This window comes from Bdellovibrio sp. NC01 (genome assembly GCF_006874625.1).
In the GTDB taxonomy this organism is placed as follows: Bacteria; Bdellovibrionota; Bdellovibrionia; order Bdellovibrionales; family Bdellovibrionaceae; genus Bdellovibrio.
The window spans coordinates 2,823,473-2,880,890 of the sequence record NZ_CP030034.1 but is presented as its reverse complement, the minus strand read 5'-3'; the positions used below and the strand labels follow the sequence as shown (position 1 = coordinate 2,880,890).

58 protein-coding genes (2 of these 58 cut by a window edge) are annotated in these 57,418 nt (G+C 45.2%); 33 read left to right on the top strand and 25 right to left on the bottom strand.

The genetic code is table 11. The features are described from left to right. The 4 genes from spoVG to DOE51_RS13720 all read right to left on the bottom strand — a co-directional run. Nucleotides 1-15, bottom strand: partial view of a septation regulator SpoVG gene (spoVG, locus tag DOE51_RS13735; protein WP_011165187.1) — the 5' portion only. It extends 312 nt beyond the left edge of the window; the window shows 15 of its 327 coding nt (coding positions 1-15); the start codon lies at nt 13-15; the stop codon falls past the left edge of the window. A gap of 379 nt (nt 16-394) precedes the next feature. After that, nucleotides 395-1,816: a trypsin-like peptidase domain-containing protein gene (locus tag DOE51_RS13730; protein WP_142697120.1), complete on the bottom strand. Its 1,422-nt coding sequence runs from the start codon at nt 1,814-1,816 to the stop codon at nt 395-397. A 30-nt stretch (nt 1,817-1,846) separates the two neighbouring features. Continuing rightward, nucleotides 1,847-2,095: a DUF1844 domain-containing protein gene (locus DOE51_RS13725; RefSeq protein WP_142697119.1), complete on the bottom strand. Its 249-nt coding sequence runs from the start codon at nt 2,093-2,095 to the stop codon at nt 1,847-1,849. A 12-nt stretch (nt 2,096-2,107) separates the two neighbouring features. Next, nucleotides 2,108-2,920 (bottom strand): M48 family metalloprotease, encoded by an 813-nt coding sequence (locus DOE51_RS13720; RefSeq protein WP_142697118.1) that lies wholly within the window; start codon nt 2,918-2,920, stop codon nt 2,108-2,110. Nucleotides 2,921-3,149: 229 nt separating this feature from the next. Between DOE51_RS13720 and DOE51_RS13715 the strand changes: the two genes are divergently transcribed. The 8 genes from DOE51_RS13715 to DOE51_RS13680 are packed head-to-tail and all read left to right on the top strand — an operon-like array spanning nt 3,150 to nt 11,374. After that, nucleotides 3,150-4,124: an AAA family ATPase gene (locus DOE51_RS13715; RefSeq protein WP_371726712.1), complete on the top strand. Its 975-nt coding sequence runs from the start codon at nt 3,150-3,152 to the stop codon at nt 4,122-4,124. Then, a complete protein-coding gene (locus DOE51_RS13710) occupies nt 4,124-4,993 on the top strand; it encodes a DUF58 domain-containing protein (protein WP_142697116.1) in 870 nt (289 codons plus the stop codon). The genes DOE51_RS13715 and DOE51_RS13710 overlap by 1 nt, the downstream gene beginning before the upstream one ends. Then, on the top strand, nt 4,993-5,901 hold the full coding sequence (locus DOE51_RS13705) for a hypothetical protein (RefSeq protein ID WP_142697115.1): 909 nt from the start codon (nt 4,993-4,995) through the stop codon (nt 5,899-5,901). The genes DOE51_RS13710 and DOE51_RS13705 overlap by 1 nt, the downstream gene beginning before the upstream one ends. Beyond that, nucleotides 5,898-6,908 (top strand): VWA domain-containing protein, encoded by a 1,011-nt coding sequence (locus DOE51_RS13700; protein ID WP_142697114.1) that lies wholly within the window; start codon nt 5,898-5,900, stop codon nt 6,906-6,908. The genes DOE51_RS13705 and DOE51_RS13700 overlap by 4 nt, the downstream gene beginning before the upstream one ends. After that, nucleotides 6,908-7,972 carry a VWA domain-containing protein gene (locus DOE51_RS13695; RefSeq protein WP_142697113.1) on the top strand — a complete coding sequence of 355 codons (1,065 nt, stop codon included), beginning with the start codon at nt 6,908-6,910 and terminating at the stop codon, nt 7,970-7,972. The genes DOE51_RS13700 and DOE51_RS13695 overlap by 1 nt, the downstream gene beginning before the upstream one ends. Further along, complete coding sequence (locus DOE51_RS13690; protein ID WP_246845096.1) at nt 7,965-8,753, top strand: tetratricopeptide repeat protein; 789 nt, start codon at nt 7,965-7,967, stop codon at nt 8,751-8,753. The genes DOE51_RS13695 and DOE51_RS13690 overlap by 8 nt, the downstream gene beginning before the upstream one ends. Beyond that, nucleotides 8,737-10,749: a BatD family protein gene (locus tag DOE51_RS13685; protein ID WP_142697112.1), complete on the top strand. Its 2,013-nt coding sequence runs from the start codon at nt 8,737-8,739 to the stop codon at nt 10,747-10,749. Before DOE51_RS13690 ends, DOE51_RS13685 begins: the two co-directional genes overlap by 17 nt. A gap of 1 nt (nt 10,750) precedes the next feature. Continuing rightward, nucleotides 10,751-11,374, top strand: a complete 624-nt coding sequence (locus DOE51_RS13680; protein ID WP_142697111.1) for a glutathione S-transferase family protein — start codon at nt 10,751-10,753, stop codon at nt 11,372-11,374. A gap of 3 nt (nt 11,375-11,377) precedes the next feature. Here DOE51_RS13680 and DOE51_RS13675 read toward each other — a convergent pair whose 3' ends face one another. Genes DOE51_RS13675 through DOE51_RS13665 form a run of 3 tightly spaced genes read right to left on the bottom strand, consistent with a single transcriptional unit; the run spans nt 11,378 to nt 12,968 of the window. After that, a complete protein-coding gene (locus DOE51_RS13675; protein WP_142697110.1) occupies nt 11,378-11,983 on the bottom strand; it encodes an HAD family hydrolase in 606 nt (201 codons plus the stop codon). A gap of 20 nt (nt 11,984-12,003) precedes the next feature. Continuing rightward, a complete protein-coding gene (locus tag DOE51_RS13670) occupies nt 12,004-12,540 on the bottom strand; it encodes a hypothetical protein (protein WP_142697109.1) in 537 nt (178 codons plus the stop codon). Nucleotides 12,541-12,584: 44 nt separating this feature from the next. Beyond that, nucleotides 12,585-12,968 (bottom strand): hypothetical protein, encoded by a 384-nt coding sequence (locus DOE51_RS13665; RefSeq protein ID WP_142697108.1) that lies wholly within the window; start codon nt 12,966-12,968, stop codon nt 12,585-12,587. Nucleotides 12,969-13,247: 279 nt separating this feature from the next. Here DOE51_RS13665 and DOE51_RS13660 point away from each other — a divergent pair, with 279 nt between their 5' ends. The 3 genes from DOE51_RS13660 (at nt 13,248) to DOE51_RS13650 (ending at nt 17,964) form a co-directional block, all read left to right on the top strand. Beyond that, nucleotides 13,248-13,571: a hypothetical protein gene (locus DOE51_RS13660; protein WP_142697107.1), complete on the top strand. Its 324-nt coding sequence runs from the start codon at nt 13,248-13,250 to the stop codon at nt 13,569-13,571. Nucleotides 13,572-13,722: 151 nt separating this feature from the next. Further along, entirely contained in the window at nt 13,723-17,499 is a 3,777-nt protein-coding gene (locus DOE51_RS13655) for a tail fiber domain-containing protein (RefSeq protein WP_142697106.1), read from the top strand. A 60-nt stretch (nt 17,500-17,559) separates the two neighbouring features. Further along, the gene (locus DOE51_RS13650) at nt 17,560-17,964 is read left to right on the top strand and encodes a helix-turn-helix domain-containing protein (protein WP_142697105.1); all 405 of its coding nucleotides are present in this window, start codon (nt 17,560-17,562) and stop codon (nt 17,962-17,964) included. On the opposite strand, the gene DOE51_RS13645 is transcribed toward DOE51_RS13650, so the two are convergent. Beyond that, nucleotides 17,961-18,407 (bottom strand): GFA family protein, encoded by a 447-nt coding sequence (locus DOE51_RS13645; protein WP_142697104.1) that lies wholly within the window; start codon nt 18,405-18,407, stop codon nt 17,961-17,963. The genes DOE51_RS13650 and DOE51_RS13645 overlap by 4 nt on opposite strands. Before the next feature lie 46 nt (nt 18,408-18,453). Beyond that, nucleotides 18,454-18,903, bottom strand: coding sequence for a nuclear transport factor 2 family protein (locus DOE51_RS13640; protein ID WP_142697103.1), 450 nt, complete (start codon nt 18,901-18,903; stop codon nt 18,454-18,456). A 263-nt stretch (nt 18,904-19,166) separates the two neighbouring features. On the opposite strand from DOE51_RS13640, the gene DOE51_RS19205 reads away from it, so the two are divergent. Further along, nucleotides 19,167-19,340: a hypothetical protein gene (locus tag DOE51_RS19205; RefSeq protein ID WP_168196451.1), complete on the top strand. Its 174-nt coding sequence runs from the start codon at nt 19,167-19,169 to the stop codon at nt 19,338-19,340. 14 nt (nt 19,341-19,354) lie between these two features. On the opposite strand, the gene cobB is transcribed toward DOE51_RS19205, so the two are convergent. Further along, nucleotides 19,355-20,065: a Sir2 family NAD+-dependent deacetylase gene (cobB, locus tag DOE51_RS13635; protein WP_142697102.1), complete on the bottom strand. Its 711-nt coding sequence runs from the start codon at nt 20,063-20,065 to the stop codon at nt 19,355-19,357. A gap of 113 nt (nt 20,066-20,178) precedes the next feature. On the opposite strand from cobB, the gene DOE51_RS13630 reads away from it, so the two are divergent. The 9 genes from DOE51_RS13630 (at nt 20,179) to DOE51_RS13590 (ending at nt 29,360) form a co-directional block, all read left to right on the top strand. Next, on the top strand, nt 20,179-22,440 hold the full coding sequence (locus DOE51_RS13630; protein ID WP_142697101.1) for an aconitate hydratase: 2,262 nt from the start codon (nt 20,179-20,181) through the stop codon (nt 22,438-22,440). 261 nt (nt 22,441-22,701) lie between these two features. Beyond that, nucleotides 22,702-23,214 carry a hypothetical protein gene (locus DOE51_RS13625; RefSeq protein WP_142697100.1) on the top strand — a complete coding sequence of 171 codons (513 nt, stop codon included), beginning with the start codon at nt 22,702-22,704 and terminating at the stop codon, nt 23,212-23,214. Between the two features lie 274 nt (nt 23,215-23,488). Then, nucleotides 23,489-24,487 (top strand): hypothetical protein, encoded by a 999-nt coding sequence (locus DOE51_RS13620; protein WP_142697099.1) that lies wholly within the window; start codon nt 23,489-23,491, stop codon nt 24,485-24,487. A gap of 34 nt (nt 24,488-24,521) precedes the next feature. After that, nucleotides 24,522-24,782: a hypothetical protein gene (locus DOE51_RS13615; protein ID WP_142697098.1), complete on the top strand. Its 261-nt coding sequence runs from the start codon at nt 24,522-24,524 to the stop codon at nt 24,780-24,782. Nucleotides 24,783-25,000: 218 nt separating this feature from the next. After that, nucleotides 25,001-25,396, top strand: a complete 396-nt coding sequence (locus DOE51_RS13610) for a DUF2089 domain-containing protein (RefSeq protein ID WP_142697097.1) — start codon at nt 25,001-25,003, stop codon at nt 25,394-25,396. Between the two features lie 2 nt (nt 25,397-25,398). Next, nucleotides 25,399-26,499, top strand: coding sequence for a pentapeptide repeat-containing protein (locus DOE51_RS13605; RefSeq protein ID WP_142697096.1), 1,101 nt, complete (start codon nt 25,399-25,401; stop codon nt 26,497-26,499). 12 nt (nt 26,500-26,511) lie between these two features. After that, complete coding sequence (locus tag DOE51_RS13600; RefSeq protein ID WP_142697095.1) at nt 26,512-26,802, top strand: hypothetical protein; 291 nt, start codon at nt 26,512-26,514, stop codon at nt 26,800-26,802. Nucleotides 26,803-26,957: 155 nt separating this feature from the next. Further along, nucleotides 26,958-28,154, top strand: coding sequence for a protein-glutamine glutaminase family protein (locus DOE51_RS13595; protein ID WP_142697094.1), 1,197 nt, complete (start codon nt 26,958-26,960; stop codon nt 28,152-28,154). Nucleotides 28,155-28,208: 54 nt separating this feature from the next. Then, nucleotides 28,209-29,360 carry a hypothetical protein gene (locus DOE51_RS13590; RefSeq protein WP_142697093.1) on the top strand — a complete coding sequence of 384 codons (1,152 nt, stop codon included), beginning with the start codon at nt 28,209-28,211 and terminating at the stop codon, nt 29,358-29,360. Here the strand turns inward: DOE51_RS13590 and DOE51_RS13585 are convergent. Genes DOE51_RS13585 through DOE51_RS13570 form a run of 4 tightly spaced genes read right to left on the bottom strand, consistent with a single transcriptional unit; the run spans nt 29,357 to nt 33,099 of the window. Continuing rightward, a complete protein-coding gene (locus DOE51_RS13585; RefSeq protein ID WP_142697092.1) occupies nt 29,357-30,139 on the bottom strand; it encodes an ABC transporter substrate-binding protein in 783 nt (260 codons plus the stop codon). The two genes, DOE51_RS13590 and DOE51_RS13585, sit on opposite strands and share 4 nt — an antisense overlap. 44 nt (nt 30,140-30,183) lie before the next feature. Beyond that, nucleotides 30,184-30,687 carry a hypothetical protein gene (locus DOE51_RS13580; RefSeq protein WP_142697091.1) on the bottom strand — a complete coding sequence of 168 codons (504 nt, stop codon included), beginning with the start codon at nt 30,685-30,687 and terminating at the stop codon, nt 30,184-30,186. A 10-nt stretch (nt 30,688-30,697) separates the two neighbouring features. Beyond that, complete coding sequence (locus tag DOE51_RS13575) at nt 30,698-32,401, bottom strand: aspartate:alanine exchanger family transporter (protein WP_142697090.1); 1,704 nt, start codon at nt 32,399-32,401, stop codon at nt 30,698-30,700. A gap of 8 nt (nt 32,402-32,409) precedes the next feature. Next, complete coding sequence (locus DOE51_RS13570) at nt 32,410-33,099, bottom strand: MarC family protein (protein WP_142697089.1); 690 nt, start codon at nt 33,097-33,099, stop codon at nt 32,410-32,412. Nucleotides 33,100-33,248: 149 nt separating this feature from the next. On the opposite strand from DOE51_RS13570, the gene DOE51_RS13565 reads away from it, so the two are divergent. Continuing rightward, a complete protein-coding gene (locus DOE51_RS13565) occupies nt 33,249-33,821 on the top strand; it encodes an HD family phosphohydrolase (protein ID WP_142697088.1) in 573 nt (190 codons plus the stop codon). A gap of 66 nt (nt 33,822-33,887) precedes the next feature. Here the strand turns inward: DOE51_RS13565 and DOE51_RS13560 are convergent, their stop codons facing one another. Then, nucleotides 33,888-34,541: an OmpA family protein gene (locus DOE51_RS13560; RefSeq protein ID WP_142697087.1), complete on the bottom strand. Its 654-nt coding sequence runs from the start codon at nt 34,539-34,541 to the stop codon at nt 33,888-33,890. A 166-nt stretch (nt 34,542-34,707) separates the two neighbouring features. Here DOE51_RS13560 and DOE51_RS13555 point away from each other — a divergent pair, with 166 nt between their 5' ends. Next, nucleotides 34,708-35,421 carry an SIMPL domain-containing protein gene (locus tag DOE51_RS13555; RefSeq protein WP_142697086.1) on the top strand — a complete coding sequence of 238 codons (714 nt, stop codon included), beginning with the start codon at nt 34,708-34,710 and terminating at the stop codon, nt 35,419-35,421. Nucleotides 35,422-35,485: 64 nt separating this feature from the next. Here the strand turns inward: DOE51_RS13555 and DOE51_RS13550 are convergent, their stop codons facing one another. Genes DOE51_RS13550 through DOE51_RS13530 form a run of 5 tightly spaced genes read right to left on the bottom strand, consistent with a single transcriptional unit; the run spans nt 35,486 to nt 39,418 of the window. Further along, a complete protein-coding gene (locus DOE51_RS13550) occupies nt 35,486-36,064 on the bottom strand; it encodes a GyrI-like domain-containing protein (protein ID WP_246845095.1) in 579 nt (192 codons plus the stop codon). A 1-nt stretch (nt 36,065) separates the two neighbouring features. Continuing rightward, nucleotides 36,066-36,614, bottom strand: coding sequence for a thioredoxin family protein (locus tag DOE51_RS13545; protein WP_142697085.1), 549 nt, complete (start codon nt 36,612-36,614; stop codon nt 36,066-36,068). A 13-nt stretch (nt 36,615-36,627) separates the two neighbouring features. Further along, a complete protein-coding gene (locus DOE51_RS13540) occupies nt 36,628-37,377 on the bottom strand; it encodes a biotin synthetase (RefSeq protein ID WP_142697084.1) in 750 nt (249 codons plus the stop codon). Continuing rightward, nucleotides 37,377-38,201, bottom strand: a complete 825-nt coding sequence (gene nadC, locus DOE51_RS13535) for a carboxylating nicotinate-nucleotide diphosphorylase (protein ID WP_142697083.1) — start codon at nt 38,199-38,201, stop codon at nt 37,377-37,379. Before nadC ends, DOE51_RS13540 begins: the two co-directional genes overlap by 1 nt. A gap of 56 nt (nt 38,202-38,257) precedes the next feature. Beyond that, on the bottom strand, nt 38,258-39,418 hold the full coding sequence (locus tag DOE51_RS13530; protein WP_142697082.1) for a PleD family two-component system response regulator: 1,161 nt from the start codon (nt 39,416-39,418) through the stop codon (nt 38,258-38,260). A 49-nt stretch (nt 39,419-39,467) separates the two neighbouring features. Here DOE51_RS13530 and lptG point away from each other — a divergent pair, with 49 nt between their 5' ends. The 4 genes from lptG to rpe are packed head-to-tail and all read left to right on the top strand — an operon-like array spanning nt 39,468 to nt 42,776. Then, complete coding sequence (lptG, locus tag DOE51_RS13525; protein ID WP_142697081.1) at nt 39,468-40,547, top strand: LPS export ABC transporter permease LptG; 1,080 nt, start codon at nt 39,468-39,470, stop codon at nt 40,545-40,547. A gap of 30 nt (nt 40,548-40,577) precedes the next feature. After that, nucleotides 40,578-41,180 (top strand): peptide deformylase, encoded by a 603-nt coding sequence (gene def, locus DOE51_RS13520; RefSeq protein WP_142697080.1) that lies wholly within the window; start codon nt 40,578-40,580, stop codon nt 41,178-41,180. Beyond that, nucleotides 41,177-42,124 (top strand): methionyl-tRNA formyltransferase, encoded by a 948-nt coding sequence (gene fmt, locus DOE51_RS13515; protein ID WP_142697079.1) that lies wholly within the window; start codon nt 41,177-41,179, stop codon nt 42,122-42,124. Before def ends, fmt begins: the two co-directional genes overlap by 4 nt. Before the next feature lies 1 nt (nt 42,125). Next, a complete protein-coding gene (rpe, locus tag DOE51_RS13510; RefSeq protein ID WP_142698302.1) occupies nt 42,126-42,776 on the top strand; it encodes a ribulose-phosphate 3-epimerase in 651 nt (216 codons plus the stop codon). Here rpe and DOE51_RS13505 read toward each other — a convergent pair. Further along, a complete protein-coding gene (locus DOE51_RS13505; protein ID WP_142697078.1) occupies nt 42,722-43,237 on the bottom strand; it encodes an NUDIX hydrolase in 516 nt (171 codons plus the stop codon). The two genes, rpe and DOE51_RS13505, sit on opposite strands and share 55 nt — an antisense overlap. A 118-nt stretch (nt 43,238-43,355) precedes the next feature. On the opposite strand from DOE51_RS13505, the gene DOE51_RS13500 reads away from it, so the two are divergent. Together DOE51_RS13500 and hutH are read left to right on the top strand one after the other, a co-directional pair. Beyond that, the gene (locus tag DOE51_RS13500) at nt 43,356-43,901 is read left to right on the top strand and encodes an outer membrane beta-barrel protein (protein WP_142697077.1); all 546 of its coding nucleotides are present in this window, start codon (nt 43,356-43,358) and stop codon (nt 43,899-43,901) included. A gap of 187 nt (nt 43,902-44,088) precedes the next feature. After that, the gene (hutH, locus tag DOE51_RS13495) at nt 44,089-45,624 is read left to right on the top strand and encodes a histidine ammonia-lyase (RefSeq protein ID WP_142697076.1); all 1,536 of its coding nucleotides are present in this window, start codon (nt 44,089-44,091) and stop codon (nt 45,622-45,624) included. Here the strand turns inward: hutH and DOE51_RS13490 are convergent, their stop codons facing one another. After that, nucleotides 45,625-50,442: a hypothetical protein gene (locus tag DOE51_RS13490; protein WP_142697075.1), complete on the bottom strand. Its 4,818-nt coding sequence runs from the start codon at nt 50,440-50,442 to the stop codon at nt 45,625-45,627. A 285-nt stretch (nt 50,443-50,727) separates the two neighbouring features. On the opposite strand from DOE51_RS13490, the gene hutU reads away from it, so the two are divergent. The 4 genes from hutU (at nt 50,728) to DOE51_RS13470 (ending at nt 55,228) form a co-directional block, all read left to right on the top strand. Beyond that, on the top strand, nt 50,728-52,374 hold the full coding sequence (gene hutU, locus DOE51_RS13485) for a urocanate hydratase (RefSeq protein ID WP_142697074.1): 1,647 nt from the start codon (nt 50,728-50,730) through the stop codon (nt 52,372-52,374). A 253-nt stretch (nt 52,375-52,627) separates the two neighbouring features. Next, entirely contained in the window at nt 52,628-53,596 is a 969-nt protein-coding gene (locus DOE51_RS13480) for an ABC transporter substrate-binding protein (RefSeq protein WP_371726703.1), read from the top strand. A 7-nt stretch (nt 53,597-53,603) separates the two neighbouring features. After that, nucleotides 53,604-54,422 (top strand): ABC transporter permease, encoded by an 819-nt coding sequence (locus DOE51_RS13475; protein WP_142698301.1) that lies wholly within the window; start codon nt 53,604-53,606, stop codon nt 54,420-54,422. Next, complete coding sequence (locus DOE51_RS13470) at nt 54,422-55,228, top strand: ABC transporter ATP-binding protein (protein WP_142697072.1); 807 nt, start codon at nt 54,422-54,424, stop codon at nt 55,226-55,228. The genes DOE51_RS13475 and DOE51_RS13470 overlap by 1 nt, the downstream gene beginning before the upstream one ends. 86 nt (nt 55,229-55,314) lie before the next feature. Here DOE51_RS13470 and DOE51_RS13465 read toward each other — a convergent pair whose 3' ends face one another. The 3 genes from DOE51_RS13465 to DOE51_RS13455 all read right to left on the bottom strand — a co-directional run. Continuing rightward, entirely contained in the window at nt 55,315-55,746 is a 432-nt protein-coding gene (locus tag DOE51_RS13465) for a hypothetical protein (RefSeq protein WP_142697071.1), read from the bottom strand. 127 nt (nt 55,747-55,873) lie between these two features. Then, a complete protein-coding gene (locus DOE51_RS13460; protein ID WP_142697070.1) occupies nt 55,874-56,569 on the bottom strand; it encodes a hypothetical protein in 696 nt (231 codons plus the stop codon). A gap of 13 nt (nt 56,570-56,582) precedes the next feature. After that, on the bottom strand, nt 56,583-57,418 hold the 3' portion of the coding sequence (locus tag DOE51_RS13455; RefSeq protein WP_142697069.1) for a hypothetical protein. 478 nt of this gene lie beyond the right edge of the window; 836 of the gene's 1,314 nt are visible here — the last part of the coding sequence; its start codon lies off the right edge, out of view — the gene reads right to left on this strand; its stop codon occupies nt 56,583-56,585.

The following is a 57,418-nucleotide window of genomic DNA, read 5'->3' as shown; positions in this document are numbered from 1 at the left end:
TTCGGTGACTTTCATAGAGTCCCTTTCTAGTTGCCATACTTGTTGCAAATCTTGGCGCATACTTGGAGCCAAACTATGGTCCGTAATTCTTCTCGGAGTTGGAAAAAAAAACTAAAGACCTAGGTCCGGGATTTTTCATGATGTAATAGGAACGAAGAAATTCTGTCTCATAGCGGGACAAAGTCTACTTACAATTCCAAATTTTTCGTCGATGCTTTGTGCAGAACTTTGGCCCAAGTGACCTCGCAGCCACAGCGAATTTAAGCAGGAAATAGCCCTAAATGCAGTGCTGTTTCTAACGGTCCGCGCGAGGACAATCTGTAAGACCACATAAATTAAAAAGCCAAGCGGGGAGCTTGGCTTTTTAAGTCTTAAATGAAAATTTTAGATGCGCTTACGGAGTCTCAATATTGATGATTTGAATGCGCGCATTGCGAGCGATACGCAAAGTGTTCGCGCCCTTTTTCAAACCCTTCAAAACATCTTTCGAAGATTCAACATTGGTTTTGTTCACATCCAAGATCACGTCACCAGCCTGTAAGCCTGAACGAACCGCCGCAGAGCCACGCTCGAGATCAATCACTACGGGTTGTTTCATGTCTTCAGGCAAACCCATTTCCGCACGAATTTGATCGTTTGGATCAGACACTGTAAATCCTAAATTGAACGGAGCTTTTTGCCCTTCATATTTTTTCGTCACAGTTTTCTTAGCGACTTTATCTTCCGGACGTTCAGTGACCAGCATGCTAACTGTCATGGGTTTACGATTGCGCAGGATTTTTACTGGCACCGATTTACCAATCGTCGCATCACCAACCGCATCTTGCAGTTCCAAAGAATTTGTCACCGCACGACCGTTAAATTCCGTGATGATGTCGTACATTTTGATTCCCGCTTTTGCAGCAGGGCCTTTTGGATCTAGTTGCACAATCACCGCGCCACGAGTGTCGCCAAGTCCCAAGTATTCAGCCGCGTCACCATCAAGGTCGCCTAGTGCCGTACCGATGTAACCGCGAGCGATACGACCTTTGGTTTCTAAGATCGGAATGATCGCTTTCACTTCGTCGATAGGGATCGCAAAGCCGATACCTTGGGCGCGTGCATCGATCGCAGAATTCACACCGATCACTTGGCCCTTCGTATTTACCAGCGGACCACCCGAGTTACCAGGGTTGATGCTGGCATCGGTTTGTAGCAGAGGAATTTTATTGATCTCTGTGATGTCGCGGGCTTTAGAAGAAATAATCCCTTTCGTCATCGAGTGACCGTGACCGAATGGATTACCGAACGCTGCAACCCATTCGCCAACTTCAAGATCTTTGGAAGAACCAAGAACCGCGTAAGGAAGTTTTTTGCCTTTCGGATTGATTTTGATAAGCGCGATATCTGTGCGTGCATCGCTGCCGACAAGAGTCGCATCGTAAATCTCTTTTGAGCCTTCAGAAAGTTGCACCGTGATTTGGTCAGCACCTGCGATCACGTGATTGTTTGTCACAATCAAACCGTCTTCACGAATAATAAAACCTGTTCCTAAACCCATCATCTGCGGCTTCATTGATTGCGGAGCCTGCGGTTGCATGCGAATGCCATACAACTGCTCAAGCATATCCATCATTGGATCGCGCATACGGGGATTGTTTTTTGGAATAGCAGCCGTCGAGATATTAACAACTGCGGGATTGATCACTCGCGCGAGTTCAACAAACAAATTTGCCGGCAGTGGTGCCGTGAGATTTAATTTGGGTGCGTCTTTTGGCAGGTTCTGTGCTTGCGCTGTCAAGGCCACCGTTAGAATCAGAAATAACAACTTCTTCATAACAACTTCCTCTTTCCTCTTAGTCCCTTTTTAAATGGACACGAATTTGATTTGCAGATCGCTAATCAAATTTTCTAAAAACTGCGATTCATCTTTCGTTAAATTTCCTTTGGTCTTTTGTTGAAGCACCAAAAGAAGATCAATATTAAAGCGAGCCATCTCTTTATCTTTTTCTACTTTTCCAGATTGTGGATCAGGAGAAAGACCCATCGCCATCACGGCTGATGAAGCGATAGACATGATAAGGACGGACATAGAGGCTTCCATTTTTTGCTGCATTTTATACCTCGACTAAATTGGATAATAACCCATGAGTTTCTGAATACGAATCTCGATAGGTGGATGAGATTTTAAAAATAAATTTCTTTGCTTGATGCCTTCAGGGTTCACCATGAACAGATGCGAAGTACAAGCGGGGATCACAAGCGGTTTTGTTTGGGCAAGACCTTCAAGTCTCCACAAGGCTTCGCCTAATTTATGACGATCACCCACAAGCTGCGAGGCCATCAAATCATTTTCAAAGAATGATTTTTCGCCCACAACCGTTTTGATAATAAGCCAACCTAATGGTGAAAAAAGAGGCATAAAAAATTGCAAACGATACGGCAGGAAGGAATCCAAGAATTGACCAAGACCCACAACCGAGTTCGCAAGCGTACTGCTGACACCGAACGCAAACGTATCAAGACGACGAATGTGACAAAGTTGATGGGCAACAGCGGCTTCAAGTTCTTCGGGTTCCAATGTTTGCAACAAACCCTGCGTAAAGCCCAAAGCACCACGGCGCCAAGAGTGACCCACTGCAAATGCATTCGCAGCAGGGGATGGAATCAAGTAAACGGCAGGAACTGGCACGCCCAGTTCTGCAGACAAGCGTTCGACCAAATTTAAAACGCCCCAAGCGTCTTGGCCCTTCAAACGTTTTGCATTGAGTTTCGCAAGGACGCGGCTTTCTCCGTAAAAGAACACCATGAAGTTTAAAAGAAGCGCGAAGAAGAAGCCGATCATCAGGCCCAGACGTTCACCGAATTGGTAACCCAACACCAAAAACGCCAAAGAACTCGATAGAATAAAAACCCAGACTTTTGTACTAGTGTTCTGCATACAAAATTAGTCCCACTTTCCTTGCGCCTTGGCAAGCCCAGGAGGGCTCGAGTGCAGCGCTTCAGACGTAAAGATGAGTTCAAATTCGGGTCTGGCAATGTGTGACATAACATCTTTTTGCGAGGTTTAAGTCCTAGTCGAAAATAGTCTTGCTTGCCGCCTGAAACGGATCATTGTGAAATGATAGAGTTAACCTTCGTGGAGGATCATCGTGAGTGAAGTTGATATCATGGCACTGAACGCTGCCATTAAGCAGGAAAGCCAATTCATCGAAAAAATGATGGCTGAAATCAACAAAGTTATCGTAGGCCAAAAAGAAATGGTGGAAGGCATCATGATGGGGTTGTTGACGGGCGGTCACATCCTGCTTGAAGGTGTTCCGGGTTTAGCGAAAACTCTGACGATCTCGACAGTGTGTAAGTCTATCTCTTTGGATTTCCAACGTATTCAATTTACTCCCGATCTTTTACCGACGGATTTGATTGGTACGATGATCTTTAATCCAAAATCAGGCGAGTTCGCGCCACGTAAAGGTCCCATCTTCACAAACATCGTTTTGGCCGACGAGATCAATCGTGCTCCAGCAAAAGTGCAATCAGCTTTGCTAGAGGCGATGGCAGAAAAACAAGTCACAATCGGTGAAGAGTCTTACAAACTTGCGAATCCATTCTTGGTTCTTGCGACACAAAATCCGCTTGAACAAGAAGGTACGTATCCACTTCCTGAAGCACAGATGGACCGTTTCATGTTTAAGATCAATGTGGTTTACCCACACAAAGGCGAAGAGCTTGAAATCTTAAATCGCATGGGCACGGATCAAAAACCTGTCGTGAATCCTGTGATTTCAAAAGAAGATTTGTTGCGTGCAGCAGCTCGTGCAGATCAGATTTATGTTGATAACAAAATCAAAAACTACATCGTTGAACTGGTGATGGCGACTCGTAAGCCTGCGGAATACGGTCTAAGCCGTATCGCAAACTTGATCAACGTGGGCGGTTCTCCGCGCGCCACGATCTGCTTATTTAGAGCAGCGAAAGCGCATGCGTTCTTGCAAGGTCGCGGTTACGTGACAGCAGAAGACGTGAAAGCCATTGCCTACCACGTGATGAGACATCGTTTGATTCTGACTTACGAAGCGGAAGCTGAAAACATCAAGTCAGACGACGTGATCAAAGAGATCTTGAGCCAAATTGAGGTGCCGTAGTGAGTTTACCTCCTGAGGTCTTAAAGAAAGTTAAACTCTTAGAGATCAACACAAGAAAGCTTGTGAACAATCTCTTTGCCGGTGAATACCATACGGCCTTTAAAGGTCAGGGTATGACTTTCGCTGATTTCAGGGAGTACGTAGCGGGCGACGACATTCGTTCGATTTCTTGGCCGCTGACTGCGCGCACAGGAAAACCTTATATCAAAACATACGAAGAAGAGCGTGAACTGACTTTGATTCTTGCAGTTGACGTCAGTGGCTCTGCCGATTTCGGAACGGGTCCTTATTTTAAAGGCGAGGTGATGACTCAGCTTGCCGCTTTACTGGCTTTTTCAGCCGTGAAAAATAATGACCAAATTGGTTTGTTATTGTTCAGCGATCAAGTTGAACATTTCGTGCCACCGAAAAAAGGTCGCGGTCATGTGCGCCGTTTGCTTCGTGATTTATTTTATTATCAGCCAAAAAGTCATAAGACGAAAATTTCTGCGGGTTTAAGTTTCATGCAGGGTGCATTGAAAAAACGCGCAACGATTTTCGTGTTCAGTGATTTTATGGATCAAGGCTTTGAACAAAGTTTGCGTTTGTTGGGACGTAAGCATGACGTGGTTGCATGTGTCGTGAATGACGCTGCGGAAATTTCATTACCACGCATGGGTGTGATCGAAGTTCAGGATGCCGAAACCGGCGAAGTTCTGACGGTCGATACATCATCACCTTCATTCCGTCAGGAATACGAAGATGCGGTCCAACAGCGTAAAGAACAACGCGATAAACTTTTGCGCTTGTCGCAGGTAGAACGCGTTGATGTGAAATCCAGCGAGGATTACGTAGATCCTTTGGTGGCGTTCTTTAAGAAGAGAAAATAATGGCAGTAGTTCAGTGTAAGTTTGAAATTCCTAAAGTAGAAGGGCTCAAGGACAACGAGATGACCGTTGGTCGCGAGGCCCTTGTGACTTGTGAAGGGGAGTTTCCAAAAAATCTTCAAGTCGACAAATTGCATTTCGTCGAAACTGCTGAGCAGAAATATTTAATTAAGCTTTTAAAAGCACGCATGGATTCGCCCTCAAAAGCGGTGTTTGTTGTTACTGGTTACAAAGCCGGCAACATTGAGTGGCCTGACTTGCAAATGACGGATGGAACTGAGACGTTCAGTTTAGGTCGCATTGAATATTTCGTGCAGACTTCTATTCCAAAACCAGAAGGTGTCGATGCCGCTGGTGCCCAACAAGCCCAAGCGAAGATTGAACCGTATGGTCCGATCGGTCCTGCGGAACTTTCAGTGCCGCATATCTATTGGGTGATTCTGATTGCCGTTTTGGGGGCGATTATCGCAGGTATCGTCTTTAAGGTGATACGAGTGATTCAACGCCGTAATATGATTGAAGGCTTGAAAGAACATGACTCGGCCTTGTCGCCGATCAGTCAATTCCATCAAAGCATGCGTAAAGTGCAGCGTTCAAATCCAGCGTTCTTCAGCGGTGAAACAACGGCTGATGATATTTCTAAAGCGATGGAAGAAATGCGCCACATGTTGCGTCTGTATATCACACGCAAATACCAAATTCCTGCTTTGGAATGGAGCGCGCGCCTTATTGCCAAAGACATCAAAAAACGTCATCGCAAAGTCTATGCTGAATGTGGCAAAGACATGCAGGATTTGATCAAAGAATATCAGCACGCCTTTGAAAACAAACAAAATGTCACCGCAAGTGACGTCGTGAATCTTTCAAAACGCACAAGAAACTTAGTTGAAACAATGGAGAGCATGTCATGACTTTCCATTCTTCCGCGGCATTCTGGCTGATTCTTCCTTTAGTTTTGCTTCTTGTGTGGACGATGTGGCGTAAGAAAAAGAAAACGCCGACGTTGCAGTTTGGTTCTATCGAAGTCTTAAAGTCAGTGACGCCAAGTGTACGCACGCGTTTGATGCATCTGCCACTATTAATGAAAGCCCTTGCGATTGTTTTTGCGATTATCGCCTTAGCACGACCGCAGGAAATGAATACGAAAATTAAAAAGAACGTTGAAGGTATCGACATCGTTATCTGTCTGGATATTTCCGACAGTATGTTGATCGAAGATATGAAACCTTTAAATCGTTTGGAAGCAGCAAAAGAAACGATCAAACGTTTCATTGAAGGTCGTAGTTCTGACCGTATTGGTTTAGTGATCTTCGCCGGCGAATCATTTACGCTGGTTCCGCCAACTTTAGATTACCAATTGATCTTGCAACGAGTTGCCGAAATCACAACCGCACAACAAGCACGTATCAAAGATGGTACGGCATTAGGTGTCGCACTTGCGAATGCGGCGGGCCGCTTGAAAGACTCGCAAGCAAAAAGCCGTGTTGTCATCTTCATGACGGATGGGGAAAACAATAGCGGTACTATCGATCCTGAAACGGGTCTGGAAATCGCTAAAGGTTACGGCATTAAGATTTATTCAATCGGTATCGGTAAAGATGGTCCAACAAAAATTCCTATCTACACACGCGATATCTTTGGTCAGAAAGTAAAAACTTATCAGCCATTTGATAGCACGGTGAATGAAGATCTTTTGGCGCGTATGGCGAAAGATACGGGTGGTAAATACTATCGTGCTTCAAAAGAAGACTCGTTGGTTGGAATCTTTAAAGACATCGACTCGTTAGAAAAAACGAAGATCGATATCAATAAGTTTACAAATTACACTGAAAAATTCCCACCATATTTAGTGATGGCAATCATCCTTTATTTGGCTGCCTTGATCTTGGGTCGTTCTTGGTTAAGGAGGGTTCCATAATGTTTAGATTTGAAAACCTTTCTGCCTTTAACTATCTGTGGGTGATTCCAGTTATTATCGTTCTGGGTTACATCTTTGATTTGCGCAGTCGTAAACGTATGGAAGCGGCAATTGGCACACGCCTTTATCCGTTTCTTTCTTCGTCGGTTTCTTCTAAGAAACGGACTTTGAAAACATTCTTGCAAGTTCTTGCCGTGTTCTTCTTTGTCGTAGCTTTAGCGCGCCCACAAATGGGCCAAAGTAAAACCGAAGTGAAGAGCGAAGGCGTTGAGCTGATTTTCGCCGTAGACGTTTCTGACAGTATGATGGCGGAAGATGTTAAACCATCGCGCTTGGCACAAGCAAAAGCCGAACTCAGTCGTTTGGTCGACATGATGCCTGGAAATAAAATCGGTGTGTTGGCATTTGCTGGTTCAGCGGCATTGTTATCGCCAATTACGAACGATCCGGGTTCCATCAAAATGTACTTGGACTCTTTAGACACAAACTCTGTTTCATCGCAAGGGACAAGCTTTAAAGAAGCTTTAGCTGCTGCGAAAGATGCATTTGATCGTGGTGGTGTGACAACGGATGAAACTGTGAAGGTGACACGTGTGATCTTGATTGCTTCAGACGGTGAAGACAACGAACCAGGAGCCCTGGAAGAAGCGAAGAAATTAACTGATGAAGGTATTCGTATTTTCACGGTCGCTTACGGCACTGAAAAAGGTGGCGCGATTCCAGAGCGTGATGGCATGGGCTTCCTAAAAGGTTATAAAAAAGATCGTGGTGGCGAAACAGTTATCACGACAGTTAAAGGTGATGCCCTTCGTGCGTTGGCCGAAGCCGGTAAAGGCAGTTTCTATTTCGCGACCTTCGGTGGCGATCAAACGAAACACCTAGTTGAAGATATTAATAAATTAGAAAAAACGCAGTTCGATACAACCATGGCAACACAATACGATGAGCGCTTCCAAGCTTTCTTGTTATTGGGAGTCCTCATCGCCTTGATCGAATTAGTTCTTGGTGAGCGTCGCAATTCCTTCAAATTCTGGAAGGGACGTTTTGAGGTGCCCAATGCCTAAACTATCTTCCAAAGCGGGAGCTCTGTTGTGCGGCGTTGTTGCGATGGTGCTTTCGGGATGTGGAAATAATGATTTGCATTTGAAGACTTTGCAGTTGAATCGTGAGGGGAATAAGGCTCTTAAGGCTAATACTTTTCAGATTGCTGGGGATAAGTATATTTCGGCGTTGGGGTACAATCCGTTTTTGCCAGAGCTTCATTTGAATCTGGGTTTGTCGTTTGAGATGTTGAATCAAGCGGAAAAAGCAGAGCAATCTTATAAAGAAGCGGAACGCTTGGCTGAAAAAAGTGGTGATCTGCGCACGCTATTTATGGCGCGGTTCAATCAAGCGCAGCTTCTTGGTAAAGCAAAAAAAATCGATGAAGCTTTAGAGCTTTATCAAAAATGTTTGGATATCGTGCCGACGTCGAAAGAAGTGAAGATCAATATTGAATTATTGACGCAATCACAACAGGGCAAAGGCGGATCTGATCAACAGCAGAACAAAGATCAGAACCAAAAAGGCAATCAGAACCAACAGCAACAAAACAAAGACGGTAAAGATCAAAAGGATCAAAAAGATCAGAATAAAGACGGCGACGATAAAGATAAAAAGGACGAACAGCAGAAAAAAGAATATCAAAATTCTGCGAAGTACAAACCTCGCCAATTTAATGGCAAAGAGTTGTCCGAAGGCGACGTCAAAAAGATCTTAGGAGAGATTAAACAGCAGGAATCAAAAATCCGTGCTGAGTTTAATCGTAAAGAAGTGAAGGAGCAGCCACGTGACAAAGATTGGTAGTTTTCTATTCTTTCTGAGTTTCACGTTTGCTGTTGTAGCAGGTGCTGCAACGAGCGTGCAATCAAGTGTAGATAGAACTGAAATGGCCGTTGGTGATAGTTTCACTTTGACGGTTTCTGTCGTTTCAAATGATGACGTCGATGTGCAAGATCCACGCGTGCCAAGTCTTGGCGATTTCGATTTATTAAATAATTGGAGTTCCACAGCCGTTGCACAAAAACTTGTGCAAGGTGATAAGGGTATGCAATTTGAAACTCAAAGACGTAAAGAGTTTCATTACATGTTAAGTCCTAAACGTGATGGCACCTTGAGTGTGTCGTCGTATGAAGTGATCGTGAACGGCAAGGTTTATCGCACTCAACCCATCGTAATTAAAGTAGGCGGGCAATCTGCTGGCAGTCAGGGGAATGGTGTGCCGAAAGGTCCTCGTCCACCGACAGCACCAAGAATGCCACATGGTTTTGACGATCAATTCGAAGACATGGATCGCGCGGAAGAAGAAATCTTCAATCAACTTTTGCAACAGCGCCAACGTTTGATGCAACAAATGCAGCAACAAGGTGGCGGTAATTTCCCTCCGGATAATAATTTCGGCGGGGGAGCTGCCGCAGGAATGGCGAACCCAGCATTCCGCAGTCTTCCGACAAATCCAAATGAAGCTTTCTTTATCAGTGTTGAAATTGATAAGACAGAAGTTTACGAAGGCGAACAAGTGACTGTGAACTGGTATGTCTACACTCGCGGCCAGATGGAAACTTTGGATCGTTTGAAATTCCCAGATCTGAAAGGCTTCTGGAAAGAAATCATCGAAGAAGTTCCCGCGATTCAGTTTACAGAAGAAATCGTGAATGGTGTGCCATGGAAGAAAGCTTTGCTGGCATCACACGCATTGTTCCCAATTAAAGAAGGCACGGCGGTTATTGATGAATATAAAATCAAATCGCGTGTTCGTTTGCCGGGTTCTGGTTGGAGCTATCAAGGTAAACCTTACGAATACACAAAAAGTTCTGCACGCGTTCCTATCAAAGTAAAACCGTTGCCAGTGGACGGTCGTCCTTCTGATTTCTCGGGTGCGGTGGGGCAGTTTGAATTGCACGATACTGTTGATAACACAACGGTACCTGTGAATCAGCCTTTCAGTTTGAAAGTACGTTTTGAAGGTGCCGGCAATGCGAAATTGATCGACTTGCCAGCTTTGAACTTACCGTCGCAGCTTGAACAGTATGATTCAAAATCAGAAGCTAAGTTCTTTAAGAACGGTCGCAGCTTTAAAGAATTCGAAGTGTTGTTGATCCCGCGCCAAGAAGGTGATCTGACAATTCCGGCATTAAGTGTCAGCATGTTCGATCCGGCGACTTCAAAATATTATACGAAGAAAACACAACCGATTACGTTGAAGGTTGTAAATAATCCGAACGCACCCGTCGGTTCTTCACAACGAATCACTGATAAAGGCGCACCAGCGAAAGCGGCCGTTGTTGAAAACAAACTTCCTGACGTTATCATGGCGTGGGAACCTTCAGCCAAAGCCAGCGTCATGTATCAACCATGGGTGTGGGTAGTTATATTTGCAGGCATCATTGGTTCATTGTTGGTGAAAGCTCAACGTGAATTCGGTTGGGGCCGCAGACAACGCACTTTAAAAGAACTTGTGAATAAACGTTATAAAGGCGTCGATGCAGCACTTGCTAAAAATGAAGTGCGTAAAGTCGGTGCCGAAATGACAAACATCTTCTACCTGGTGATGGGTAACGTTTCAGGTGAAGGTGGGGCGTCACTTAAGATCGACGATTTGTTGGAAATGATTCCACCAAGTTTACGTCGTGAACACGGAACTGAAATCACTAAGACATTTGAAATCTTCCAAACGATGAGCTTTGCACCGGAAGAGATGTTGGGTTCTTTAAAAGACCCAGCGACGATGAAATCCAATGTAGAGCGCGCGAAAAAAGTAATCGCGCAAATGATCAGCGCAGTTGATCAGAAGGCAGAATAAAATGAATCCAGTCGATATTTATTGCATGGCCAATCAAGATCGTAGCGACCGCGTTCGTTGGTTGCTTGAAGAAATGGGTGTTCCTTATAAGGATCACTATTTGAAAAAGAAATTGGGCGATATGAACACTCTTGAATATCGTTCCTTGAACCCGATGGGCCGAGTACCAACAATTAACGACAATGGCACGGTAATTTTTGAATCGGGTGCGATCTGCTTGTATCTTGCGGATCGTTTTCCAGAAGCGAAAATGGCGCCGGAAATTAATTCTCCAGAACGCGCAGATTATTTGCAGTGGATGGTGTGGTCGGTTGGCAGTCTTGAGTGTGTTATTGCCAGAATGTTCACACACGTGTCGACACCAGAAGAAACTGCGGTGACTCACAAATTCGTAAAAGAGCAGTGCGAGGTTTTGAAACTTGCGTTGATTCCAGTTTTGGCTCGCCAAGAATATATTTTGAAAAGTGGTTTTTCGGCTGCTGATATTATGTTGGCAGCAGTTCTTCCGGGTGCATGGGATTATATCGTTGAACCAAATCCAGTGATTAAAGCTTACATGGAACGTTTGATGAATCGTCCTGCCGCAATTAAAGCCAAAGTGTTTGAAATGCCAGTGATGGCCTAGTTCTTATAGCGTCAGATATCGTTCGATAAGACGAATGGTGTCTGACGTAGAATTCACCGACAGTTCTGCCTTGTATCCCGCGCGAATCGCCGCATCGACATTATCCGGATTGTCATCGATAAATAAAATCTCAGAAGGTTCAAGCTGTGCAATGGCTGCGGCCTTTAAATAGCATTCCTGTTCAGGTTTGCGATGGCCGAGTTCATGACTTGTGAACACATGATCGAACATTTTTAAGAATGAAAAATTCTTCTGCATGTATTCAACATGGGTCAGATTTGTATTTGATAGAGCCATCAAAGGAATACGACCTTTAAACTTTGCAAATATGTCTTCCACACCGGGTAGGGGACGAATGAGCATTTTATTCCATGCCGTGATCAAAGCTTTGGTTTCAGGTTTTTGAATCAAATCGCCAAGACCAACAAAGAATTCTAATTCGGAAATTTCACCGCGTTCATAACGATGATGATTTTCCCAATTTCCAACTAAAGAAATAATTTCGTCTTGGGCCTCGGCTTCAGTGTAACCCATCTCGATCAAGACGGGTTTCCAACTGACTTCGACGATGACGCCACCTAAATCTAAAAAGACCGCTTTGATACTCATGATGCTTGAGTTTTGACTCGTTAGCGAAGCTTATGAAGCGGCAAAGAATCGACTTGGTCGTAACGCGTTTCAGGAGTCTTGCCGTCAGCCGTTCCGCTCATTGTTCCAAGATAAAGATCGTTGCCTTGTACTTTGATGATGGAGTAAATCATGTCGCCTTGTTTCGGCGCATTGAATTCGTCGCACAGTTTTCCTGTGACAACTCGTTTCTCTTTCTTTTTCCAGTCGGAAATTCCGCAGTATGAAACCATGTTCAAGGCTTCGCTGACTTCATCAGACAAAGACATGTATGAAACTTCAACGGTTGTCATATCAATGTTTTGTTCTTCGGATTTAACTTTGTAATCAACTTGGTAAATTAGGTAGGCTTGCCCGCATTTATCGTCTTCGTAAGCGATGTGTTGCAAAGTCCATTTATTACCTGTGACATTTAATTCTGTCGTCAGATAATCGTCATCAATGGCGTAACAAGGACGTTGATAATCTCCGCTTAATGCAGGTGTTGCTGCAACAGCAGGGGCGAAGAATAAATTTGCCAGAAGAAGTGTCGTCATCATGTCTGCGAGCTTAACACGACACCCGCTTCTGGCAAGGAAAAGAATTAGTGAGCCACTTCAGCCGCAGTAATTTGGCAAGTCGCGTAGCTTGTTGCTAACCACGCAGCACTTGGCGTGTATTTCGAGTACAAGATACCTTGAACTTTTTGGTCGCCAGCTTTCAGCGCTTCTGGGAATTCAATGCGGTATTGCGAAGTGCTGTTTGCTTGTTGAAACAGAACTGATGATTCGCTTAAAGAAACAAGTTTTGCTTCTGATTTGAAAACGTTGTTCACAACGATCTCCACTTGTCCTGATGGAGAAAGTTTCAAGCTTGCGAATCCACCAGCGTTGACTGCTGTGCAATCAAGTTTAGCGATGCTAAGAGCCGACGCTGCGAATGTTGTTTGGGAAAGAAGTAGGGCTGTTGCGAATGCATACAATTTCATTTGTTGTCTCCTGTGTTTGAATGAATTTGTAAGCAGACGATAAATTTACCAAGCGTTTGTGGGCAAATTAAATGGCTGACATGAATCCTTATAAGTGACGTGATATCAATAATTTAATTAATAAAAATAGAGTATAAACACTACTTGAGTATGAAGCCGCGCCGCGCACTTTAACTTTTGTTTCTCAATGCTTTTTCTGTTGAGAAGTTTCTGGCGCAAATGATTGTGCGTTTTATTTTCACGCCTTAGCTTCGTGCGCTCAAAGAGAAAGAGGAATCTATGAAAGCACTTATTTTCTGCGCGACACTGTTCGCTGCATCTTCATCATTCGCATTTACAACTTGTGATAAATGGGCGAACAACGCTCGCTTGACGAAAGCTATTTACACAGTTGCGGCTCACGAAGATTATACGTTCGAAGAACTTTGCACTCTGCCAAAAATTTTGGACGTGGAAGCGCAGCCTTCACATATTGTTGAGCGCGACGGCACGGTGATCCCTCATGTGCGCGTGCAACTTCATATGGAGTATTCAAGCTGCTTGTATATGGTCCGTGACTCTGACCAAGTGATCACCTCAAGCCGCTGTTATTCTGGTTGGTAGGACTTAAGTAGGACGAGGTTTCCAAGTCTTTGTGGTAAGACGCGAGCTCTCGTCATTACGATTGAAGAATTCGCGAAGAATAGTTCGCGAATTCTCAATTTTAGACACTAAAGCGCTCATTGAGTGTTCTAAGAATGCCGACACGTTCTATATGAATGTTGGAACGTACACTGGAATAAGCATTCTCATTTATTTCTTCTTGTCTGTAGCACAAGCAGCGCCGAATGCGTTGACCTATCAAGGTCGCATTTTAAAAGTCGACGGCACGCCTTTGCAGTTTAATAATGTCAGTTTCAGTTTTGAAATCACGAGCCCTGATGGTTTGTGCGTGGTTTATCGCGAACAAATCAACGGCGTGAATATGGTGAACTCGGGCGGTGTGTTTGATGTGGCCATCGGTTCGGGCACGAAGTCATTTCCCGCTTCTTCAACTTTTAAAATCTTAGATGCATTTGCAAACGCCGGAAGTTTGAGCTGCGATGGCGGCTCGACATACAGTCCTTCATTTGATGATATTCGTAAACTGCGCGTGCAGTTTCATGATGGCAGTGGGTGGAAAACGATTTCTCCGGATGCAGAAATTCGTTCGGTTCCGTTTGCTGGGCATTCGTTAACAGCTTCTAAGCTTGGCACAAATACGGCGGCTGACTTTTTATTGAAGTCGGTAATTCCAACGTGTGGTGCTGGCAGTTTTTTGACGTGGGATGGAAGTGCGCTGACGTGTACAGGTGTCAGTGGAGCTAGTGGTGGTACAGTTACGAATGTTACCTCCGCCAATGCTTACGTCACGATCGCGAATGGAACTTCAACTCCGCAAATTACTTTAAATGTCGGTACGGGTGCGAACACTGTCGCCGCTGGTAACGATGCGCGCTTAGTAAATGCTATTCAATCGGGTGGTACTGCGAGCGGTGACTTAAGTGGTACTTATCCAGGTCCCACGGTCAAAGCTTTGCAAGGTGTCGGCGTCGCCACTACAACTCCGACGTCAGGTCAGTTCTTGAAATTCAACGGCACGAATTGGTCACCTGCGACGATTGCCACTTCCGATGTTTCAGGTTTAGCGGCGTCGTTGAGTTCTTATTTATCAAATTCAAGTTTTGCGGGTTATGTTGCTAATGCAAATTGCACGAGCTCACAAACTCTTTATTGGAACGTCAGTTCTTCGACATTTGAATGTCAAAATATCACGGGCACTTCGCAGTGGAGTACGAGCGGTAGCAATATTTACTACAATTCTGGCAACGTCGGAATTGGCACGAACACTCCTTCCGCAGGTCTTCATGTCAACGGTTTGTCAGGGATTAAACTCACTGACACGTTTGCCGCGACAGGCGCGACCATGAATTTCAATGGCTCGATGTTTGAGATTAAAAACTTAGATAATGGCGCATTGAATTTGTACTCGCCCATGGCTGTTGGAATTTATACGGCAGGCAGCAATCGTATTATGGTCGATAATACCGGTAAAGTTGGTATCGGTAAGACATCACCGGGTTACGCGGTTGATGTGAACGGTGATGTCAATGTCACTGGTAATTTTAAAGTAAACGGTGTCAATATTGCGACGGGTGGTGGAACTGTGACGAATGTCACTGTCACTGCGCCATTGGCTGTTGCAAATGGCACGACGACGCCCGCATTAAGTATCACAAAAGCAGATACCTCAACAAATGGTTACTTGAGTTCGACTGATTGGAACACTTTCAACGGTAAACTTGGTACGTCTTCGACATTTAGTGGTGACGTCAGTGGGACAAGTTCCACGATGAGTGTTGATAAAATCAAAGGTGCTGCGGTGACGTTGACGTCATTGGCTTCAGGTGAGTTTTTAAAATATAACGGCAGTGCATGGGTGAATACCGCACTTTCGACTGCGAATTTAAGTGATGCGGGCAGTATTATTAAATCTTCGCAGATGCCAGCGAACTGTTCCGCGGGTCAGACATTAACCTTCTCGAGCCCCACAGGAACTTGGACGTGTTCAAACATTCAAGTGACGGCTTCTAATTTTTCATCGCAAACGGCGAACACATTCTTGGCGGCTCCTTCTGGATCTGCGGGCACGCCGACATTTAGAACAATTGCCGCTGCCGATTTACCAACAAGTGCGTATGTGAATGGTGGCAACACGATTGGTGCCAATGCGACCATCGGTTTAAAAGATAATTATAATTTGAGTATCGCCACCAACAATACTCCGCGAGTGGTGGTATCTAGTGCGGGTAAAGTTGCGATCGGCAATACGACTCCGCAATCACCTTTGCATGTGATTGGCACGCAGAGCGCGCAAGTCGATTATGGTGTTGCAACATTTGAAGATTCTTCTGGCAATGGACTAACTATGGGTCTTGATGCTTCAAATGGTTGGGCGTGGTTGTATGGTCGTTCAGCTGGCGTGAGTCCGCGTCCTGTCGCCATCTTTGCGCACAACGTAGATCAAACTCCTGATTTGATCGTTTCAGGCGGTACAGTTGGGATCAATACGAGTACGCCACAGGCTCCGTTGCACGTTGTGGGACGCAATTGGGGCGGGGTGATCGTGCAAGAATCCGATAACGACAATGGCGGCGGCACGATTGCGTTTTACAAGTCGCGTGGTACGCCGACAGCACCAACAGCGGTATTAGCAGGGGATCGTTTGATGGGCTTGTACGGCATGGGTGCCTATTCGTCATCAGGTTGGTCGACGAATTCGGGTGCCGTGCAAATTTCTGCTGCTGAAAATTTCACTGCGACAAATCAAGGAACACTCATTGATTTCGGTACAACCGCGATTGGTTCAACGACTCGCCAAACGCGCATGACATTATCGTCAGCAGGTTTATTAGGGATTGGAACTCAGAACCCAGCTGCTGGTTTGCACATGGTCGGTGATGGCGGCGTCGCGGATGATATTCAGATCGATGCATTTAGCTCGACGGCTTCTGCGGGACCAGCCGTTTTTCAAACTCGTGCGCGGGGAACATCGTCGTCGCCAACAGCCGTATTGAATGGTGACACCTTAGGCTTGTTAGCGTTCAGAGGTTACGATGGTTCCTCTTATGCGACTGCGGCAGCAATTGTTTCTCGTCCTGAAAATGATTGGACGACAACGGCATCAACTAAGAATGCGTATTTAGCGTTTACAACTTTAGCGAGCAACTCGGGCACTGAGCGCATGCGTATTACTTCAGCGGGACGTGTGGGGATTAATACTTCGACTCCTGCCACGACTTTGGATGTTATTGGGCAAGGACGTTTTTATACGGCGGCAGCGAATGTTCTGCAGGTGGTCGGCGCGGGTACGGGATATTCGGATTCAGTAAATGGTATTATGACGGTTTATTCTGAAAATACGACGGGTGGTTCGGGTAACTTATTTAAAGCTGGTTCCGCTTACTCTCCGAGTGCCTTTGTCGTGAAAGATTCCGGTAACGTCGGTATCGGTACTTCAAGTCCTGCTTATAACTTACAAGTTGTGGGTACAGCGGCGTTAAGCTCTTCAACAACATGGACGATGGCATCAGATGCGCGACTTAAAGATATTCATGGTGATTATGAATATGGTTTGAATGCAATTTTAAAATTGCACACGGTTCGTTATAACTACAAAAAAGATAATGCCTTGAAATTGCCAAGCGATAAAAAGTTAATCGGTTTCATCGCCCAAGAAGTGCAAAAAGTAATTCCTGATGCGGTGATTAAGCGTGACGACGGTTATCTGACTTTGAATGTCGATCCAATTCATTGGGCGATGGTAAATGCCGTGCAAGAGCTGAACGGCAAGTGTGAAATGTCGCAAGCGCAAATTTCTTCGGTCGCCGAACGAGTGACTAAGAACGAGCGCGACATCGCATCGCTAAAAGAAGAAAACCGCGAATTGCGCGCAAAACTCGAGCAACAACAAAAAGATCTCAACGCAATCAAAGCGAAACTAGGGCTTTAGTGCCATCTTGTATATTCTTACTATCTATTGTATAGTAGGTATATAAAAGGATGTGTGGCTATGGCACGCGGAGAAGAAGCTTTTTTCCAAGACAAAATTGATACGATGGTTGAAAAAATCAAAAAGAAACCGCTTTTTGATGAGACGTGTATTTTCAGTCTGGGGGCGCGACTACTTGGCGATAAGTGGACAATCATCGTGCTGGTTGTTTTGATGGAAGGTAAAAAACGCTACGGAGAATTGCAGAAGCAAATTCCTACGATTTCACCGAAAATGCTGACACAAACTTTGAAAAAGCTTGAAGACTTAGAGCTTATCAAACGCGAAGTCTTTCCTGAAGTTCCTCCGCGTGTGGAATATGAACTGACAAGCTTTGGTAAAAGCGTCAGGCCCGCGATCACTGTGCTTTGCGAGTGGTCTGTCGGGCACGAAGCTAAAATTAGAAAAGTCGCTAAGAATATCTAAACGCCCGCTTCATAGCGAGCCAGGTTTTCAGCAATCAGATCCCAAGGGGCGGCGTGTTTTGTAAACATGGCGATACTTGGGATGAAAAGGTCTTTCGCTTCTAAGCAAGAAGCGGCCACAATCATGTTATTGGGATGTCCACTGGTCTGACTGTAGACTTGAGTGCCACAGGTGCTGCAAAAATGTTTTGTCGTCGTGTTTCCGCTGTCGGCAAGATAGCTCCACGTCGAAGTTTTTCCTGAAATTTTTGAAGTCTCTTTATTAAATAAAACATAAGAAGCGTGACCACTCGAAGAAAATTTCTGACAGTGTTCACAATGACAGTGAAAGGCAATTCGTGGTTTTTCTGTGGCTGTAAATACCACAGCGCCGCAGTTGCGGGAACCGCGAATAGGAAATGAAAAATCAAGTTTGCTGTAGGGGCTTGCTGGAATCGTTGACATGGTGACCTCTAAAAAAAGAGGCAGGATCGCTCCTGCCTCGATGTTGTTACATTGTGGCCGTCGCACCTTTGTAGTTGTTATTTTCACCTAGTGCATTCAAAGCGACGAGTGGATCCCAGAAGTCTTTATAGCGCGCGATTTTACCGTCTTCCGTATACACCACAGAGATGTATGTTTGATTGTATTCTCGTCCTGACGTTAGCATGTGGCCGCGGGCTGTGAATTCAGCAATGACCAGCGTCGGATCTTCCGTGCGATGAAATACTGGCTTTGAAAACTCAACTTTCAGAGTGTCTGGAAAGTGATTCATGTATTCGCGGATCATCGCTTTACCTTCGACTTTGTCTGGATAGACGGGAAGCTTGAAGGGAAATTCAAGGATGCCGTTTTCGCTCCATAAATTCACCCAGTCTTCAACTCGGCCACTAGAAAGATAGTCGAGATGGTTTTGGAATGTTTGTTGTGCGGTTTGTCTGATTTGCTCTTGTGTTTTCATACTTTTCCTTTCTGTTGGGAAGTAACTATCTAAAAGATAGCAAAGAACTGTTTTAAAAAAAAGTAGGCACTTTTTTGTGGATTACTTACTGAAAAGTTATTAATGAGCTAAATTGCTTATGAGCGATATTTTGGCCGAAAAAAAATCATGACACGGTGATTCGACAATCCAAAGTTGAGACATCGACGTTGGTCTTCTGTGGGGAATCAAAAACAAAACTCACTCAAGCATTCCTGCTATGCTGACTTTAGCAGGAGGATTTTATGGCTACCGTAGGTAAAAAAGGTGATGGTCACAGAGACGGCGCCGTTCGCCAACGCAGTCAGGTTTTTAATACGGCAACAGGTCACTGGGTTGAAAGAGATCTGCGCACCGGTCAGTTCATGAATGTCAAAGCTGACGATAAACCTTTTAAAGGTGTGCGAAAAGAGAAATAAGTCCGCGCTTCAGCTTATTCTCCAAGCAGAAGTGAAATCAGGTGAGGCACCTGCTCGGTTGCGGGACCTACAAAGTGTTCCGCAAATGCTCTAGAAATTTCGGTGTCTTTCATGTTCACTTCAATTTTGCGTGCTTTCCAGGCAAGTTGCACAAAACCTGCGGCAGGGTAGACGTTGCCGCTGGTGCCGATCGAGATAAATAAATCGGCTTTCTCAAGCGCGTCGTAAATTTGCTCCATATGGTAAGGCATTTCACCAAACCACACGATGTCAGGGCGAAGCGCACCTTTGATGCCGCAATGAGGACAATCCTCATTTACAGCGACATCTTCCAGCCACTCAAACTCTTCTTCGCAACTCAAACAACGCACGCGATCCAGCCTGCCATGCATGTGCAGCAGATTTTTAGAACCCGCTCTGCGGTGAAGATTGTCGACGTTTTGTGTTACGAGCAGAAAGTCGCCTTCCCACTGCTTTTCCAGCTCTGCCAGAGCAAGATGTGCGGCGTTAGGCTTAATTTGTGGATCTTTCAGTTGAGCTCTTCTCGCGTTGTAGAAGCGTTGAACTAATTCCGGGTTGCGATGAAAGGCCTCGGGCGTCGCTACGTCTTCGATGCGATGATCTTCCCACAAGCCATTCTGATCTCTGAACGTGCGAATCCCTGACTCGGCGGAAATGCCTGCACCAGTAAGGATCACGATGTTTTTGAAGAGCAGAGTGTTCACCTTTATGCCTCGCAGAAAGTCGGGCCCGTGAGGACCTGTTGAACGGCAGTTTTGTTTGCGCTTTCAACTGATTTTCATTAGGATGGGGCGTTCTAAAAAGAAAGGCAAATACAATGGCTTCGAAAATCGAAACTACGCCAGAAATGGTGCAGAACGTTTACAAGAAGACAGCTGAAAGACTTGCAGTTGTTCGTAATCGTTTGAATCGTCCTCTTACTCTTGCAGAAAAAATCTTGTTCGGTCACTTAGATGATCCACAAAATCAAGAATTAGTTCGTGGTGAAAGCTTTTTGCTTTTGAGACCAGACCGCGTAGCGATGCAAGATGCGACAGCACAAATGGCTTTGTTGCAATTCATGCTAGCAGGTAAAGATGAAGCTGCTGTTCCTTCAACGGTTCACTGTGACCACTTGATCCAAGCTTACAAAGGTAAAGATCAAGACATGACTGTTGCGAATTCTACAAACAAAGAAGTTTATGACTTCTTGGCGACAGCTTCTTCTCGTTACAACATCGGCTTCTGGCATCCAGGCGCTGGTATCATTCACCAAGTTATTCTTGAGAACTACGCGTTCCCAGGTGGTTTGATGATCGGTACGGACTCTCACACTCCGAATGCGGGTGGTTTGGGTATGTGTGCTGTTGGTGTTGGTGGTTCTGACGCTTCTGACGTGATGGTTGGTCTTCCTTGGGAAGTGAAAAATCCGAAATTGATCGGTGTTCACTTGAAAGGTAAATTGAACGGTTGGGCTTCTGCAAAAGACGTGATCTTGAAACTTTGCGGAATGCTAACTGTTAAAGGTGGTACAGATAAAGTTGTTGAGTACTTCGGTGAAGGTACTTCATCAATTTCTTGTACTGGTAAAGCAACGATCACAAACATGGGTGCTGAGTTGGGTGCAACTTGCTCTGTATTCCCATACGACGATCGCATGGGCGCGTACCTTGGTTCAACAGGTCGCACTGAGCTTGCAACGATCGCAGCTGCTCACAAAGACATCTTGTCTGCGGATGCTGACGTTATCGCAAATCCAGGTAAATACTTCGACGAAGTTTACGAAATCGATTTGTCTGCTTTGGAACCACACCTTGTTGGTCCTCACACTCCAGACTTGGCTCGTCCAATCTCTGCACTTAAAAAAGAAGTGGCTGAGAAAGGTTACACAGTTAAGATTTCTTCTGCATTGATCGGCTCTTGCACGAACTCTTCTTACGAAGATATCGGTCGTGCAGCTTTCGTAGCAAAACAAGCTATGGAAGTGGGCGTGAAAATGGAATCTCCATTCTTGGTTTCTCCAGGTTCAACACAAATCCAAAACACAATTGAACGTGATGGCCAAATGGCAACGTTCAACGAAGTAGGCGCGACAGTTCTTGCGAACGCTTGCGGTCCTTGCATCGGTCAATGGAGACGTGACGACGTTAAATCTGGCGAGAAGAATACAATCGTAACTTCTTTCAACCGTAACTTCCGCGCACGTAACGATGCGAACCCAGAAACTTTGGCGTTCATCGCATCTCCTGAAATCGTAATGGCTTTGGGTCTTGCGGGTCGTTTGGATTTCAATCCTATGACTGACGAATTGGTTGGACCAAAAGGTTCAGTGAAATTGCAAGCTCCAGTAGCTCCTGAATTGCCTGCAAAAGGTTTCATCGCTGATACAGTTGGTTACCAAAAACCAGCAGGTGCAACAGCGTCTGTAGCAGTCAATCCGGCTTCGGATCGTTTGCAATTGTTGTCTCCATTCACTAAATGGGATGGTAAGGACTTCGTTGATAATTTGGTTCTTGCGAAAGCAAAAGGCAAATGTACGACAGACCATATCTCTCCGGGTGGTAAATGGTTGAACTACCGTGGTCACTTGGACAACATCTCTAACAACATGTTGTTGGGTGCAGACAATGCATTCACAGGTGAAATCGGTAAAGGTAAGAACCAATTGACTGGTGAAACTGGTATTGAGTTCGCGCAAATCGCACGCTCTTACCAAAAAGCTCACCAAGGTTGGGTGATCATCGGTGATGAAAACTACGGTGAAGGTTCTTCTCGTGAGCACGCAGCGATGTGCCCAAGACATCTTGGCGCAACGGCTGTTATCACGAAATCATTCGCACGTATCCACGAAACAAACTTGAAAAAACAAGGTGTGTTGGCTTTGACTTTCGTAAATCCAAAAGACTACGACAAAGTTCAAGAAGCAGACAAAGTTTCGTTGGTAGATCTTAAAGATCTAGCTCCAGGCAAAAACGTAAAAATGAACATCAAGCACGCTGATGGTTCAACTGAATCAATCGAGTTGAAACACACGTACAACGCAGAACAATTGAAATGGTTCCGCGCGGGTTCTGCATTGAACTTGATCCGTGGTCTATAAACTACGGATACGATTTCGGTAGCAACACCAAATCAAACCCCACAATCTGAAGAGGTTGTGGGGTTTTTGTTTTTTTTGGGCGAGGACCGATTCGTGAAATACCAAAAATGGTTTAAGGGCGTTTGCTGATACCCTACAAAAGTGTTCACGTTGATTGTATGCACATTCCAAATCTGCAAATTGATTATCTCTTTTCCTGTATTGATGATCACACTCCGAAACCTTATGCAGTCATAAAACTGAAACAGATTGGAGTGAATGATGAAAAAAACGTTGTTTATTATGGCACTTGCTCTTTCAATGCCAGCAATCACAAATGCCGCCGACATTTTGAAGTTTGATACTATGTATGGAGTTGATGGGCCCTTTGTAGGAGGGACTCAGATTCGCGGAGTGCTCGGTGATGAGTTGCCGTGGGAGATCAGGAGCGCAAAGGGTTCTCTTTCGACAGATGGTCATTTGAAAATTAGCGTTAAGGGTTTAGTGTTTAGTGATGCGTCTGTGGTTCCACCAAACCTTCGCGGCAAGAATGATGAAAAAGAATTCCGCGCTATGGTCAGCTGTCTCTCTGAAAACAACAGCGGTGGAATTTCCATGACAAAGGTGCTGACTCGCGGTTATCGAGCAACGACCTCGGGCAATTCTGAGATTAATGCGAGGATCAAGCTTCCTAAAACTTGTATCGCGCCAATTATATTTGTGATGGCGGGATCTGAAGAAAAGTGGTTTGCCGTCACGGGTTTTGAAGCACCTATGTCGAATCCGAACCATTAGCTCTGCGCACGCTAGAATCCGAAGGCACGAGCCATCTTCGTGCCTTCTGCCTAGAAGTTGGTCAGTGAAATACACTAAACTTCAGGAGTTCTGATTCTTGCTCTGTAATGATCTCTTTTTTTCGTTAGGACACGTTCGTCGTAAATTCCGTCATTTCCATTCAGGTTTTCATAAGCCTTGGTTTGATTAAGATCACGCAATATCACGCAAAATTGACAGTCATGGCAAATGCTTTGCTGATCACCTCACTGATAACTAAATTCTTGAGGTTGATATGAACGTTTATTTAATGGCTTTGGCTTTCGCTTTACCTGTGGTTGCGGCAGCTCAATATTCTGAGTCTGCGACAACAAATCATGGCTCTTACACTTCGGCGACTTACGGCGACGGCAAAGCTTATGGCACTGGCGCGGTCGATGATAAATCAATGAAAGCTAAAACTTTTGAAGTGCGCTTTGGTCATGAATTTGATTCTGACGGACAACTGCGTGTTGATGTTTTTCATTATAACGAAGGACACCCTGACAATAATCATCGCGATGGTTTTGGTTCACAAATCGTCTTCAGAAAAAATATCAACAACCACATCAGCGCCGAAGTCGGAGTTGGTCCCTATTTTAGTATGAACACGACAAAAATAAACGGCACGGAATACGACGATCCAAATTTAGGTGCCTTGGTGTCCTTGGCTCTTCTTGCGAATATGGATCGACTTTCTCCGGGCTTGCATATGCGTTTTGCTTTAAACCATGTCGAGATGCCTGGTGCGCCATCGACCAATGCTATCCTTATTGGTGTGGGCAAAAATTTTGGTTCTTCGACTTATCAAGGCAGCAACGACACTTCGGAAAAACCAATTTGGTTTAGCGTCACAGCGGGAACTGCGAAAACCAATCATGGCGGTACCAGTGCGGCTCAAGGTTGTGGTGTAGAATCAAAAATCTATGACGGCCCTTGGGCTGCATCGGTGGCTGCTATCGTCGAAGGTGATGACGGCACTCGCGTGAATCGTCAAGGCGTCGCCGTTCAAGGTTGGTTCGTACAGCCTTTGACTGACAAGTGGACTGTCAGTGCTGGCGCTGGTCCCTATGTCGCAAACAACTCAAGAGACTCTGGTGGTGCAGAACTCGATGGGCTGATCACTTTGCAAGTGGAGCGCTCGGTTGGCAAACAATGGAAGGTCTTCGCAAGCTTCAGTCGCGTGGCTTCGTTCAACCGCAATAACGATCGAGATCTAGCCCGTGTCGGTATCTCTAGAAAATTTGGTCGTTAAAAATAATCTGTTCTCAAAGACAAGGTGGTGTACAATGATTAAAATATTAGTGATCGTGTCTCTTCTTTTTGCATCTGTTTCTTATGGAGCAGTGACATCCGATATTAGTTTTCCAGCTGAAGTAAAAGCATTCGATACAAATTGGGTGAAAATTTCGGCTAACAATAATACTTTTAGAATTCCCCGCAAAAATTTTGAGGCTACGAATGGGCCAACGCGATCAGGTAAACTTCTTGTCCATCTTAATAAGAAGGACTTTGATATTATGAAAGCCGATCGTTTTATTTTTAAATAGTTCGCAAAAACTGAGTGATGATAATTAAAAGGACTTCGCAAGAAGTCCTTTTTTCGTTTGGCGGGGAGCGCGGATATTATTAGGCTCCCTTATGAATTTTCTCTTTAAAATATTAAAACAGTCCTAAGTTATTGATTTTATTAGAATGAATATGCCGATTATTTAAAATGTTAAAAATATATTTGAAATATTAAAGTCTGTAGTGCTATTAATAGGGCATGAGCAATATCGATTCAAATATTCTATGCCCAGTATGCCACGGCCTTTTGAGCCCTACGGTCTTGTCATGTGGTCATTGCGACATCCGTGTTGAAGGTCCCTTTCAGTTGAATGAGTTCGCGACTCTATCGCCTGAGGATCTGCACTTCTTACGTATCTTCATTCGCTGTGAAGGACGAGTGCGCGACATGGAGCCTGCTTTGGGTCTGAGCTATCCCACAATCCGCAATCGTCTGACTCAACTGAAAAATAAATTAGTCGGTGAGTACGAGGAGCGCGCAAAAGGGGAACCACCAAAACCTCTGACAACAGAAGAGGTTCTTACTCGTCTTGAAAAAGGCGAAATCACTTTTGACGAAGCGATGGCTTTGATCAAAACAACGAAAGGCTCGTAAAAATGAAAGATCAAATTAAACGAATTATTGAAATGAGTAAAAGCGGCGCACTTACTGATGATCAGGCGACGGCCCTCATTGATGAGTTGATGAAGAAGTCTCAAGCGGAGGGCTCCAATGAGTCATCTTCTGAGAGAGGAGATTCTCGCGAAGAACGTCGTCGCGGTCGCGCGGACCGTGACCGTTTCAGAGAGCGTGGTCCATGGTCCCGTGGCCCGCGTGATCATCGCAGAGGACCTCCTCACTTCGCCTCTTTTATTCATGATAAAATTCACGAAAAAATGGGTGAGGCTTTCCGCGGCTTCAATCCCCAAGAAGATGGTGAAGACAACTCTATCACGATGAGCAAATTTGAAGCGCCATCGGGACCCAATTCAGAATTCAAAGCGAATTCCATCACGATGTCATCGTTTGCAGACGTCATGCTTCAACAATCGAAGATGAACGAAAACCGCATTGATGCAAGCCGTGTGGAAGATCTGCATTTGAACAGCAGCCAGATTTCTAAGATCGGCGTGGCGGGGAGTTCCTTAAAAGATATGCAGCTACTTAAAAGCGAAATCATCGGCACGCACTTCCATGGTTGCAAAGTCAGCGACGTGCAATTGAACGATGAAAGCAGCATCACAGAAACAGAATTCAACGGCTGCATGTTCAAAGATGTGCAATTGTCGAATGAATCGGAAATCGCTGATAGCACTTTCAACGGAGTCAGCATTCAAGACATGAACATGGGTTCAAGCTTGCTTGATGGCCTTGATATGAATGGTGTGGCTTTCCATGATGTGCATTTCATGAATTCCACGATGAAAGACTGCGTGCTTAAAGGTGCCTCATTCCGTGATGCTAATTTTATGAACTGCCAATTTTCGGAGGTGATTTTTACTGCCGATGAATCCTGGTCACTTCGTAAAAAAGGTTTCGTCGACATGCACTTTGAAAACTGCCAATTCCATAAAACAGTTTTTTCCGATTGCACGTTCACTGACGTCACAATCCGCAATGTAAATTTAAGCGATATTAAAATTCAAAATATTCAACTGTCTGATGTCGAAATCGACGGGAACGAAGCCTTCCTGGCAGCAGTTGGTTTAGCTAAGTAGGAGTACGTTGTTATGAAAGTTTTTAAACTTGTCAGTGCGATGATCTGGGCGATTCCAGTTTACTTCATCTGGAATTATCTTGCGCCCATCTATTTAAGTGAAGCGCCACCGTTGTACTTAAATATTCCGTACTGGCATATCGCTTGTCTGTTCATGCTGATTCAAATCGTGAAGATGATGATTATGCCGTCGAAGCGTTCGATGAAACGCTACCATGGACTACGTCATCACTATGGCCGTTATTTCAAATACGGTCATTGCGATCGTGGATTTTGGACAGAAAAGTATCGTCATCAATCTTAGTCATTGCGCTGTCTCATTCTGAGACGGCGACAATTTTTCGCTGACCCTGTTTAAAAGATAATTGCAGAATGCCTCTAATATTTCCATAAGGCAGTGAAATCGCGGCATAAACCTTGAAATTCACTGTTGTGATGAACTTCATGAGGCATGCTCTATTGGCAATACTACCACTCCTGGTTGCAGGAGCGGTTTCCGCGGCGGAACGCTGCGAGTTTGCTTTATTGGGTGAAGAGCCAAGTTCTTATCTAGAACCATCACGCAGTTTCATCGGCAATGAATTCAATCTCGTCCTGAATGATTTCAACATGGCGTTCATCGACAAGGTCGTGAATCGTGGTGCTGAAATCACACCGGAAGCGCGCGCTCAATTCCAAGCTATCCTTAAAGATCTTGAAATCGCAGACCTAAAACTTTCAAAAGATGTAACAAGCCTGCTAGGTCGCACGCTGACGAAAGAGCAAGCGACAGCTTTGAAGCTTGCTCGCGCATTAGGTCGCACTGAAAAAGGCGAAAACAAAAATTTAAGCGCGTTTTCAGGCAATTACACAGAACTGCAATTAGAGCGTAAAGATCGTATTTTAGATCTTGCCGGATTCAGTTTCGAAGAACGGGCCGCCATCGTCGGAAATAAATTTGTTGAAGACATTCTTACGAAATACACAGCAGAAAACTTGATCTGGGATAACACAGCTAAAACTCCTGAAGAAGCTGTGGCGATGAATAACGAAGTATTAAAGCAGATGAATGCTGAATCTGCGGCTACGTATTCAGGCAAAAAGATCAATGCGCTTGATAAACAAACGGTGCGTAAGCTTTATGAAGAAGTGACACGTCATCCGGTGGCGCGACTTTTAAAAGTAAACAAATACGATCCCGATCATAAAATGGGATTCTGTTTTGGCCGTGCGATGACTGCACATCTGGAAGCGTTGTACATGGGTATCGATAAGAACTCGATCCGCAAAGTCTTTGTGGCGGGGTCTATGAAAGCTATCGTCGGCGATATCATCTGGCAATTCCATGTCGCGACGGCAGTTAAAAGCAGCGATGGCGGTTGGTGGGTGATTGATCCGTTCGTTGGTAAGCCAGTGAAACTCGATCAATGGTACGCGAAAATGTACAAGCAAGACACAAAAGGAACTTTGCGCCTTTACGTGACTGAAGCTTCAAGATTGGGCGCGACAGATGGTGCACGCTACAACCGCGCTCATCTGATGGAAGAATATTATAACAACTACTTCAAAGATTTGATCCAATACTATCGCTTAAAAGCGAACAACGAACTTCCAAAGAAGTCGGTGTGGATCAAGATCTTCGATTGGACTTTGTCAGTTTTAAGAATTGGAATTTAAAAGTTTTAAAAACAAACCCCGTGCGTGTGCGAACGATAAGAAAGTAAAAGGACTATGAAGAACTTAGTAACATCCTTATTGATGATCTTGGCAGTGGCACTTCCGCTGCGTTTTGCTCACGCTGATGACGTTCCAGAAATGGAAACGTCAGAAACGTTGCTAGAGCCCGCACAGGTCGCGCAGCGCGAGCAACTGCTGATCAAAGTTTCTGAGGCCAAAATCTTTTCTTTCGAACAAATTCCCGATCGCGAGGCGATGAAGGAAGCTTTGGGTTTAAAAATTCCAGACAAGGTCAAAGAACAAATCATCGCGCGTGGTGGTTCACTGGAAGAAATAGACCCGTTGCAACCTTATGAAAGCATGACGCCAGAAAGCCAAAAGAAGTTTCAAGACATGCGCGTGTTATTTTTATCAAATGCGGCGCGTATCTTAAGTTCGACAAGCGTTGTATTTGGTGTTGGCAGTCTTGTCGGTGATGCTTTAAGTGTTGTGAAGTCAGGTGCGATGAAAGCCATCGGCAAAGGCAAACCGTCTGAACCAAAAGAAAAACGTACGTTTCAGCAACGTCGTCAGGATGCGGTGGCGGCGATTCTTAAAGGCATCGACTATAAACTGTTTTCGCAAGCGCCATTGGTTATTGAATCAAATGAATTTGGTTTAAGTGCTTCTGTCGGTATCGTTGCGGAAACGGGCGTATTACGCAAGGGCGGCGGCGGAGCTGAAGAGCTTGGTTTTTCACTCGCTTACAATAAAAAAAGCCGTGCATTCGTTTTTGAACTTTTCCATAACTCAGAAGTTTTTGATAACACAAAGGCTGCAGTCAGCGTTGTCGGTGTTGTTGGTAAAGCGGGTATTTCATTAGGCCGTCGCGAAGGTGCCGACACCATCAAAGGTTCTTCATTCTATCCACCAGCGGTACCGGGATATAGTTCGGCTTCTCCGGACTATTTTTCCGCAGGCTTAAGTTCTAGTTTGGGATTGCCACCTCCACCATTGGCAGATCTTTTGACGTTCACGAATAAATCAGAACGTCATAACTGGGTGCGCATCACAGTGTCACCAGTGGTTAAAGGATTCGTGCGTTTGCAAATTGGTGATGTGCGCGGGTCGTTCAAACTTGTAGCGATGAAGTTTGTGGATCTTTATAATGCGATCACGAACAAAGTGAACTCTTCACGTCGCGCGTGTGGGCCTGTCTTTGGTTAATTGGTTTTTTCGTCAGAGGGTTGCAATTGGTATTTCTTTGCAACCTCTTGGAAGAAAATGGAACCGCGCAATTCTTCAAGAGCTTTTTTGATTTTCTCGAAACGTTCAGGCGTCACCAGCTGCTTTGAAAATACGATATAATATTCTGCGGTCTCGCCCAGCTTGGGAACTTGCTCAAGGGGGCTGTGGCGTTTTGCAATCTGCACTCGTGCCGCATCAGTATTTAAATAAATTAAAGGATAGTTATTGTGCTCAGCTCCTTGCAGCAGTTTCGGAACCGATGTTTCAGGGACGAATTTAATTTTGCCGTCTACAAATTCGTTGATGCGGGTAAGGCTCAAAGAGGTATTCGACGGATAAAGGACCCCGATGGAAAGCCCTCGAAGATCGTTGAGTGATTTAATTGGTGTGACATTCTTCTTTAAACCATAAAAGCCATAACCAGTTTTAAAGAGAGGGGGACTGAAATACAACGCTTGTTCGCGGGGTTGAATAAACGCATACGGTCCTGAAGAATCCACCTTGCCATCACGAACCAGTTTGAATACTTCGCGGAAGTTCGTAATGATTCTGAATTTACAGCGCATCTGCAAATGCTTGCAGGTTTCGGTCATGATTTCGAAATAAGCGCCAGTGATGCCTTCTGTGCCAGATTTAAAATAGAACGGTTCGACTTCGTAACCGACGAATTCGAATTCATTGGTTTTTACCTCTGAAAATCCTTTGGGGCAAAAGATGATCACACAAAAGAAAGTCAGAAAAATAAAGCAAGATTTCATGCTGACAGGATACTCGAAGCGCTAGGCACCGAGTACGTGTGACTTTACATATTCTGCAAAAAGTGTTTCAGACCAAACGTAAGCCAAAAATAAAATCCAAGAATATTAAAAATAGTCGCAAGTGCAATGCGAGTTCGGCTGATGCGTGACAGAGGTCTTTCTTCTGCAAGAACTTTCCATGTAAGAAACATCGAGTACAAGTTGCACAAAACAGGAATAAACACACATCCTAATACGGCGTTGATCAAAGATCGTTTTGCAGTCCCTTGAGTGATAGCCAGAGCCGCAGCCTGTTCGTCATGATCTTCAGGGCGCACAATCTCCAGACGTTGTTTTTCTAAACCTTCCAGAGCTTCAGAAGCGCTCATGAATTCGACTTCTGGAATTTCGATGACAAGCTTACCCAGAAGATTTTGAAGATGGGGAGCGACCGTACGCATTTGTTCATCGCGAACTTTCGGGTGAAAGCCTTGCGACACCAAAAAAGATTTTACGACTTGGGCTTCACCAAAATCTGCACATTCTGTCAAAAACACGTATGAACTCATGTCATAAAGCTTACTGCCACAATCGCGAGACTGCAACAATCACCGGGCCCCATAGCGTCAGAAGAATATTTCCGATCGCATAAGGCAATGTAAAGGAAGTGGCAAGAACCTTACTGCCGGATGCGTCTTGAATCGCATTTAAAGAAGGCATTGCGGTCTGTGCGCCACCAATGGTCGCTAACGTCGTCGCGGCATTTTGTTTTAATAGAAAGCGTCCCACGAAAAAACCCAAAAATGGTCCTACGACTGTCGTGATCGCTCCGGCCCCCAGGATCTTAAGAACCATCGGGTAACCACCTTCTTTAATGGCATCGACCGCATGCGGGCCAGCTTTCAGCCCGACAACAGCGATAAATACAATCAAGCCAATATCGATTAATATTTGCTGCGCGGATTCTGGGATTGAACCAATGTACGGAACTCTTTTTTGTGCCCAACCTGCGATCAAGCCGACGACAAGGACGGAGCCGCTGGCGCCTAATCCCAAAGGGATGTCATGAACCTGCAAACTGAACATACCTAAAATAATACCAATACAAATACAGGCACCGATAAATGCCAGATCCGATTTTTTTGGATCGCTTTCCGCAAAACCTAATTTAGAAGTCGCAACGTTTAAATCTTTTGGTGCGCCGATCAGATAAAGGACGTCACCGCGATGCAATTCAAGGTTGGCACCGATAGGCAGCTCGACTCCTCCGCGGGTGATTTTTCTTAAATACAGGCCTCGACCGCGTTCAGCAAGTTGTGACATCTTCATGCCGTCGTATTCTTTGTTGGTGATAAATACTTTTCGTTCTTGAGTTTCAACAGTCAGCATTTGGTGGCTGTCAACTTCAGGGCCGATGGCCTCAACGCCGTGAATGAATCCCGAACGCCAGCCCGTGACCGTGACCAAGTCGCTTTTTTGTAAAACGAAATTGGTGTCGACCTCTTGAACTTTTCCATCGCGGCTGACTTTTTCAATGAACATGCGATTGTCTTTGAATTCATGTTCAATTTCAGAGATCGGCCGACCAATATATTTGGGGTTGGTGACGACATAAGCGCGAACGGTTTCTTTGTTCGCAGTTTTGAAAAAGCTTTCCGAAGCACCTCCGATGCCGTCTTTTTTTAACGACTCTTCAAGGGCGGCACTTTCTTTTTTCAAATCAATTTTGAAAAGGGCAGGTAAGATCACGACTAAAATAAGAATTAATCCTAAGTCACCGAACACGTATGTCATGGCGTCGGCGATTGGAACATTCGTTGTTAGAACTGCTTTTTGATCTTCGGAAATTGGTAAACTGTGAATGGCGTTGATACCCGTACCCAAAGCAGCGGATTGGGTCAGTGCCCCTGATAAAACACCCGCTGTTGTACCCGTATCAAAGCGAAAGAAATAAGCGCAGGCAATGGCCGCGAACAAACCGCCCAAGTTCACAGTCACAGTGATGATAATTTGTGGCAAAGCCGATCGTCGCAAAGAAGAAAAAAATTGCGGCCCCACTGAATAACCAATTGCGAACAAGAACAAATCAAAGAACGCCCAGCGCACGATTTCAGGAATATCAGGCACCACAAAAATACCGACGATTAAACCGGCAATCAAAGTTCCAATGACGGCTCCCAAGGAGAAATGACCGATCTTAATTTTACCGATGAAATTTCCAAGCAGGATCGCGAAAAAAATTGTAATCTCGGGGTGATTTGCGATCAGTAATTTGAAATCCATGAGGGCTCCTAAATGTGAAGCGATTTGAGTAATTCGCTTAATCCGTTCCACATGATTTGAATTCCTAGGCACAATAAAATAAATGCCGACAGACGCAGAACGATGACGGCTCCTATTTCTCCAAGCCGAGAAACCAAACGATCTGCATAGCGATAACAAAAATAAACAGTAGCTGCGACAGCGACGACTCCAAGGATGCTTGAAACTAAAATGATGCCTTCACCGGTCGCTTGCGTGCGTAAGTTTGCGCCCAGGGTGATTGCGACGGAAATACTTCCGGGGCCCACTGTTAATGGAAACGTCAGTGGAAAAAAAGCGCGGCGCGAATAAGCAGCACGAATCGCTTCGTTGTCGACGGCTTGTTGCTGATTCGGCGTCAGTGTTCCTGCGGGTGTGTCCGGTGATTGCAACAGGCTCCAGCCCGTTAGGCTGACAAGCAAGCCACCGCCCACTTGCACAACTGGAAGCGAGATTCCGAAAAATTTTAGAAGATAAGTGCCGATGAACATTGAGCCGACTAAAATAAAAAATCCATAGGTCGCAATTTTTTGCGCCAAAATTTTGCGATCCACTGCGGGAATATCTTGGGTTTGCGATAAGAAAATCGGCATTTGGCCCATGGGATTCAGAATAGGGATCAAGGCCGCCATGACCAAAAAGAGGTCCTTAAAAAAGGTTAAAGCATATTCCCTAAACATCTTTAAATATGACAGCGGTTTCCTCAAACTCCGTAAAGTTTTGTAGAGTCGGGCTGCCTAAGAACAGGGCATTAAAAAGCCAAATAACACACCGTATTGACCCAGATTTGTCATGCAACTTCGATCCGCCTGGGATATCCGTTTTTCCCATGATTGAACTAGCTGCTTTACCAGAAAGATTGAACAAACCTGAAGTGATTGAGAAATCATGGGTCGTAACCCTTTCAGGAAATCGTTTTAGCATTCTAAAACCAGAGCCCGATGCGATTCGTATTGAAGACATCGCTTGTGCTTTAGCACGTCAGGCACGCTTCAACGGTCATACGCGTTTTTTCTATAGCGTAGGTCAGCATTCTTGTTTGGGTGCGCAAGTTTCGCCAACGAAAGAAGTGGCCTTGCAGATGCTATTTCATGATGCGACGGAAACGTATATTGGTGACTTGGTGTCTCCGGTTAAAGCATTGCTTCCTGATTTTGAAATTATTGAATCGCGCATTCACTGGGCGATTTCTAAGAAATTCAATCTTGAATTCCCAGCTCCTAAGATTGTGAAACAAATTGATCGTCGCTTGCTTGCGACTGAAGTTCGCGATTTGATCACGAAAGATTTGAAGTCATGGGGTATTCGTGAAGATGAGCCGTTTGATTTCCCAATCATTCCATGGCAGCCGGAAGTGACAGAAGCGCGCTTCTTGGAATTAGCCCGCGAATTGATGAAGTAACATTCGTAAATAAAAAAAGCCGGTTGTTGAAACCGGCTTTTTTATTTTCACTAGGTGAGTGAAGAACTATGCGCCTTTTTGTTTTGGCACTTTAGATTCATCAACAGTGATTTCGATTTCTACGCGACGATTTTTTGCGTAAGCATCTTTAGATTTGCTAGCATCAACTGGGTTTTCAGAACCCATGCCCAATGAAGACACCGTGTTTGCCGGGATACCAGCCACAAGCAATTGATCACGAACTGCCTGAGCGCGTTTTTCAGAAAGTGGTTTGTTCACTTTGTCTGAACCCGTGCTGTCAGTGTAACCTTTGATCGTCAATACGTTCTCTGGGTATTTTTTCATGATTGCAGCTAGTTGATTGATGTTTTCTTTAGCTGCTGGCTTCAAATCAGCTTTACCTGTGTCAAACAAGATATCGCTTTTCAACTTCGTGATAAGGCCTTGTTCAGTTCTTTTTGTTTCAGCAATTTTTTCTAGTTCTTTTTGCTGTTTATCTAAACGATTACCGATCAAACCACCAACACCTGCGCCAAGTGTCGCGCCGATCAGGGCACCCGCATTACGATTGCCAGTTTGGTGACCAATCACCGCACCTGCAACACCACCAACAACGGCACCGATACCAGCACCCGCAGCCGTTTTTTTATTATCTTCAATAGTCGCGCAAGCACTCAAAATTACTGCGAACATGCTCGCCATTACGATCATTTTTTTCATGGAACTATTTCTCCTTTTACTAGAACTTCAACATTATCTGGAATTTGACATAAGTTACGCAAGAGGAAGAACGCCGCGTCCAGGTTTCACGATTCAAACTAATACATTTGCGACCCGAGTTCTCTTCGTTTTATCGTTAAGTGTTTCAAAAAACGAAAGGCAGATTATGAAAAAGACAATTGCAGCCCTGATTCTCACATTTGCTACTTGTATCGCTCACGCGGATGATCGCTTGATCATCGTATCTGGTTCAGCCGAAAAAGGTCTTGATCCAAACATGGTTATCATGAACGTCGAGGTATGGAGTAAAGCCACGACTGCGAAACAAGCTCAACAGCTTGCCGCGACTCAATACAAACAAGTGAAGAAAACTTTCGACGATTTCAAAATCAAAAAAGAAGATATCCAAACGGATAACTATTCTTTGAATCCGGAATATATTTACGATCAAAAAACGCAACAAAACAAAATGGTCGGTTTCAGAGTTGTGAACAACGTGCTTGTGACATTCAGAAACGTAGCTGATGCTGGAAATTTCTTGGATGCCTTGGTGGTCGAGAAAAAAGGCACGGATTCTGGTGTGAACGTGAACAACATCAACTGGGATTCAGATCAAAGACAAAGGGTTGAAACAGCGGCATTGGCAGATGCTGTTCATTCAGCAAAAGCAAAAGCGGAAGAAATTGCCAAAGCTGCGGGCGTAAAAATCAAAAATGTGGCGCGTATTTCTCACGGTGCTTCAGCAATCAGACCGCCAATGCCGATGAATCGTGGCTTTGCGATGAAAGCAATGGCAGCGGGGGATAGCGCACCCACTGAACTTTCAGGTGGACAGATCAAAGTTCGCGTTGAAGTGACAGCAGAATACGAAATCAACTAAGTACAGACACTGATTTTATGAAATAAAAAAAGGGCTTTGCTAATCGCAAGGCCCTTTTTATTTGCTATTTCGTAGCTGTTGCTGCTGGGGCAGCCTCTGCTGATGCAGAAGGAAGCGGGAACAAGTACGTTGTCGTCATCGCATTCTTTTCAGTGATAGAATGGATTTCGTAGATTTCGATCACAGCGCCTTCTTGTTTAAGGCCGTGTTCTTTCATAAAATCATTTACGCGTGGGTACACTTTCATCGGACCAATACCAGGCGATCCCGTGAAGCTTGCTACGACATAATCACGCACTGGGAATTCACCAGATTTGAAGCCTTCTGGCATATTCGCTGGAACTTCCTCTACCAAGCAGCCTGCTTTTGCACGCAAGCGAGCTTCTTCAACTGTCTGTGGATCGTCCAAGTATTCGCCGAAAGTTCTGCCGCAAGGTTTGCCCAATTGAACAAAGTACTTTTCAACGATTTCGATTTCTTTATTCATTTTGTGATAAGGACCGATGTGATCGATGTAAACGATTTTGAAAGGACCTTGTTTCGCTTGAGTGATTTCAACACCTTTAAAGGCACCAAGGTATGTTGCAAGGTAAACACCGAACGAAATCATAGCTGCGATAATAAATACCAATACGTATTTCATTTTACTTCCACTTAATTGAACAGCCCATAGAGGCCGTTTGTTCATCAGACACCTTCGCGCCCTTTGCGAGGGTTTGAACGGCGTCATATAATTCTCTTTTAGTTACTTTCGAAGCGTCTTTCCATGAATCGTCAAGGCGACCACGGTAAGACAATTTTAAATTGCCATCATAGACAAAGTAATCTGGCGTGCACACAGCGCCGAAGGCTTTGGCAACGTCCTGTGATTCATCGTGCAAGTAAACGAACGGGTAGTGTTTTTCCTGTGCACGTTTTTGCAGGTTTTCGAATGAGTCTTCAGGATGGTCGGCCGCATCGTTTGAGCAGATTGCAACCACATTGATCGCATCTTTTTTAAGATCAGTGCCTAATTGAATCAAACGATCTTCAATCGCTTGTACATACGGACAGTGATTGCAGATGAACATCACCACTAAAGGTTTGCCATTAGCAAAGTCCTTCGACGAGTAAGTTTTGCCGTCGATCGCAGGTAAAGTAAATTGAGGACAGTCAGATCCAAGTTCCGCGAACGGAGTAAATGTCAAAGCCATCGCAAGTCTCCTTTTATAAACTCATCCAGTCGATTTTTTTATCACCCACTAGAAGACTGCCGTTGGCTTCAACCATTGTGTATTTTTCTTTCAACAAAGGATGAAGATTCAAAGCTGTCAGCAAAGACAATTGATCTGTTGGCGAAAGCTGCTCATCAGAATGTGAAACTGCATCCGTCAATTCAAACAACAAACGATCCAAGAACGCCAAGTAATCTTGACCCAAAAGGGGAGCACCCGGTGGCAGCTCTTCCAAAAGACTTGTCGATGTTGTCACTGCCTCTGGTGAAGCTGTGACGTTGAAACCAAGACCAATGATCAAACGAACATCGTTACCTTGCACAACGTTTTCTAGCAGAATACCAGCCACTTTTTTGTCGCCGATATAAATGTCATTCGGAGCTTTCAAATTCCACTGTAAGAAGGGCCACGTCGTCGAGCATGCTCTGTAAACTGCAAGGCCCACAAGACATGCTAATGTCGGTTGAGGCTTCACATTCAACAAATACGACCATGAACTTAACAAAGCCGATCCCACTTGATCATGAATCCAAGAATTTTTACCACGACCGCGACCTGCTGTTTGGGAATCAGTCACGTACAAGCACAAAGATTCTTGCAGCATCGATTCGTGAAAAGCTTCTTCTTTGGCAAGTGTGTTCGTGCTTTCAATCGAAGCGTGATAAGACGCGAATAGGTGATTGTTTTCAGCCCAACGAGCTGTGATATCACCAATTTTGATATCTGCTACTGGAGTGTCCATTATTCTTCCCACTGGAAAACAAGGCTGACATCCGCGCACGGAGCAGAGTGAGTCAACGCGCCGACAGAGATGTAAGTTACACCTAATTGCGCAACAGACTGCACGCGATCCAAATTCATGTTGCCGCTGGCTTCAGTTTTTACACCTTCAGGAATTAACGCCAAAGCCTGTTTCAACATGTCGTTATTCATATTATCTAACAACAGATGAGTCGCGCCCATAGAAATCGCCTCTTTCACTTCATCCAAAGTGCGAGTTTCAACTTCGATTGGCAAATTGCTGTGTTCACGAATACGTGAAATAGCTTCTTTAATTCCACCCATCACCGAGATGTGATTGTCTTTAATAAGAATAGCCGTGCTTAAATTCATGCGGTGATTGACAGCTCCACCATGAACAACCGCACGCTTTTCGAGATCACGAAAGCCCGGAGTTGTTTTGCGTGTATCAAGAATCTTCGTTGAAGTGTCTTGAACTTTTTTTACGAAACGACGAGTAAGTGTCGCGATGCCAGAAAGATGGCCCAAGAAATTCAAAGCCACGCGTTCCGCTTTCAAGATTTGCAAAAGATCGCCTTCGATTGTGCAGATGATTTGACCGTTCAAGATCTCGTCACCTTCTTCGAAGTGCCACTTCACGCGGCAGCTTGGTTCCAACAGTTGCATTGTTTGTTCGAAGGCAGCAGCACCAGAAAGGACGATGTCTTCTTTTGCTTTCAAGCGTGCGCGGCCTTGACGTGGTTTTAGCGCTAACGACTCAGTCGTCACGTCACCATTAGGCATGTCTTCTTTGATTGCGGCGCGAATAAGTTCAAGCAATGTCATGTGAATACCTCTCGGGCAGTTGCGCGAGAGGATAGCGGCAGGCTGCTTAAATAAAACTAAATAGATTTCTCAGTTTCACGAAGGATCTTGTTGATCTCTTCGCGAATGATACGTTCTGCAATCTCGGGAAGGACTTTCCAGCAGATGGTTTCGATCACTTCGCGAGCTTCCTCTCGAACAATCTTTTCCATCATCTCGGCGTTCATGTCACCTTGAGATTGGATATTGGACTTTGCAGCAGAAGGAGTCGCTGCAGACGGACCCTTTTTGAGGGATTCCATCATTTGATCTTTAACGGAACGCTGAATGTTTTCTACAAATCCAGCAGCAGGATCTGCTTTCGCAGCCACAGGAGCTTGCTTCGCAGGCGCAGGTTTCACACCTGTTGATGTTGTAGGTCTTTGTGTTAAGTCAGGTCCCAATTCAGCATCAGTGCCGTGGAAACTAACTTCTTCAAAGTCGCCAGAAACTTCAAACGTTGCATTCGAAAGATCATCCTGAGGAATCACAAATTTCGAAGCAAAATCAGTCGCTTCATTTTCAACTGGGATATTGATTTTAAATTTCGTCAAATCTTGGTGAGCCCAGCCACCTTCATCGTGTTCTTCTTCGCCACGAGGAGAAGTCAAAGGCACTGCAGAGAATTCCTCACCTGGAATTTCTAGGGGATTTGCATCAGCATCAGAAACTTCAGGAAGAACTGCGAAACCAGTTCCGCTTTCCTCTGGGATTGCGTAAACGTCGTCGTTGCCAATGGCATCGTCAGATACGACTGCATTTTCAGCAGGAGTTTCTTCGAAGTCTGGCATCTCTGGGAATTGCAAGAATGAGCTAACAGGATTTGTTTTAGCCTTTTGAACAAGGTCATTTACTAAGTTGCGCAAATGATCTGCATCGAAAGGTTTTTCTAAACGGCCATTGGCGCCGGAAGCTGCTACTTTAGCTTCATCGACTTCCATGAATCCACTCCACATCAAAACGACAGGAATGTTGGCAGTTTCAGGATCGTTTTTTAAGTCAGAACACACTTCATAGCCATTGCGTTTGGCAATAAGCACATCTGCGAAAACGATGTCAGGTTTAAATGTCTTAGCGACAGGCAAAACATCAAGGCCCACAGGCACGGCTTTAACGTCGACCGCGAAGTCTGACAAAGCCAGTTGCATAACCTTTTTAATTGTGGAACTTTCATCTGCAAGTAAGACGCGTAAAGCCATAAGGAAAGTTAAATAGTATTTTCGTATTGAGTCAAGACATAATACCAGTATGAACCGCATCGACCGTTACACATCATGGCTATTTATTGGTTACTTCATCGGTGGCCTTCTGATTTTTCTGACTCTTTTTACTGCCGTGGATGCGATGTCGACGCTGTCTTCGTATAAGAACGTAGCTCCCGGCACGCTCTTAAACTATTACCTTTATTCATTCCCAGAGATCATTTCAAAGCTGCTTCCGGTCGCCTGTTTGATGGGCACTATTTTGACGCTCACAAGCTTGAATAAAGCCAACGAACTCGTTGCGTTATTTGCAAGCGGGATGAGTCTTTTAAGAATCTCAACGCCGCTCTTATCGTTGGTTATTGTGCTTTCTGCGGTTGGTTATGCTGCTGGTGATCGTCTGATTCCCGCAGCGACTCGTGAAAAGAACTACATCTTTTACTACGACATTAAAAAAGAGCCGCATCGCTTTTCAACGGTCAAGACCAATAAGATCTGGTACCGCACCAAAGATTCCATTTTCAATATTAAAACTCTGAGTGCCCAAGGGGATAAAGCTCAAGGTTTGACAATGTATGTGTTCAACGAGGCGTGGGATTTAGTGCAAATGATGACGGCCCACGATGTCGAAATCAAAGGCACACAGTGGCTTCTTGAAAACGGAACGGTCACGATTTTCAGTAAGGATTCAAGTTTCCCTTTAACGACGCAATTCAAAACGAAAAGCATCGTGATGGCCGAAGACTCGAAAGACCTGCAAAGTGCCGGGCAAACTTCCAGCATGATGACACAAAAAGAGCTGGAACATTTCATCAATAAAAATAAAGAGGCGGGGTTGGATACGATCGCTTATGAGGTCGATTATCACTCGAAAATTAGCTTCGCGTTTGCTGGCCTTGTGATGTGTCTTTTAGGCATCCCTTTCAGTGTCGGTCGTGCTCGTTCGGGGGGCACAATGCTGAACGTGGGGATCTGTTTGGCCCTGGTTTTCGCTTATTACGTGTTATATTCGTCTGGAATCACTCTTGGACAACACGGAACGTTGCCACCTTTAGCGGCAGCGTGGGCACCAAACATACTCATGGGGCTCTTGGCCTTGGTCCTTCTCAAACGCACGAAACGCTGATATAATGGGGGCCTGATTTGGAGGTCTCATATGATCAGGAAAATCCTCACATTCCCAGACCCACGTCTTCGTGAAGTATCGAAGCCTGTGGAAACGTTCGGCCCAGAGCTACAAAAGCTTGCCGACGACATGATCGAGACCATGTACGATGCGCACGGTATTGGTTTAGCAGCACCACAAATCGGTGAGTTGATCCGTATGGTCGTTATCGACACACGCCCGCGCGATGATAAAGGTCGTCGTTACAAAGACGAAGACATGACAGAGCTTGAAAAGGCTGTGAAACAACCATTGATTTTGATCAACCCAGAAATCGTAAACGGTGAAGGCAAAACAACTTATGATGAAGGTTGTTTGTCAGTTCCTGGTTACTTCGAAACTGTGACTCGCAATCAAGTTGTTGAGATGAAAGCGTTCGATGTTAACGGTAAAGAATTCCGCGTAAAATCAGACGGTCTTCTTGGCATTTGCATGCAGCATGAGCTGGATCATTTGGAAGGGACGTTGTTTATCGATCACTTGAGTTTCGTGAAGAGCAACAAAATCAAAACTCAGATTAAAAAACACGGCTATCCACCAAAACAAAAAGACGAAGAAACAGAATCAGCACCAGAGAAAGCCGAAACGAAATGAGTAAAGTCCGCGTCTGCTTCCTAGGTACTCCAGAATTTGCTGTCACATCTTTGAAATCGCTTCTTTCTGATGAGCACTTTGAAGTGGTAGGCGTGGTGACTCAACCGGATCGTCCTGCGGGTCGCAAACTGCAGCTGACTCCGTCTCCGGTCAAACAAGTTGCGCAAATGAACGGTCTTAAAGTTCTTGCGCCTGAATCTTTAAAATCCAATCCACTTATTTTAGAAGAAATCCGCAACTGGGGCGCTGAAGTCGCTGTGGTTGTGGCCTTCGGACAAATTTTGACTCAAGAATTTTTGGATTCATTCCGCTTTGGTTGCGTGAATGTGCACGGTTCCGTATTGCCACGCTGGCGTGGGGCAGCTCCGATTCAACGTGCGATTGAAGCCGGTGATGTCGAAAGCGGCGTGACACTGCAAAAAATGGTTAAGAAACTTGATGCCGGTGACATCATCGGTATTCGTCGCGTGAAAATCACTCCTGAAATGGATGCGATGCAATTGCACGATCAATTGGCAGTCCTTGGTGCTGAACTTTTGAAAGTGGAGTTGATGGATTACGTGCGCGGAAACTTGGCGCCAATTCCACAAGATGAATCGCAAGTGACGTTCGCGAAAAAAATTGAAAAACATGAATCACAAATTGATTGGTCGACGTCTGCAAAGGCGATCGACGGCAAAGTTCGTGGTTTCGTTTATGGACCTGGTGTTTACACTTTACTGCAAGGTAAAAAGTTGAAAATTCACCGCGTGCAACCGGTTTCGGGTGTCACGACTGTTGAGCCAGGGACGATCACTTCGGTGCAACCGGATTATATTTCCGTTGCGACAGGTGAAGGCATTTTGAAACTCTTTGAAGTTCAGCCCGAGTCGCGCACGCGCATGCCGGTTGCTGATTTCTTAAAAGGTCACGATCTAAAAGTAGGAGATAAGCTTGGCGTCTAAGATGGTCGCTCCTTCAATTTTAAGTGCGGATTTTGCCAATCTTGAAAAAGAAATTAAGGCCATTGCCACAGCAGGTGCTGACTGGGTTCACGTGGATGTGATGGACGGGCACTTCGTTCCGAATATCACAATCGGAATTCCGGTTGTGAAGTCGTTAAAGAAAATTTCTCCGTTACCGCTTGATGTTCACTTGATGATCGATGAACCAGAAAAGTACGTCGAACAATTCGTAAAGGCGGGCAGTGATTATCTGACGATTCACGTGGAATCGACAAAAGATCCTGCGGCTGTTCTAAAAAACATCAGAGCACTTGGTGCAAAGGCGGGGATTACTCTTCGCCCAAGAACGTCTGTGCAAGATGTTCTGCCGTTGTTGTCACTGTGTGATTTGGTTCTTGTGATGACTGTAGAGCCTGGTTTTGGTGGCCAATCTTTCATGCATGATCAGATCGCCAAAATCTCCGCATTGCGTGCGGAAATTTCAAAACAAAATCTGAAATGTTTGATTGAAGTCGATGGCGGTATCAATGCGGAAACTGCGTTGTTGTGTCACGAAGCCGACGTCTTTGTCGCCGGTTCCTACGTATTCGGCAACGACTATAAAAGCGCCATTTGGGCTCTGAAAGATGGCAAGTTGCCGTCTTCTAAATAAGTCGTCAGTTGACCATCTTGCAAAGAAATCAAAGCACTCTCTAAACGTTTGGCGGCAGATGCCGTCAACATGCCGATCGCTTGTTCGATATCGACAAATTTATAGTCTTTCAGTTCTTCAGAAGCGAGTTTGATTCCTTGAGCTTGCAGTTCATTCAACTCTTTTGTTTCAAATAAGAATTGTACGTATTCACCTTTGACGTCGCGATTGTGAATGTAATCCACAGCGATCAAACGTGTTGGTTCAATTTTTAAATTCAGTTGTGTTTTCATTTCACGGTGCAAGCCTTCAAGGGGAGACTCTTCCGCTTCGACGGTTCCACCTGGAAGTAGCCAACTTGGATTGTAAGTTGGCTGCACGACGAGGATTTGGTTTTTATAAAATATTAAAGCGCCAGTTCCAATACGTTTGCGCGGAAGAGAGTCGTAATATTCTTTATCATCTTTATAGGCGTTCAACATAAAAACCTCCGGACCTTGGACCTATTTGCGCTACGAGATTCCTTTGACGATCTCTTCGACTGCTTCCAGAATTGTAAAGTATCTGTGAAATTTTTTGGGTTACAAAAGGAGAACATTTATGAAGAAGTTTATTATCGCTCTAGCATTGATGCTTGGCGTTTCCGGAGTTGCAAATGCCAGCATTATGTTTGAACCATATTTGGGTTACGAAACTGGTAAGTTCTCTGATCCAGATGGCAAAGGCGATGGCGTAAATATCGGTGCACGTTTAGCTTATCACACGCCAATCATGTTGTGGTTGGGGCTTGATGGTAACTTGGGTATCAGCGGTAACTTCAAACCAGATAGCGGTTCGGTTGCAAATTCAGATATGAAACGCAACTCATTGTATGGTGTTGTTGGTATCGACTTACCAGTTTTGTTAAGAGCTTGGGCTGGTTATGCATTTATGGATGATCAAAAATTGGATTCTCCACACAATTCAACTTTGAAAAATAAAACATACAAAGTGGGTGTTGGTTTCACAGGTTTGCCATTCATCTCTTTGAACGTTGAATACATTAAGGCAAAAGTGGACAAAGTTGATGGCGGTTCATTGACAGGTGCTGATGATATTCAAAGTGAGAACGTGATGTTCTCGGTTTCTTTGCCATTGAATTTTTAGTCCTCTGACTCTGTCGGAGTAGGAAAGCCTATTTAGGTTTTATAGATTGTGTTTCTTAAGGGATGGGTTAAACCATCCCTTTTTTTATGCCTAAAATTCGCCATTATCCAGTGCGTCGAACGCCTTCCGTGCTGCCTTTTAAGCCTCTTTTAGCTAGGATGCCGACTCTAGAAAACAGGAGTTAGGTATGCAAATTACAGGTGAAAACATCACTTTAGAAAACCTCTATGCGGCAGCTAATACGCCATCAATGAAAGTTGAATTGGCTGCTTCTGCAAAAGCGCAAATGCAAAAGTCTCGTGATTATATCGAGGGACGTATTGCAAGCGGCGAAGTGATGTACGGTGTGAACACTGGCTTCGGTGCCTTTTCATCTGTAAGAATCTCTGATGGCGAAATCGAACAACTGCAACGTAACTTGATTCGTTCGCATTCAATGGGCATTGGTGCTCCGTTCACGAAAACTGAAACTCGTGCGATGATGATGTTGCGTGCGAATGCTTTGGCAAAAGGTCATAGCGGTATTCGTCCAACTGTTGTTGAGAAAATTTTGGAATTCCTGAACAACGACATCATTCCAGTCGTGCCTTCACAAGGTTCCGTGGGTGCGAGTGGTGACTTGGCTCCATTGTCGCATTTGGCTTTGGCAATCATCGGTGAAGGTGATGCGTGGGGCGAAGATGGTAAACCCGTTGAAGTTCAAACTTTGCTTAAAAAGAAAAATATCAAGGCGCTTGATCTGAAAGCCAAAGAAGGTCTTTCAATGATCAACGGTTGCCAAGTGATGACGTCAGTTGGTTTGTTGTCATTGTGGGAAGCGCGTCGTTTGCTGTGGACGGCGGATCTTGCCGGTGCAATGTCACTAGAAGGCTTGCGTGGTTCACGTAAAGCGTTTGATCCATTGATCTCTGCAACACGTCCGCATCCGGGCGAAGCGAAAACGGCGCGCAATCTTATGAAGTTGATGGGCGAGATGTCTGAAATCGGTCAACAACATTTGACTGACGATCACCGTGTCCAAGATGCGTATTCACTTCGTTGTATGCCAGCGGTTCATGGGGCTGCGAAAGATGCTCTTCAGTACATCGTCAAAGTTTTGGAAACTGAAGCCAATTCCTCAACAGACAATCCATTGGTTTTTGCTGATGCGAACAAAGTTTTGTCATGCGGTAACTTCCACGGGATGCCAGTGGCGCACGCGATGGATTTCGCAGGTATTGCTATCAGCTCGCAAGCAAGCATCAGCGAATGCCGTATTTCAAAAATGATTTCGACACAGATGTCAGAACTTCCTCCATTCTTGACACCAAACGGTGGTTTGAATTCCGGTCACATGATCGTGCAAGTGGCTGCGGCATCTTTGGTCAGCGAAAACAAAGTTTTGGCGCATCCAGCATCAGTGGATTCAATTCCAACATCTGCGGAAAAAGAAGATCACGTGTCGATGGGTACGATTGCTGCTCGTAAATTTGCACAAATTCTGCGTAATGCGGAAAACGTAGTTGCCATGGAATTGTTGTCGGCATGTCAAGCTCTTGACTTGCTAGCGCCAGCAAAACCGGCAGCAGCAGTTGCCGCGGTTCATGCGCATATTCGTAAAACAGTGCCATTCGCAAAAGAAGACCGCATTTTCTCTAAGGACGTTGAAGCTATTAAAGCAATGATGACGTCTGGTGAAATTATGGCGGTTGTGAATAAAACTGTCGGCGAACTTGAGTGGTAATTACGGTAGATAGTAAACCATCAAACCGTTCACACCATATTGTGATCCTATAAAGACAATGCGATCAGGCAGTCCACCGCTGGCTGCCTTGAATAACATGCGACTTCCTCCGCAACGATAACTGCTGTGGGGGAATGCGACCGCAGCTTCGGTGACACCATTCACGCCAGCCGTTAAAGGCCACGAGCCGGTTGCGGTTTGTAAAGCCCCGGGGATTGTCACTTTATAAAGTTTCGTATCATTCTTACCGCAGTAATAAATATTTCCGCCCACTTCTAAAATTGCTAAAGCCGGTTGTGCCAAGCGCATCAGTGTATAGGCAGTCGCACCAGAAACTACATGCAAGCGATCATCCAAATTCATCGTGCCACCATCTGGATTCGGTACGATCGTTTGACCTGGTATCAACATCGCACTTGCGATCGGCGAATAGGACGTCGGCTGAATGCCCGCATTCACGCCGGCATATCTAAATGCGCAACTGCCCACAGGCGAAAGATTTGGACAGCCTGATTGATCCGATCCGATGTAACCAACGAAGAATGCCGACGTTGTCGTACCTAAATTATTTTTTCTAAGTGTCGAATTCACATGCTCGGTGCCGCCCCAGAACAAGTGATGCGTATAAAGATAACCGCCAAAGAAGCCCGCTGCTGTCGGCTGATAACCCCACGGTGTGACTCCTACTCCCCATGCCGATTTGAAATCGGTAAATGCCAGATTGCCATGAGTAAACGAATCCGAGGCGGCCGCTCCGCCAGCAGATATGACCGTAGACCACATTCCGGTACCGCGACTGAGTTTTGAAATCGTATAACCAACCGTGGAATAGACGTCACCGGTTGCGGGGTCGGTCGCAATCGGCGCAGACGATCCCCATGCAGATGTGTCAATCGAAGTGGCTGTCGCAGCGACTGCTGTATTCACGCCGTCCAAGCGACCGTTACCTGCAATCGTGCGCACTTCAGGACTTTGACCAGGACGAATTTCACGCAGACGAAGACCCGTGAAGTCGCTGATGATCACGCCGTTATTTAAGCCGTGATCCATGTAGTAAACGTTACCCATGTGCATATCGCCAACAAGACCGCCATCGCCTGTTGTGCGATCGGCCCCGTAAATCGTGTAGACTTTGCCGTTAAAGATCGTGCGAATGCGACCAGTATCAAGGAAATAAATTTGGCCTAAGCGATTCACAAACACATCATTCACAGACGTATCACATGAAGTCGCAACAGTGCCGTCAGCACAGAAACCGCGATCGCCGGATCCAAGCATCGTTTCCCACGTGCCATCGGATTTAAGATGGCGAATACCAACCCACATGTTAGCGTAGTTATACAGAATATAAGTATTGCCGTTCAAGGCACTGGCCGTGCGATAAATATTACTGCGATGAGGATTGCCATCGGAAGTATTCACCGGTGAAGGCATAGTCGGTCCTGAACCTAAACCTTGGAATGTTCCTGTGTTCAAATAAGTTGGATAACTCCACGTATCGCCGGGAATGGATTTTTGCGAAAACATCACCACACGCGAAATCGCCGACGTATTCGGATTGAATTCCAAAGTCATGCGGTACGGATAAGCATTAAGATCATAAGAAGTGTCGAACGTGTTATCGATATTCGTTGCGCCTGAACCACCAGGTGTCACCGTTGCGATATAAGGAGTTGGCGAAGATCCTTTATAAATGCGAATTGTACGACCCGCCGTTGGCGTGGAGCGTTCCTTTTCACTCGAGAAATAGATGTCGCCATTGGGTAACGCTTGCAGCACGAAACTATTACCGAAATCAAGTTTGTCATTTAAGCCAAAATTAAATTTCAAATTTCTTGGATCAGCTACATTGGCGGAATCATCAGTTCCATAGGCAAAACTTGAATCGGCACCAATGATGTTTTCAATGGTCATCGGTGAAGAGCGTAAGTCAATTCGACGAATCACTTTTTCTTCCTGCACAATCACACGATCCATGAAGTCGATTGCAATCGCATAAATTTTTCCGGCACGCGCTTGATGTACATCAACGTTATGGCCAGAAGGGGTGCCATAGGTATCCATCTTTAAAAGCAATGATGAGTTATTCGTTTCAGGATCAAAATAAACTAAGCCATTGATCGAATCTAAAACGACAATTTTACCATCACTGCTGACGACGAATTGTCCCGGAGTTGGCGTGTTGTACTCGTATGGAAGCATCACGGTTTTTTTGCCATTGCCGTTGTAACCTGAATCCATATTGCCGGCCATCACCGCAAAATTGCTGGCATTCATTGGTAAGCTGACTGTCGTTGCACTTTGACCCAAGTTGTCTGTGACTTGCAGTTGCAGTTTAAAATAAATTCCATCCGCCACATCGGAATTCCAAATATAACAACCATGTGAGCTGTCGTTCGTAACTTTCGTACACGCCGTACCGTTAGTTGTGTTCTGCAGACCCGTGACCACAGGAGTAAAATTAATTCCATCTTCTGATTTTAATAATGTGACATCCGCGATACTGCCATTGTCAGTCGCTTTCCAGTTCAAATAAATCGCACCACCAGTTGCAACAGTCGTGTGAGCAGGTAACACGGGATTAGGAACTGTGTTTTGATTAAACGCTAAAAACTCACTCGCACTTGGCGGCGCATCGGGAGTGTATGTGTATACGAATGAATCCACATTCACGGTGCCAGAGTTCACAGAGATATTACCAGCCATATCTTTCACCCAAGCATACAGCGTTACCGTGCCAGGCACTTGCGTGATTAAGGTCGCATAATTCGTCAGCGTTAAATTCGCTTGCACAGGTAAGCCAGGTACGGGGGCGTTGACGTTAATCCAACACGTGTGATTCGAGGCAGGGGCCGCAGAATCGATTTTTAAACAAAACTGTGTGACCGCCGTTTGACCGTCATTCGCCGTCAAATTCACTTTGCCATAAGTGAAAGGACTTGTGCGCGGAGAGCTGACACCATCTACTTTTAACAGACTGATTGTTGGCGCTGTGATGTCAGTCAAAATAGCAAAGGTATTACTTGTCGTTGAGCCGGCATTTCCCGCTAAGTCCGTCAGTCTGACTCGCACTTGCACGGCTGCGGCCGCGGTCGGAACCGTCCAATTGTAACTATAAGATTTTGTAGTCGCAGGATAGTCTTCGCTGACGGGGACCGATGCGATACTTGTCCAGCTTGTGCCACCATTGGTTGTGTACTCAAGCTGCATCGCAGACGTCGATAAAATATATTGTTCAGTAATTGACCAACGCAAAGTATATGAACCGTTTGCTTGAAGATTTGGAATGGGCAGAATCGTCAACGCGGGTACAAGGGTGTCGTAAACAATAGAAAGCGTCGTCGCAGTCGAAATATTTCCCGCAGCATCTTTCGCAAAAAACTTCAAGCTGCGAGGACCCTGCGTTCCCGCCGTCGAAAGATCGTAAGAGATTGCACCAACAGTCGTCGCACAAGTTTGCCACGCGGGATCTGATACTGAAGGGACAGAGCCTGTTTCATTGACTAAGATGTATTTGATGTCACCGCAGGAGGCTGAGGTGAAAGTCGCTACTGCAAGTTTTGTCGGACTTGAAGTCACAGCGGTAATTGCTGGAGCAGCAACGATATTGTCTTTATTTAAAGTCAGAAATGAATTCGAGGAATTTCCCGCTGCATCCGTTTGACTGACGGTCATATTTTTCGCGCCATCAGCACCTGCAAGAGCGATGGGCAATGAATAACTTCCGCTTGAACAAGACGCTGACAGTGGGGAGCCACTGAAATCACCGCTGACATTAATGGCAAGACCAATCTCACAGGCTCCCGTCAATGTTACAACAGATTGCCACGAAGAATTATTTGCTGGTGACGTCAAAGTCAAAGCAGGTGGAACTGTATCGATCGTCAAAGTCGGGCTTTGTGTGACAATGGTTTGACGGTTGCCCGCGGCATCCCAACCGTAAGCACAAATGCGATAAACACCATCACCACTGTTTGGATCTAAATTAAATTGCGTCGTGCTTGCGTTGACTGTCGACGTCGCATCGAGGGCTGCACTTTGATTGGCACAGGTGTCATCTTTGATCTGCAAAATTTTATATGCCACAACATCGGCCGGAATATTCAGCGCAACGTTGCGGATTGAAGGATCAGGACTGATCGTTGCCGTCATTGTTGGCAACGTAATCATGTTCGGTGGAAGCGTGTCTTTTTCAATTGCGGTTAAAGCAACGGTCGTCGTGTTGCCAACGCTGTCGACTTGTTTTGCGGTAAAGTGCAACACTCCATCCGCCACGGAAGTAGCATCAAGTGTTGTGCTCCAATGGTCATTCACGCAAGCGGCTGTTAGATGCAGACCAGCACCATCGATCTCAACATCTTGATCACCCGTTGTACAAGCGCCTTGCAACGGAAGGCTCGCAACAGCCGTAGCATTCAGCGAACCTCCGGGTAAATCTTGAGACAGCGATAATGCCGGAGCGATAGTGTCGACAAACAGAGTGGATGTGTTGGTTTGTTTCGCACCTGTGGTGTCCGTCGTGGTGATCTTAAGATTGTGAGGACCCTGTGTAGAGGATTGCAAATCGAGATTTGCCGTGAACTGGCTGCTGCCACAGACCGCGGAGCCCAAGACTGTTTGTCCATCTTCGCTACGAATTTCGATTTGACTGCCATCAGGATGGCACACACCTGTAACCGTAAAGTTTGATGTCGAGTCGCCGACCTTCACTGTGGGAACTGAGTTCAGCGTGCCGTCAACACCGTAAAATTTCGATTCCGAAGGCAGAAGCGCACTTTCGATATTTGTGGATATAGAACACCCTGCCAGAAATGGCATGAGTATAGTCAGGTGCAAGAATAAGTGCAGAATTCCTCGACGTTCCATAGTGCTTATAGGTCTCATCGGAGCGAAAAACGCTGGAATTTAGGGGCTTTGATTAAACATGAAGTGAATAATGTTCCACTCCTGAGACGACATGGTGGACATATCTCAGCTTGAGAAAAGCTCTTCCCAGGGTGTTTCGACGTAGATCAAGTTTGTTGCCGCAGCGCAACTCGTTGTCTTATGAGTGTCTCTTTGATAGGAATTTGATGATTCATTTAATTCAGGAGGACGACACACATGTCTAGAGTAGTGAGAGCACCTACGGGCAATAAAATGGTATGTAAAGGCTGGTTGCAAGAAGCTGCATATCGCATGATTCAAAATAACTTGGACCCGATGGTGGCAGAGCGCCCTGAAGATCTTGTTGTGTACGGTGGTATCGGTAAAGCCGCGCGCAACTGGGAAAGCTTCGATAAAATTTTGGAGGCTCTTAAAAATCTTGAAAACGATGAAACACTTCTTGTGCAATCAGGAAAACCAATCGGTATCTTGAAAACTCACGAAGATGCGCCACGTGTTCTTTTGGCGAATTCAAACTTAGTACCGAAGTGGGCGACATGGGAACACTTCAACGAGCTCGATAAAAAAGGTTTGATGATGTACGGCCAGATGACGGCGGGTTCATGGATCTACATCGGAACTCAAGGTATCATTCAAGGCACATACGAGTCTTTTGTTGAAGCGGGTCGCCAGTATTTCAACGGCAGCTTGAAAGGTCGCACGATCTTGACAGCAGGCTTGGGCGGCATGGGTGGAGCGCAACCTCTGGCAGGTGTGTTCGCAGGTGCCTGTGTGCTTGCGGTTGAAATCGATCCAACTCGTATTCAAAAACGTCTTGAAACAAAATACATCGATGAAGTTGCCAACGACATCGACGATGCTATTGCAAGAATCAAAAAATACACAGCAGCAGGCGAGGCGAAATCAATCGCGCTTCTTGGTAACATGGCAACAGTGATTCACCAGTTGCTTGAGAAGAATTTCATTCCGGATCTTTTGACAGACCAAACTTCTGCACATGATCCGTTGGTTGGTTACATCCCTGAAGGTTACACAGTTGAATCTGCAAAACCATTCCGCGAAAAAGATCAAAAAGCATATTTGGAAGCAGCCTATGCTTCGATGGCAAAACACGTTCGCGGTATGCTTGCGATGAAAGATCGCGGTGCTGTGACTTTCGATTACGGTAACAACTTGCGTGCACGTGCTTTGGAAGCGGGCGTAACAAATGCTTTTGATTACCCAGGTTTCGTACCGGCATTCATCCGTCCATTGTTCTGCAAAGGCTCGGGCCCATTCCGTTGGGTTGCATTGTCTGGCGATCCCAATGACATCAAAGTAACTGACGATGCGATGAGAGAATTATTCCCTCACAAAAAAGATCTTCTTCGTTGGTTGGATATGGCGGAAGAGCGTATCGCGTTCCAAGGTTTGCCAGCACGTATTTGCTGGTTGGAATACGGCGAGCGCGCAAAAGCAGGCTTGATGTTCAACAAACTTGTTGCTGAAGGTAAAGTGAAAGCACCGATCGTGATTGGTCGCGACCATTTGGATTGTGGTTCTGTGGCGTCACCAAATCGCGAAACAGAAGCGATGAAAGACGGTTCCGATGCAGTCAGCGATTGGGCGTTGTTGAATGCCCTTGTAAATACAGCTTGCGGTGCCACATGGGTGAGCTTGCATCACGGTGGTGGCGTAGGTATGGGTTACAGCCAACACGCAGGCCAAGTGATCGTTGCTGACGGTACAGAGAAAGCAGCGAAACGTCTTGAGCGTGTGTTAACGGCAGATCCAGCAATGGGTGTGTTTAGACATCTTGATGCAGGTTATGAACTTGCTCATGACATCGCCGTAGAGCGTGGTGTGAAGAGCTTGTGGCTCTAATTCACGGTTCGACACTGTTGAAGTAATTAACTTTAGTAAGTAAAGCATAAAGCCGATTTTTCTCATTTTCAGAGGGAAATCGGCTTTTTTATTTTGTCTATTCGTTAGCTTGCGGACAAATTTGTTTCAGAGCAGAAAGCTTAGTATTCCCAAGAAACTTATAAGACACATAGTTTGGTTTTGAGGGTTGCTTTCCTGTGCTGTTCGTCAGACCATAATTGTATACGTTTGTACAATTTGGAGGTACGTCATGATGAAAACTGTTTTGGGGGCATTACCTGTTCTTGCTCTGACATTCTCGATGCAAGCTCGCGCAGAAGATCTTGTGCGCGTTGGTAACTTAAAATTCGCGCACTACGGTGCAGTTTCCTACATGCAAGAAATCTGCGGTAAATACGGCTTGAAAGTTCAAGAGCGTGTGTTTGCTAAAGGCTTGGACATCATGCCAGCAATTATCGCCGGCGAAATTGATGTGTCTGCAAGTGCTGCCGATGCGGCGATTGCAGGTCGTGCTTCGGGCGTTCCAATATACGCTGTTGCAGGTTTTGCAGAAGGTGGTGCACGTATCGTTGTTCGTGGCGATGCGGGTATCAAATCAATGAAAGACTTTAAAGGCAAAAAAGTGGGTGTTGCTCGTGGTGGCGCTCAAGAGCTTTTGCTTTTGGCGGAACTTAGCAAAGCGGGCCTAACATGGTCTGATCAACCAGGTAAAGATGTGCGCATCGTTTACATGGCATTCGCGGATTTGAATCAAGCGTTGATGCAAAAAAGCATCGACGGTATGGCGCAATCAGAACCGCAAGCATCGCAAGCAATTAATAAAAACTACGGCGTTGAGCTGATGAAACCCTATGACACTCCAATGGGTGAACCCATCCGTACTCTTGTGATGACAGAAAAGATGTACAAAGAGCGTCGCCCGGTTGCAGAGCGTTTCATGAAGTGTTTCGTTGAAGCGACGAAAACTTTCATCGAAAAACCCGAAGTCGCGCAAAAATTCGTGATCGACAAAATGTTTAAAGGCCAAATCACGGCACAAGATTTCAAAGATGCTATCGGAAATTCTCCGTACACTTACGATCTAACAGTTGAACATATTCAAATCACGACAGACTTCATGCAAAAATATGGCGTGGGTCGTATGCAGAATCCGCCGAAAGCAGCGGACTGGGTTAAACTTGATTTGCTTGCTGACGCGAAAAAATCTTTGGGCGTGAAATAGGGTGAGTATGCAAGGCAGTGTGTGGTCAGCAAGATTAAAAGGAATGGTCGTTCCCGCAGTCGTTGTGATTGTGTGGGAACTTGTAGTACGAATTGGATGGGCGAACCCACAGGTTCTTCCGTCGCCTTCAGCAGTGTTGATCCGTTGGTATCACTACCTGCTGCCTTTGCAACCGTATGACCCCGCTCAAAGTTCTTATATTTCTTGGATGTTTTCAGGTGAACTCATCCAAGATACGATTGCGAGTTTTTACCGCGTGATCGTTGGTTTCGCTATCGGTGCCGTGTTAGCGCTGCCATTGGGTTTGTTAATGGGTTCAAGTCGTAAAGGTTACGATTACTTCAATCCATTGATTCAAGTTCTTCGTCCGATTCCACCGATTGCTTACATTCCGTTATCAATTTTGTGGTTCGGTTTGGGAAATCCTCCGGCGATCTTTTTGATTGCTTTAGGTGCGTTCTTCCCGGTTTTGATGAACACGATCGTTGGCGTGCGTTCAGTAGATAGTATCTACATTCGTGCGGCGCAAAACATGGGCGCAGGCCCGGTGACGATGTTCATGAAAATTATGGTTCCAGCAGCAATGCCGTATATTCTGAGTGGTGTGCGTATTGGTATCGGTACGGGTTTCATTTGTATGATCGTTGCAGAAATGATCGCGGTGAACAGCGGTCTTGGTTACCGTATTCTTGAAGCACGTGAATACTTCTGGTCAGACAAAATTATCGCAGGGATGTTCAGCATCGGTTTGTTAGGTTTAGCTATCGACACTGTTGTAGATCGTTTAAATAATCATTTGCTACGTTGGCACCGAGGTCTTGAATAATGGCAAATTCAACAGCAGAAATCGAAATCAATCACGTTCATAAAGTTTTTAAAACAGCAGAGCAACAAGATGTCATCGCTCTTCGTGATATCGACTTTACAATTCAACCGGGCCAATTCGTGTGTTTGCTAGGACCTTCGGGTTGCGGCAAAAGTACGTTGCTAAACGCAATCGCGGGTTTTTCATTACCAACAGACGGCGACATTCGTGTGCATGGTAAAACAGTTTTTGAACCAGGCCCAGATCGCGGCATGGTTTTCCAAGAATATGCGTTGTTCCCGTGGATGACCGTTGAGGAAAATATCGTTTTCGGCTTGAAACTTCGTAAAGAAGATCCAAAAAAGATCGAAGCAAAGCTTACTGAACTGCTTGGAAAATTGAAACTGACAGAGTTCCGTTCACGTTTCCCTAAAGATCTTTCCGGCGGGATGAGACAGCGTGTAGCGATTGCCCGTGTGTTGGCTTTAGATCCACCGATCATGTTGATGGATGAGCCCTTCGGAGCTTTGGATGCATTGACACGCAGATCTTTGCAGGACGAGTTAGTCAAAATCTGGAATGAAACGAAAAAGACGGTGGTGTTCGTTACACACAGTATGGAAGAAGCCATTTATTTGGCGGATCGTATTGTGGTGATGACGTATCGTCCGGGCACGGTAAAAAAAGATATCATCGTGAATATTCCGCGCCCACGCAATCCAACAGATGAAGCCTTCAATGATTTGAAGAAGGAACTTACGAATCTGGTCATGGAAGAACAAAACCGCTTCCAACAAGCGCAGATGCGTGGTTCAACAGGCGACTAAAATTCTTCTTAAAATTGATAAACTCACAAAAAACTCGCGCAAGCGGGTTTTTTGCTTTTTAGCGATTGCCGCCACAAAAGAAATGCTTAGTCTTCGCTGGTCGTACCACGAGTCGTGATACGCGATTTGGAATGCACAGCTCTTTTTAAGAAGTGTTTAAACAAGAAGCCGACCGTAGTGAACAACGCCCCCAAAGCCATTGTTGTGATACTTGAGATCAACGCAAGCTTTGCGAAATCAAACATTGATGGAGCCTCGGCATAACTGAGTTTCAATGAGTTTCGAATTAATAGTGGCAGGATATAACCGACAGTCATCAGTAAAGAATTTTCGATGATGTTAATGAAGCGACGAACGTGAAGGCCGTTGAATAAAAACAGCATGCACAAGAAATTCACGGAATCGCCAACCAAGTTTAAACCAAGAACTTGATAGACCAAAACCAACGTTCCTGAAAAAAACAGGGCGTAATAGATCCAAATATTTCTATCGTGCAAAAAAGAACCAGTCTTTTGCATGTCGCCACACCTCTGTCATTCATCCTAACAGAGGCTGTGTACTTTGAAACAAGCTAACAGGGAATTAATCTAAGGCTGGACTTCAGGCGTGCGCGCGGGCGTTCAGCGCTCACGGATATTCCTGAAATTATGGGCATTGACAGTCTTTAAGACGGCAAGAAAGCACTTTGCCGTTATGAGTGTACTGAAATTCGTAAACAGAATTGTTATGCATTTCAAGTTCAACGTTGCCGCCGTCTTTCAATTGCAATGATGATTTTACTTCTGTGTTTTCAACTTGGCCCATTGCTAACAAAGACTCTTTCGTCTCGTTACCTTTAAGCGGAACCGGATCGGGATAGCCTTCGTCATCGACTTTAAACAAACGAACTTCTTTTTTTACCTTAGAGTTCGTATTGTCGGATGCAACCACATGAACGCGACGTTTTGATCCGTCTTTCCAAATCATGTGGTAGTTTTCAACCGTGATGTCTTCGTTTTTGATGCCGATAGATTTGCGCAAGTATTCAATCAACGCTTCCGGAGTCGCCACAGTTTGCGCGGCGATCTCTGGTGCACACTGTTTCAACGAAACTAAGAACGTGTCTTGTTGAGTGGGTGCGGGTTGAGTTTGCTCTTGAGTAGCGGTTGGAGTTGTTGCTGTCACCGTAGTAGCTTCAGCAACGTCAGAAGATTTGATAACAGCGGAAGCAGGGACCGCTCCGTTTAGCAGATCTTGTTTTTCCTTAAAAAGTTTATGAAGGAAAAAGTAGTCTGCAAGTAGACCCAAGAAGAACAAAATGATTGCCCACGTAAGCCAAGTTTTAAATTTGATCGGTCCCATAATTCCTTTTTAATTAGTTCTGACTCAAGTCAGGAGTCCAAGGGTCCCATGACTGGCAAGATTTTGCACGCTGCGAAGGTCCACGTAGGTCACCCCAACGATACGCACCATCATCATGCGGATTGTTTGAGATCAAGCCTGTGTACAATCTGCGTTTAAATTCAGCCACGTCCATGCGTTTGCCTGGCAAGTACTCAGTCACACAAATAGACGCTGAAGTAACACCTTGAGCTGCCATTTTATTTGTTTCAGACTGTGTGCTTTCAGAAATGTACGGGAAGATTTTCGCCAATTGTTGTTTCATTTCCAAAGACAATTGGTTGCCACCATTCGCAGTTAAGATCTCGCGGTACGCTCTACGAAGAGCCACAAAGTCATCAAACGCACGTTGGTCACGATTCGGAGTCGAATACGTGTCGTAAGTTGCATAGTCCATGCAACGAGAATTGTTTTTCAGGTAGTTCAAACCGTCGTTCACTGCAGACACACGACCTGTTAAATCCTCGCACGTTGTTTTCATCATACGAGTCATCATTTGCGCGTCAGTTTCTTGGCGCAAAGCCAGTTTCGCTTGAACAGTGCGAACCCATTTTCCAAGTGGAATATGGTATTGTTCTTCACTGTAACCAGGAGTTTTCCAAACCGGTTGGTTCAAAGATGCTTGCGGTCTCCAGTAACGGAAACCAGCGTTGCCAGCTGGCGTGAAGTTTTCTTCAAACACCCATTCAGGATTTGGCCAAGATTGACGTTGTTGCAAACCTGCACCAGAAGTCGCACCCACAGTTGAGTTGTAAACCAAGTACGGCACACCGATCGGCAAAATTTCTTTTACTGACCAAGAGTGGTGAT

Coding starts and splice junctions, on each gene's coding strand:
- DOE51_RS13730 (WP_142697120.1), bottom strand. CDS start 1,816: ATGAAGAAGTTGTTATTTCTGATTCTAACGGTGGCCTTGACAGCGCAA.
- DOE51_RS13725 (WP_142697119.1), bottom strand. CDS start 2,095: ATGCAGCAAAAAATGGAAGCCTCTATGTCCGTCCTTATCATGTCTATC.
- DOE51_RS13720 (WP_142697118.1), bottom strand. CDS start 2,920: ATGCAGAACACTAGTACAAAAGTCTGGGTTTTTATTCTATCGAGTTCT.
- DOE51_RS13715 (WP_371726712.1), top strand. CDS start 3,150: ATGGCACTGAACGCTGCCATTAAGCAGGAAAGCCAATTCATCGAAAAA.
- DOE51_RS13705 (WP_142697115.1), top strand. CDS start 4,993: ATGGCAGTAGTTCAGTGTAAGTTTGAAATTCCTAAAGTAGAAGGGCTC.
- DOE51_RS13700 (WP_142697114.1), top strand. CDS start 5,898: ATGACTTTCCATTCTTCCGCGGCATTCTGGCTGATTCTTCCTTTAGTT.
- DOE51_RS13695 (WP_142697113.1), top strand. CDS start 6,908: ATGTTTAGATTTGAAAACCTTTCTGCCTTTAACTATCTGTGGGTGATT.
- DOE51_RS13690 (WP_246845096.1), top strand. CDS start 7,965: ATGCCTAAACTATCTTCCAAAGCGGGAGCTCTGTTGTGCGGCGTTGTT.
- DOE51_RS13680 (WP_142697111.1), top strand. CDS start 10,751: ATGAATCCAGTCGATATTTATTGCATGGCCAATCAAGATCGTAGCGAC.
- DOE51_RS13675 (WP_142697110.1), bottom strand. CDS start 11,983: ATGAGTATCAAAGCGGTCTTTTTAGATTTAGGTGGCGTCATCGTCGAA.
- DOE51_RS13670 (WP_142697109.1), bottom strand. CDS start 12,540: ATGATGACGACACTTCTTCTGGCAAATTTATTCTTCGCCCCTGCTGTT.
- DOE51_RS13665 (WP_142697108.1), bottom strand. CDS start 12,968: ATGAAATTGTATGCATTCGCAACAGCCCTACTTCTTTCCCAAACAACA.
- DOE51_RS13660 (WP_142697107.1), top strand. CDS start 13,248: ATGAAAGCACTTATTTTCTGCGCGACACTGTTCGCTGCATCTTCATCA.
- DOE51_RS13655 (WP_142697106.1), top strand. CDS start 13,723: ATGAATGTTGGAACGTACACTGGAATAAGCATTCTCATTTATTTCTTC.
- DOE51_RS13650 (WP_142697105.1), top strand. CDS start 17,560: ATGGCACGCGGAGAAGAAGCTTTTTTCCAAGACAAAATTGATACGATG.
- DOE51_RS13645 (WP_142697104.1), bottom strand. CDS start 18,407: ATGTCAACGATTCCAGCAAGCCCCTACAGCAAACTTGATTTTTCATTT.
- DOE51_RS13640 (WP_142697103.1), bottom strand. CDS start 18,903: ATGAAAACACAAGAGCAAATCAGACAAACCGCACAACAAACATTCCAA.
- DOE51_RS19205 (WP_168196451.1), top strand. CDS start 19,167: ATGGCTACCGTAGGTAAAAAAGGTGATGGTCACAGAGACGGCGCCGTT.
- DOE51_RS13630 (WP_142697101.1), top strand. CDS start 20,179: ATGGCTTCGAAAATCGAAACTACGCCAGAAATGGTGCAGAACGTTTAC.
- DOE51_RS13625 (WP_142697100.1), top strand. CDS start 22,702: ATGAAAAAAACGTTGTTTATTATGGCACTTGCTCTTTCAATGCCAGCA.
- DOE51_RS13620 (WP_142697099.1), top strand. CDS start 23,489: ATGAACGTTTATTTAATGGCTTTGGCTTTCGCTTTACCTGTGGTTGCG.
- DOE51_RS13615 (WP_142697098.1), top strand. CDS start 24,522: ATGATTAAAATATTAGTGATCGTGTCTCTTCTTTTTGCATCTGTTTCT.
- DOE51_RS13610 (WP_142697097.1), top strand. CDS start 25,001: ATGAGCAATATCGATTCAAATATTCTATGCCCAGTATGCCACGGCCTT.
- DOE51_RS13605 (WP_142697096.1), top strand. CDS start 25,399: ATGAAAGATCAAATTAAACGAATTATTGAAATGAGTAAAAGCGGCGCA.
- DOE51_RS13600 (WP_142697095.1), top strand. CDS start 26,512: ATGAAAGTTTTTAAACTTGTCAGTGCGATGATCTGGGCGATTCCAGTT.
- DOE51_RS13590 (WP_142697093.1), top strand. CDS start 28,209: ATGAAGAACTTAGTAACATCCTTATTGATGATCTTGGCAGTGGCACTT.
- DOE51_RS13585 (WP_142697092.1), bottom strand. CDS start 30,139: ATGAAATCTTGCTTTATTTTTCTGACTTTCTTTTGTGTGATCATCTTT.
- DOE51_RS13580 (WP_142697091.1), bottom strand. CDS start 30,687: ATGAGTTCATACGTGTTTTTGACAGAATGTGCAGATTTTGGTGAAGCC.
- DOE51_RS13575 (WP_142697090.1), bottom strand. CDS start 32,401: ATGGATTTCAAATTACTGATCGCAAATCACCCCGAGATTACAATTTTT.
- DOE51_RS13570 (WP_142697089.1), bottom strand. CDS start 33,099: ATGTTTAGGGAATATGCTTTAACCTTTTTTAAGGACCTCTTTTTGGTC.
- DOE51_RS13565 (WP_142697088.1), top strand. CDS start 33,249: ATGATTGAACTAGCTGCTTTACCAGAAAGATTGAACAAACCTGAAGTG.
- DOE51_RS13560 (WP_142697087.1), bottom strand. CDS start 34,541: ATGAAAAAAATGATCGTAATGGCGAGCATGTTCGCAGTAATTTTGAGT.
- DOE51_RS13555 (WP_142697086.1), top strand. CDS start 34,708: ATGAAAAAGACAATTGCAGCCCTGATTCTCACATTTGCTACTTGTATC.
- DOE51_RS13550 (WP_246845095.1), bottom strand. CDS start 36,064: ATGAAATACGTATTGGTATTTATTATCGCAGCTATGATTTCGTTCGGT.
- DOE51_RS13545 (WP_142697085.1), bottom strand. CDS start 36,614: ATGGCTTTGACATTTACTCCGTTCGCGGAACTTGGATCTGACTGTCCT.
- DOE51_RS13540 (WP_142697084.1), bottom strand. CDS start 37,377: ATGGACACTCCAGTAGCAGATATCAAAATTGGTGATATCACAGCTCGT.
- nadC (WP_142697083.1), bottom strand. CDS start 38,201: ATGACATTGCTTGAACTTATTCGCGCCGCAATCAAAGAAGACATGCCT.
- DOE51_RS13530 (WP_142697082.1), bottom strand. CDS start 39,418: ATGGCTTTACGCGTCTTACTTGCAGATGAAAGTTCCACAATTAAAAAG.
- lptG (WP_142697081.1), top strand. CDS start 39,468: ATGAACCGCATCGACCGTTACACATCATGGCTATTTATTGGTTACTTC.
- def (WP_142697080.1), top strand. CDS start 40,578: ATGATCAGGAAAATCCTCACATTCCCAGACCCACGTCTTCGTGAAGTA.
- fmt (WP_142697079.1), top strand. CDS start 41,177: ATGAGTAAAGTCCGCGTCTGCTTCCTAGGTACTCCAGAATTTGCTGTC.
- rpe (WP_142698302.1), top strand. CDS start 42,126: ATGGTCGCTCCTTCAATTTTAAGTGCGGATTTTGCCAATCTTGAAAAA.
- DOE51_RS13505 (WP_142697078.1), bottom strand. CDS start 43,237: ATGTTGAACGCCTATAAAGATGATAAAGAATATTACGACTCTCTTCCG.
- DOE51_RS13500 (WP_142697077.1), top strand. CDS start 43,356: ATGAAGAAGTTTATTATCGCTCTAGCATTGATGCTTGGCGTTTCCGGA.
- hutH (WP_142697076.1), top strand. CDS start 44,089: ATGCAAATTACAGGTGAAAACATCACTTTAGAAAACCTCTATGCGGCA.
- DOE51_RS13490 (WP_142697075.1), bottom strand. CDS start 50,442: ATGCCATTTCTGGCAGGGTGTTCTATATCCACAAATATCGAAAGTGCG.
- hutU (WP_142697074.1), top strand. CDS start 50,728: ATGTCTAGAGTAGTGAGAGCACCTACGGGCAATAAAATGGTATGTAAA.
- DOE51_RS13480 (WP_371726703.1), top strand. CDS start 52,628: ATGAAAACTGTTTTGGGGGCATTACCTGTTCTTGCTCTGACATTCTCG.
- DOE51_RS13475 (WP_142698301.1), top strand. CDS start 53,604: ATGCAAGGCAGTGTGTGGTCAGCAAGATTAAAAGGAATGGTCGTTCCC.
- DOE51_RS13470 (WP_142697072.1), top strand. CDS start 54,422: ATGGCAAATTCAACAGCAGAAATCGAAATCAATCACGTTCATAAAGTT.
- DOE51_RS13465 (WP_142697071.1), bottom strand. CDS start 55,746: ATGCAAAAGACTGGTTCTTTTTTGCACGATAGAAATATTTGGATCTAT.
- DOE51_RS13460 (WP_142697070.1), bottom strand. CDS start 56,569: ATGGGACCGATCAAATTTAAAACTTGGCTTACGTGGGCAATCATTTTG.